Source organism: Streptomyces sp. NPDC045431 (assembly GCF_040646655.1).
GTDB lineage: Bacteria > Actinomycetota > Actinomycetes > Streptomycetales > Streptomycetaceae > Streptomyces.
Genome location: NZ_JBEZAQ010000027.1, coordinates 1 through 56,229, shown reverse-complemented (window position 1 = coordinate 56,229; position 56,229 = coordinate 1). Strand labels below are relative to the sequence as shown.

General features: G+C 72.8%; 54 protein-coding genes, 1 pseudogene and 1 riboswitch (1 of these 56 only partly in view). Of the genes and pseudogenes, 36 read left to right on the top strand and 19 right to left on the bottom strand.

All coding sequences use genetic code 11. From position 1 onward, the window contains the following. The 6 genes from pyrF to metK all read left to right on the top strand — a co-directional run. A protein-coding gene (pyrF, locus tag AB0A69_RS31915) for an orotidine-5'-phosphate decarboxylase (RefSeq protein ID WP_361429255.1) crosses the window boundary here: on the top strand, nucleotides 1-99 show its end. The gene continues 753 nt to the left of window position 1, outside the view; the window shows 99 of its 852 coding nt (coding positions 754-852); its start codon lies off the left edge, out of view; the stop codon is at nucleotides 97-99. 288 nt (nucleotides 100-387) lie between these two features. Beyond that, nucleotides 388-711 (top strand): integration host factor, encoded by a 324-nt coding sequence (locus tag AB0A69_RS31910; protein WP_355367339.1) that lies wholly within the window; start codon nucleotides 388-390, stop codon nucleotides 709-711. 49 nt (nucleotides 712-760) lie between these two features. Then, nucleotides 761-1,330, top strand: a complete 570-nt coding sequence (gene gmk, locus AB0A69_RS31905; protein WP_361429252.1) for a guanylate kinase — start codon at nucleotides 761-763, stop codon at nucleotides 1,328-1,330. Between the two features lie 38 nt (nucleotides 1,331-1,368). Further along, nucleotides 1,369-1,641: a DNA-directed RNA polymerase subunit omega gene (gene rpoZ / locus AB0A69_RS31900; RefSeq protein WP_355367345.1), complete on the top strand. Its 273-nt coding sequence runs from the start codon at nucleotides 1,369-1,371 to the stop codon at nucleotides 1,639-1,641. 139 nt (nucleotides 1,642-1,780) lie between these two features. Further along, nucleotides 1,781-2,992, top strand: a complete 1,212-nt coding sequence (coaBC, locus tag AB0A69_RS31895) for a bifunctional phosphopantothenoylcysteine decarboxylase/phosphopantothenate--cysteine ligase CoaBC (RefSeq protein ID WP_361429250.1) — start codon at nucleotides 1,781-1,783, stop codon at nucleotides 2,990-2,992. A gap of 249 nt (nucleotides 2,993-3,241) precedes the next feature. Further along, entirely contained in the window at nucleotides 3,242-4,450 is a 1,209-nt protein-coding gene (gene metK, locus AB0A69_RS31890) for a methionine adenosyltransferase (protein WP_355367351.1), read from the top strand. 63 nt (nucleotides 4,451-4,513) lie between these two features. Here the strand turns inward: metK and AB0A69_RS31885 are convergent, their stop codons facing one another. Continuing rightward, complete coding sequence (locus tag AB0A69_RS31885; RefSeq protein ID WP_361429247.1) at nucleotides 4,514-5,188, bottom strand: hypothetical protein; 675 nt, start codon at nucleotides 5,186-5,188, stop codon at nucleotides 4,514-4,516. 65 nt (nucleotides 5,189-5,253) lie between these two features. Between AB0A69_RS31885 and AB0A69_RS31880 the strand changes: the two genes are divergently transcribed. Further along, nucleotides 5,254-7,407: a primosomal protein N' gene (locus AB0A69_RS31880; RefSeq protein ID WP_361429245.1), complete on the top strand. Its 2,154-nt coding sequence runs from the start codon at nucleotides 5,254-5,256 to the stop codon at nucleotides 7,405-7,407. A 270-nt stretch (nucleotides 7,408-7,677) separates the two neighbouring features. On the opposite strand, the gene AB0A69_RS31875 is transcribed toward AB0A69_RS31880, so the two are convergent. Further along, nucleotides 7,678-8,193 carry a hypothetical protein gene (locus AB0A69_RS31875; RefSeq protein ID WP_361429243.1) on the bottom strand — a complete coding sequence of 172 codons (516 nt, stop codon included), beginning with the start codon at nucleotides 8,191-8,193 and terminating at the stop codon, nucleotides 7,678-7,680. Between the two features lie 233 nt (nucleotides 8,194-8,426). On the opposite strand from AB0A69_RS31875, the gene fmt reads away from it, so the two are divergent. From fmt to AB0A69_RS31845, 6 genes are all read left to right on the top strand, one after another. Next, nucleotides 8,427-9,368: a methionyl-tRNA formyltransferase gene (gene fmt / locus AB0A69_RS31870; RefSeq protein ID WP_361429241.1), complete on the top strand. Its 942-nt coding sequence runs from the start codon at nucleotides 8,427-8,429 to the stop codon at nucleotides 9,366-9,368. Between the two features lie 72 nt (nucleotides 9,369-9,440). Next, entirely contained in the window at nucleotides 9,441-10,862 is a 1,422-nt protein-coding gene (locus AB0A69_RS31865; protein ID WP_361429239.1) for a transcription antitermination factor NusB, read from the top strand. Nucleotides 10,863-10,970: 108 nt separating this feature from the next. Then, on the top strand, nucleotides 10,971-11,654 hold the full coding sequence (rpe, locus tag AB0A69_RS31860; protein ID WP_361429237.1) for a ribulose-phosphate 3-epimerase: 684 nt from the start codon (nucleotides 10,971-10,973) through the stop codon (nucleotides 11,652-11,654). Between the two features lie 107 nt (nucleotides 11,655-11,761). Then, nucleotides 11,762-12,775 (top strand): sugar-binding domain-containing protein, encoded by a 1,014-nt coding sequence (locus AB0A69_RS31855; protein WP_361429263.1) that lies wholly within the window; start codon nucleotides 11,762-11,764, stop codon nucleotides 12,773-12,775. Between the two features lie 157 nt (nucleotides 12,776-12,932). Further along, nucleotides 12,933-14,375: a GuaB1 family IMP dehydrogenase-related protein gene (locus AB0A69_RS31850; RefSeq protein ID WP_361429235.1), complete on the top strand. Its 1,443-nt coding sequence runs from the start codon at nucleotides 12,933-12,935 to the stop codon at nucleotides 14,373-14,375. Between the two features lie 193 nt (nucleotides 14,376-14,568). Next, nucleotides 14,569-15,417: an RNA polymerase sigma factor SigF gene (locus tag AB0A69_RS31845; RefSeq protein ID WP_361429233.1), complete on the top strand. Its 849-nt coding sequence runs from the start codon at nucleotides 14,569-14,571 to the stop codon at nucleotides 15,415-15,417. A 184-nt stretch (nucleotides 15,418-15,601) separates the two neighbouring features. Here AB0A69_RS31845 and AB0A69_RS31840 read toward each other — a convergent pair whose 3' ends face one another. From AB0A69_RS31840 to AB0A69_RS31805, 8 genes are all read right to left on the bottom strand, one after another. Continuing rightward, nucleotides 15,602-15,961 (bottom strand): ATP-binding protein, encoded by a 360-nt coding sequence (locus AB0A69_RS31840; protein WP_361429231.1) that lies wholly within the window; start codon nucleotides 15,959-15,961, stop codon nucleotides 15,602-15,604. Between the two features lie 62 nt (nucleotides 15,962-16,023). Next, nucleotides 16,024-17,301, bottom strand: a complete 1,278-nt coding sequence (locus AB0A69_RS31835; protein ID WP_361429229.1) for a PP2C family protein-serine/threonine phosphatase — start codon at nucleotides 17,299-17,301, stop codon at nucleotides 16,024-16,026. Beyond that, nucleotides 17,298-18,308, bottom strand: coding sequence for a SpoIIE family protein phosphatase (locus AB0A69_RS31830; RefSeq protein ID WP_361429227.1), 1,011 nt, complete (start codon nucleotides 18,306-18,308; stop codon nucleotides 17,298-17,300). The genes AB0A69_RS31835 and AB0A69_RS31830 overlap by 4 nt, the downstream gene beginning before the upstream one ends. Beyond that, complete coding sequence (locus AB0A69_RS31825; RefSeq protein ID WP_361429225.1) at nucleotides 18,308-18,970, bottom strand: ATP-binding protein; 663 nt, start codon at nucleotides 18,968-18,970, stop codon at nucleotides 18,308-18,310. Before AB0A69_RS31825 ends, AB0A69_RS31830 begins: the two co-directional genes overlap by 1 nt. Then, on the bottom strand, nucleotides 18,971-19,372 hold the full coding sequence (locus AB0A69_RS31820) for an STAS domain-containing protein (RefSeq protein WP_361429223.1): 402 nt from the start codon (nucleotides 19,370-19,372) through the stop codon (nucleotides 18,971-18,973). Next, nucleotides 19,369-20,262, bottom strand: coding sequence for an STAS domain-containing protein (locus tag AB0A69_RS31815; protein ID WP_361429221.1), 894 nt, complete (start codon nucleotides 20,260-20,262; stop codon nucleotides 19,369-19,371). Before AB0A69_RS31815 ends, AB0A69_RS31820 begins: the two co-directional genes overlap by 4 nt. Before the next feature lie 207 nt (nucleotides 20,263-20,469). Then, complete coding sequence (locus AB0A69_RS31810) at nucleotides 20,470-20,706, bottom strand: DUF5133 domain-containing protein (RefSeq protein WP_361429219.1); 237 nt, start codon at nucleotides 20,704-20,706, stop codon at nucleotides 20,470-20,472. A 67-nt stretch (nucleotides 20,707-20,773) separates the two neighbouring features. Further along, nucleotides 20,774-21,910, bottom strand: a complete 1,137-nt coding sequence (locus AB0A69_RS31805; protein WP_361429217.1) for a GDSL-type esterase/lipase family protein — start codon at nucleotides 21,908-21,910, stop codon at nucleotides 20,774-20,776. Between the two features lie 306 nt (nucleotides 21,911-22,216). Here AB0A69_RS31805 and AB0A69_RS31800 point away from each other — a divergent pair, with 306 nt between their 5' ends. Both AB0A69_RS31800 and AB0A69_RS31795 read left to right on the top strand, forming a co-directional pair. Then, nucleotides 22,217-23,680 carry an amino acid permease gene (locus AB0A69_RS31800; RefSeq protein WP_361429215.1) on the top strand — a complete coding sequence of 488 codons (1,464 nt, stop codon included), beginning with the start codon at nucleotides 22,217-22,219 and terminating at the stop codon, nucleotides 23,678-23,680. Between the two features lie 10 nt (nucleotides 23,681-23,690). After that, the gene (locus tag AB0A69_RS31795) at nucleotides 23,691-24,146 is read left to right on the top strand and encodes an Lrp/AsnC family transcriptional regulator (RefSeq protein ID WP_031078195.1); all 456 of its coding nucleotides are present in this window, start codon (nucleotides 23,691-23,693) and stop codon (nucleotides 24,144-24,146) included. A 10-nt stretch (nucleotides 24,147-24,156) separates the two neighbouring features. On the opposite strand, the gene AB0A69_RS31790 is transcribed toward AB0A69_RS31795, so the two are convergent. After that, nucleotides 24,157-24,717, bottom strand: a complete 561-nt coding sequence (locus tag AB0A69_RS31790; RefSeq protein ID WP_361429212.1) for a Repetin — start codon at nucleotides 24,715-24,717, stop codon at nucleotides 24,157-24,159. A 298-nt stretch (nucleotides 24,718-25,015) separates the two neighbouring features. Between AB0A69_RS31790 and AB0A69_RS31785 the strand changes: the two genes are divergently transcribed. Then, entirely contained in the window at nucleotides 25,016-25,804 is a 789-nt protein-coding gene (locus AB0A69_RS31785; protein WP_361429261.1) for a carbon-nitrogen hydrolase family protein, read from the top strand. 49 nt (nucleotides 25,805-25,853) lie between these two features. Beyond that, entirely contained in the window at nucleotides 25,854-27,548 is a 1,695-nt protein-coding gene (locus tag AB0A69_RS31780) for an NAD(P)/FAD-dependent oxidoreductase (protein WP_361429210.1), read from the top strand. Here the strand turns inward: AB0A69_RS31780 and AB0A69_RS31775 are convergent. Together AB0A69_RS31775 and AB0A69_RS31770 are read right to left on the bottom strand one after the other, a co-directional pair. Beyond that, nucleotides 27,509-28,258, bottom strand: coding sequence for a DUF5995 family protein (locus tag AB0A69_RS31775; RefSeq protein ID WP_361429208.1), 750 nt, complete (start codon nucleotides 28,256-28,258; stop codon nucleotides 27,509-27,511). The two genes, AB0A69_RS31780 and AB0A69_RS31775, sit on opposite strands and share 40 nt — an antisense overlap. Nucleotides 28,259-28,441: 183 nt before the next feature. Then, nucleotides 28,442-28,714 (bottom strand): hypothetical protein, encoded by a 273-nt coding sequence (locus AB0A69_RS31770; RefSeq protein WP_361429267.1) that lies wholly within the window; start codon nucleotides 28,712-28,714, stop codon nucleotides 28,442-28,444. Between AB0A69_RS31770 and AB0A69_RS31765 the strand changes: the two are divergent. Further along, nucleotides 28,715-28,939 (top strand): annotated as a pseudogene (locus AB0A69_RS31765) (glycoside hydrolase family 6 protein); the annotation flags it as partial. Here the strand turns inward: AB0A69_RS31765 and AB0A69_RS31760 are convergent. Beyond that, on the bottom strand, nucleotides 28,918-30,354 hold the full coding sequence (locus AB0A69_RS31760; protein ID WP_361429206.1) for a solute carrier family 23 protein: 1,437 nt from the start codon (nucleotides 30,352-30,354) through the stop codon (nucleotides 28,918-28,920). The pseudogene AB0A69_RS31765 and the gene AB0A69_RS31760 sit on opposite strands and share 22 nt — an antisense overlap. 153 nt (nucleotides 30,355-30,507) lie before the next feature. Further along, nucleotides 30,508-31,710, bottom strand: a complete 1,203-nt coding sequence (locus AB0A69_RS31755) for an MFS transporter (RefSeq protein ID WP_361429204.1) — start codon at nucleotides 31,708-31,710, stop codon at nucleotides 30,508-30,510. Nucleotides 31,711-31,809: 99 nt separating this feature from the next. On the opposite strand from AB0A69_RS31755, the gene AB0A69_RS31750 reads away from it, so the two are divergent. Beyond that, nucleotides 31,810-33,009, top strand: a complete 1,200-nt coding sequence (locus tag AB0A69_RS31750; RefSeq protein WP_361429202.1) for an ROK family transcriptional regulator — start codon at nucleotides 31,810-31,812, stop codon at nucleotides 33,007-33,009. Between the two features lie 91 nt (nucleotides 33,010-33,100). Here the strand turns inward: AB0A69_RS31750 and AB0A69_RS31745 are convergent, their stop codons facing one another. Then, nucleotides 33,101-35,461, bottom strand: coding sequence for a chitinase C-terminal domain-containing protein (locus AB0A69_RS31745; RefSeq protein WP_361429200.1), 2,361 nt, complete (start codon nucleotides 35,459-35,461; stop codon nucleotides 33,101-33,103). A gap of 239 nt (nucleotides 35,462-35,700) precedes the next feature. Continuing rightward, nucleotides 35,701-35,831, top strand: a riboswitch (FMN riboswitch). Nucleotides 35,832-36,078: 247 nt separating this feature from the next. On the opposite strand from AB0A69_RS31745, the gene ribD reads away from it, so the two are divergent. From ribD to AB0A69_RS31695, 10 genes are all read left to right on the top strand, one after another. After that, on the top strand, nucleotides 36,079-37,137 hold the full coding sequence (gene ribD, locus AB0A69_RS31740) for a bifunctional diaminohydroxyphosphoribosylaminopyrimidine deaminase/5-amino-6-(5-phosphoribosylamino)uracil reductase RibD (RefSeq protein ID WP_361429259.1): 1,059 nt from the start codon (nucleotides 36,079-36,081) through the stop codon (nucleotides 37,135-37,137). Nucleotides 37,138-37,139: 2 nt separating this feature from the next. Next, complete coding sequence (locus AB0A69_RS31735; RefSeq protein WP_361429198.1) at nucleotides 37,140-37,748, top strand: riboflavin synthase; 609 nt, start codon at nucleotides 37,140-37,142, stop codon at nucleotides 37,746-37,748. Beyond that, nucleotides 37,745-38,380: a nicotinamide mononucleotide transporter family protein gene (locus AB0A69_RS31730; RefSeq protein ID WP_361429196.1), complete on the top strand. Its 636-nt coding sequence runs from the start codon at nucleotides 37,745-37,747 to the stop codon at nucleotides 38,378-38,380. Before AB0A69_RS31735 ends, AB0A69_RS31730 begins: the two co-directional genes overlap by 4 nt. 121 nt (nucleotides 38,381-38,501) lie before the next feature. After that, nucleotides 38,502-39,782: a bifunctional 3,4-dihydroxy-2-butanone-4-phosphate synthase/GTP cyclohydrolase II gene (locus tag AB0A69_RS31725; RefSeq protein ID WP_361429194.1), complete on the top strand. Its 1,281-nt coding sequence runs from the start codon at nucleotides 38,502-38,504 to the stop codon at nucleotides 39,780-39,782. Nucleotides 39,783-39,819: 37 nt separating this feature from the next. After that, complete coding sequence (ribH, locus tag AB0A69_RS31720) at nucleotides 39,820-40,305, top strand: 6,7-dimethyl-8-ribityllumazine synthase (RefSeq protein ID WP_361429192.1); 486 nt, start codon at nucleotides 39,820-39,822, stop codon at nucleotides 40,303-40,305. A gap of 35 nt (nucleotides 40,306-40,340) precedes the next feature. Beyond that, entirely contained in the window at nucleotides 40,341-40,613 is a 273-nt protein-coding gene (locus AB0A69_RS31715; RefSeq protein ID WP_355367284.1) for a phosphoribosyl-ATP diphosphatase, read from the top strand. 70 nt (nucleotides 40,614-40,683) lie between these two features. After that, the gene (gene hisG, locus AB0A69_RS31710; protein WP_361429190.1) at nucleotides 40,684-41,532 is read left to right on the top strand and encodes an ATP phosphoribosyltransferase; all 849 of its coding nucleotides are present in this window, start codon (nucleotides 40,684-40,686) and stop codon (nucleotides 41,530-41,532) included. A 20-nt stretch (nucleotides 41,533-41,552) separates the two neighbouring features. Beyond that, entirely contained in the window at nucleotides 41,553-42,002 is a 450-nt protein-coding gene (locus tag AB0A69_RS31705; RefSeq protein ID WP_361429188.1) for a PH domain-containing protein, read from the top strand. Nucleotides 42,003-42,250: 248 nt separating this feature from the next. Further along, nucleotides 42,251-43,591, top strand: a complete 1,341-nt coding sequence (locus AB0A69_RS31700; protein ID WP_361429186.1) for a hemolysin family protein — start codon at nucleotides 42,251-42,253, stop codon at nucleotides 43,589-43,591. Further along, nucleotides 43,588-44,742, top strand: coding sequence for a hemolysin family protein (locus AB0A69_RS31695; protein ID WP_361429184.1), 1,155 nt, complete (start codon nucleotides 43,588-43,590; stop codon nucleotides 44,740-44,742). The genes AB0A69_RS31700 and AB0A69_RS31695 overlap by 4 nt, the downstream gene beginning before the upstream one ends. Before the next feature lie 51 nt (nucleotides 44,743-44,793). On the opposite strand, the gene AB0A69_RS31690 is transcribed toward AB0A69_RS31695, so the two are convergent. Both AB0A69_RS31690 and AB0A69_RS31685 read right to left on the bottom strand, forming a co-directional pair. Further along, nucleotides 44,794-46,764, bottom strand: coding sequence for an AAA family ATPase (locus AB0A69_RS31690; protein ID WP_361429182.1), 1,971 nt, complete (start codon nucleotides 46,762-46,764; stop codon nucleotides 44,794-44,796). Nucleotides 46,765-47,213: 449 nt separating this feature from the next. Then, entirely contained in the window at nucleotides 47,214-47,843 is a 630-nt protein-coding gene (locus tag AB0A69_RS31685; RefSeq protein ID WP_361429180.1) for a hypothetical protein, read from the bottom strand. Between the two features lie 241 nt (nucleotides 47,844-48,084). Here AB0A69_RS31685 and AB0A69_RS31680 point away from each other — a divergent pair, with 241 nt between their 5' ends. The 3 genes from AB0A69_RS31680 to AB0A69_RS31670 all read left to right on the top strand — a co-directional run bounded on the left by AB0A69_RS31680 (nucleotide 48,085) and on the right by AB0A69_RS31670 (nucleotide 51,144). Then, on the top strand, nucleotides 48,085-49,497 hold the full coding sequence (locus AB0A69_RS31680) for a peptidase C39 family protein (RefSeq protein ID WP_361429178.1): 1,413 nt from the start codon (nucleotides 48,085-48,087) through the stop codon (nucleotides 49,495-49,497). A gap of 138 nt (nucleotides 49,498-49,635) precedes the next feature. Further along, nucleotides 49,636-49,776, top strand: coding sequence for an SCO1431 family membrane protein (locus tag AB0A69_RS31675; RefSeq protein WP_361429176.1), 141 nt, complete (start codon nucleotides 49,636-49,638; stop codon nucleotides 49,774-49,776). Between the two features lie 195 nt (nucleotides 49,777-49,971). After that, nucleotides 49,972-51,144 carry an acyl-CoA dehydrogenase family protein gene (locus AB0A69_RS31670; protein ID WP_361429174.1) on the top strand — a complete coding sequence of 391 codons (1,173 nt, stop codon included), beginning with the start codon at nucleotides 49,972-49,974 and terminating at the stop codon, nucleotides 51,142-51,144. Between the two features lie 98 nt (nucleotides 51,145-51,242). Here the strand turns inward: AB0A69_RS31670 and AB0A69_RS31665 are convergent, their stop codons facing one another. Further along, nucleotides 51,243-51,644 (bottom strand): hypothetical protein, encoded by a 402-nt coding sequence (locus AB0A69_RS31665; RefSeq protein WP_361429172.1) that lies wholly within the window; start codon nucleotides 51,642-51,644, stop codon nucleotides 51,243-51,245. 204 nt (nucleotides 51,645-51,848) lie between these two features. On the opposite strand from AB0A69_RS31665, the gene AB0A69_RS31660 reads away from it, so the two are divergent. The 4 genes from AB0A69_RS31660 to fxsA all read left to right on the top strand — a co-directional run bounded on the left by AB0A69_RS31660 (nucleotide 51,849) and on the right by fxsA (nucleotide 56,085). Then, complete coding sequence (locus AB0A69_RS31660; RefSeq protein ID WP_236239047.1) at nucleotides 51,849-52,289, top strand: Lrp/AsnC family transcriptional regulator; 441 nt, start codon at nucleotides 51,849-51,851, stop codon at nucleotides 52,287-52,289. Nucleotides 52,290-52,521: 232 nt separating this feature from the next. Next, a complete protein-coding gene (locus AB0A69_RS31655) occupies nucleotides 52,522-54,138 on the top strand; it encodes an amidohydrolase (protein WP_361429169.1) in 1,617 nt (538 codons plus the stop codon). A gap of 503 nt (nucleotides 54,139-54,641) precedes the next feature. Continuing rightward, complete coding sequence (locus AB0A69_RS31650) at nucleotides 54,642-55,436, top strand: polyprenol monophosphomannose synthase (RefSeq protein ID WP_361429167.1); 795 nt, start codon at nucleotides 54,642-54,644, stop codon at nucleotides 55,434-55,436. A 67-nt stretch (nucleotides 55,437-55,503) separates the two neighbouring features. Next, entirely contained in the window at nucleotides 55,504-56,085 is a 582-nt protein-coding gene (gene fxsA, locus AB0A69_RS31645) for an FxsA family membrane protein (RefSeq protein ID WP_361429165.1), read from the top strand. The last annotated feature ends 144 nt before the right edge of the window (nucleotides 56,086-56,229 follow it).

The window sequence follows — 56,229 nt, the reverse complement described above, 5'->3', positions numbered from 1 at the left end:
GTCAGCCGCGGCGTGCTGCGCCACGGCCCCGACGCGGCGGCGCTGCGCGAGGCGGCGGTGCGGTACGCGGACGAGGTACGTGCGGCGACCGGTGGGTGAGACCGCCGTGTGAGCTGCGTCACGGCATCCGGTGAGGCTCCTCGCGACCTTGTTGACGTCAAGAGGGCGGGAACAGGCCGCAAAACCCGGCCGATATGCCCGTATTGTCGTGGTAGAGCGATGCTGACCAGGACTTTTCGTCTGTTCTCGCTGACTCCGGCGGCCATGGCCGCTAGTCTCCGTCGCAGAGCCAACGTGCACTGCGTTGCTCGTTGCTCCCCTGGTGTGGGCCGACTAGGTTCCTCACCGGTCCGTATCCGACAGTTCGACATCCGAGGTGACGTAGGCGTGGCTCTTCCGCCCCTTACCCCTGAACAGCGCGCAGCCGCGCTCGAAAAGGCCGCCGCGGCTCGCCGGGAGCGGGCCGAGGTCAAGAATCGACTCAAGCACTCCGGTGCCTCCCTCCACGACGTCATCCAGCAGGGTCAGAAGAACGACGTCATCGGCAAGATGAAGGTGTCCGCCCTCCTCGAGTCGCTGCCGGGCGTGGGCAAGGTCCGCGCCAAGCAGATCATGGAGCGGCTGGGCATTTCCGAAAGCCGCCGCGTGCGGGGGCTCGGCTCCAACCAGATCGCGTCCCTGGAGCGCGAGTTCGGTGGCTCCGGCGCCTGACGGCCGGGGCCGGTCCGGGGCATCGAGGTAAACCTGGAATAATCGCCCCATGGCTGCAACATCGGACGTACGTCCGCGGCTGACCGTGCTCTCCGGCCCCTCTGGGGTCGGCAAGAGCACGGTCGTCGCTCATATGCGCAAGGTGCACCCCGAGGTCTGGCTGTCGGTGTCCGCCACGACCCGTAAGCCGCGACCCGGCGAGCGGGACGGCGTCCAGTACCACTTCGTCGGCGATGACGAGTTCGACAAGCTGATCGCCAACGGCGAGCTGCTGGAGTGGGCCGAGTTCGCGGGCAACCGCTACGGCACCCCCCGCCGCGCCGTCATGGAGCGGCTGGAGGCGGGCGAGCCCGTCCTGCTGGAGATCGACCTCCAGGGCGCCCGGCTCGTCCGCGAGTCGATGCCCGAGGCCCAGTTGGTCTTCCTCGCCCCGCCGAGCTGGGACGAACTGGTCCGCCGCCTGACCGGGCGCGGCACCGAGCCGCCGGAGGTCATCGAGCGCAGGCTCGCGGTCGCCAAGATCGAACTCGCCGCCGAAGCGGAGTTCGACACCACGCTCGTCAACACCTCGGTCGAGGACGTAGCGCGTGAGCTGCTAGCCTTGATGCAAGTTGTTTGATCTTTGTCCCATTTCCAGAAGTTTTCGGAAGGTAGAGCGTGTCCTCTTCCATCACCGCGCCCGAGGGCATCATCAACCCGCCGATCGACGAGCTGCTCGAGGCCACGGACTCGAAGTACAGCCTCGTGATCTACGCGGCCAAGCGCGCGCGTCAGATCAACGCGTACTACTCGCAGCTCGGTGAGGGCCTGCTGGAGTACGTCGGTCCGCTGGTGGACACCCACGTCCACGAGAAGCCGCTGTCGATCGCGCTGCGCGAGATCAACGCGGGCCTGCTGACGTCCGAGGCCGTTGAGGGCCCGGCGCACTGAAGCAGCGCTTTTCAGCATCAGCACGTCGTTCGCAGGCCCGGCGGTACCCACCGCCGGGCCTGTGGTGTGTCATGAGATGTGTCCGGTGGTGCGCCGTGGGGCGTGTCACCGAGGTGGGAAATGCCTTGAGGAGGCACGAGTGCACAAGCCGAAGGTCGTCCTGGGCGTCAGCGGCGGCATCGCCGCCTACAAGGCGTGCGAGCTGCTGCGGCGGCTGACCGAGTCGGGCCACGACGTCCGCGTCGTCCCGACCGACTCCGCGCTGCACTTCGTGGGCGCCGCCACCTGGTCCGCCCTCTCCGGGAACCCCGTCTCGACCGAGGTCTGGTCGGACGTCCACGAGGTCCCGCACGTCCGGATCGGGCAGCAGGCCGACCTCGTGGTCGTGGCCCCCGCCACCGCCGACATGCTGGCGAAGGCCGCGCACGGCCTCGCCGACGACCTGCTCACCAACACCCTCCTCACCGCCCGGTGCCCGGTGGTCTTCGCGCCCGCCATGCACACCGAGATGTGGGAGCACCCCGCCACTCAGGAGAACGTCGCCACGCTGCGCCGCCGCGGTGCCGTCGTCATCGAGCCCGCCGTCGGCCGCCTCACCGGCGCCGACACGGGCAAGGGCCGGCTGCCCGACCCCGACGAGATCTTCGAGGTCTGCCGCCGCGTGCTCGCCCGGGGCGCCGCCGCGCCCGACCTCGTGGGCCGGCACGTCGTCATCAGCGCGGGGGGCACCCGCGAGCCGCTGGACCCCGTCCGCTACCTGGGGAATCGTTCCTCCGGCAAGCAGGGGTACGCCCTCGCGCGCACCGCGGCGGCCCGCGGTGCCCGGGTGACGCTCATCGAGGCCAACACCGGCATGCCGGACCCCGCGGGCGTCGACGTGGTCCACGTGGGCACCGCCGTCCAGCTGCGCGAGGCCGTGCTCAAGGCCGCGGCGGACGCGGACGCCGTGGTGATGGCCGCGGCCGTCGCGGACTTCCGCCCTGCCACGTACGCCGAGGGCAAGATCAAGAAGCGCGAGGGCCAGGAGCCCGCGCCCGTCGAGCTGGTCCGCAACCCGGACGTCCTCGCCGAGATCTCCGCCGACCGGGCCCGGCCCGACCAGGTGGTCGTCGGATTCGCCGCCGAGACCGACGACGTCCTCGCCAACGGCCGGGACAAGCTCCGCCGCAAGGGCTGTGACCTCCTCGTCGTCAACGAGGTGGGGGAGCGCAAGACCTTCGGCGCCGCGGAGAGCGAGGCCGTGGTGCTGGCGGCGGACGGCGCCGAGACACCCGTCCCGTACGGCCCGAAGGAGGCCCTGGCGGACACCGTCTGGGACCTCGTCGTACCCCGTCTGGGGCGACTCGGGTAGAAGCCCGGTGAATGTCACATGTTCCCCTCCAGCGGGATGAAACCGTAAGAAGACCGGCGTTCTGGACAAGAACGGGAGCGTTTTCGAGCCACGAACGGCTGTACGTGGCCAATCCGACTCCCACGGTGCGAGACACCTGGTCCGACGATCGAGAGCGCCCGATAAACTGTCCTCGGAACGACGCGGGGCGCAGCCCCCTGCCGGTCCGCAAACGATCAGCCAGCAGCCGCTGCAAACCCAGGGAGCGTTGTGTCCCGTCGTCTCTTCACCTCGGAGTCCGTGACCGAGGGTCACCCCGACAAGATCGCTGACCAGATCAGCGACACGATTCTCGACGCGCTGCTGCGGGAGGACCCCACCTCCCGCGTCGCCGTGGAGACGTTGATCACCACCGGCCTGGTGCACGTGGCCGGCGAGGTGACGACCAAGGCGTACGCCGACATCCCCACGCTCGTCCGCAACAAGATCCTCGAGATCGGTTACGACTCCTCGAAGAAGGGCTTCGACGGCGCGTCCTGTGGCGTCTCGGTCTCCATCGGCGCGCAGTCCCCGGACATCGCGCAGGGTGTCGACACCGCCTACGAGCAGCGGGTCGAGGGCGACGAGGACGAGCTCGACAAGCAGGGCGCCGGCGACCAGGGCCTGATGTTCGGGTACGCGTCGGACGAGACGCCGGAGCTCATGCCGCTCCCGATCCACCTCGCCCACCGGCTCTCCCGCCGTCTGACCGAGGTCCGCAAGAACGGGACCATCCCCTACCTGCGCCCGGACGGCAAGACCCAGGTCACCATCGAGTACGACGGCGACAAGGCCGTCCGCCTCGACACGGTCGTCGTCTCCTCGCAGCACGCCTCCGACATCGACCTCGAGTCGCTGCTCGCGCCCGACATCCGCGAGTTCGTCGTCGAGCACGTGCTCAAGCAGCTCCTGGACGACGGCATCAAGCTGGAGACCGAGGGCTACCGCCTGCTGGTCAACCCGACCGGCCGCTTCGAGATCGGCGGCCCGATGGGCGACGCCGGCCTGACCGGCCGCAAGATCATCATCGACACCTACGGCGGCATGGCCCGCCACGGCGGCGGCGCCTTCTCCGGCAAGGACCCGTCCAAGGTCGACCGCTCGGCCGCCTACGCCATGCGCTGGGTCGCCAAGAACGTCGTGGCGGCCGGCCTGGCCTCCCGCTGCGAAGTCCAGGTCGCCTACGCCATCGGCAAGGCCGAGCCCGTCGGCCTCTTCGTCGAGACCTTCGGCACCGCCAAGGTCGACGTCGAGAAGATCGAGACCGCCATCGCCGAGGTCTTCGACCTCCGCCCGGCCGCGATCATCCGCGACCTCGACCTGCTGCGCCCGATCTACTCCCAGACGGCGGCGTACGGCCACTTCGGCCGCGAGCTCCCCGACTTCACCTGGGAGCGCACGGACCGCGTGGACGCGCTGCGCGCGGCCGCCGGCCTGTAAGCCCTTCGAAGAAGCACCCCGGAGTCCGGTCCCTCGTCGCGAGGGTGCCGGACTCCGGCGTTTTCAGGAGCCGGGCCGCGGATCGGCGGGGTAGCCGATGGTCGCGAGGTCGTCGGCCAGAGCGCTCAGAGTGAGCCGGGGGTTCAGGACGGCGACCAGTTCGTCGGTGAGAGGGCGCAGCGCCAGGACGTGCCGTACCGCGTCGAGATCGACCGGGACCTCGTGCATGTCCACGGCGAACTCCAGGTACACCTCGGCGGAGCGGTCCGTCAGATGCTCGAAGAGGTACGCAGAGCCGTCCGGGTCGCAGGCGTCGGGGAAGTCGATGGCGCCCGCGCGCCAGGAGTCGTCGTCGGCCGTCCGCCACAGGCAGGCGGTGACGCACGGAAACCCCAGGCCGTGGGAGAAGGCCGGCTCGTCGACGTACCGCCGGAAGACGTCCGGGACCTCGTCCACCACGCCGGGCCACGGCACATCGTCGACGTAAGGGCTCATCGGCGACTCATGGTCGAAGCCCCGGATGTACGCGCCCGCCGGGGCGAGGACGATGGAGTACTCATCGCCCGAGCCGTTGCTCATCGAGGCGAGCTCATCGGTCGGGCTCCAGTGCGTGTCGAAGGTGTAGTGACGGAAGTCCGCGTCGGGACTGATCACCGCCTCCAGCATGGCGAGAGCGCGGCAGTGGTCGCGCAGTTCCGGTATCGACGGCAGGAGCTTCGCGGTGTCATAAACGGTCACGGGGGTATCCAAGCGCATGCCACTGACAGCGGGCGTTGTCAGTGGGCTCTGGTAGGAATGGGGCTGTGAGCAGCGACAACGGGAAGCCGGAGGGCGGCGGTCGGGGGGCGGCCGAGCCGCCCGAGCAGCTCGCGCTCATACGCGAGACCGTGCGCAGGGCCAAGGTGCCGCGGGCCAAGCCGCGGACCTGGCGGGGGGCCGCGCTGGCCAAGGAGCTGCCCGTCGCGCGGGTGGTGGTCAACAAGGGCGTGCTCCACCTGGACCAGTTCTTCGACTACGCCGTCCCCGAGGAGCTCGACGCCGTCGCGCGGCCGGGGGTGCGGGTGCGGGTGCGGTTCGGGGCCGGGTCCCATCAGGTGCGCGACGGGCGGCGCGAGGGCGGTCGGCTCATCGACGGGTTCCTCATCGAGCGCCGCGCCGAGTCCGACTACTCCGGGCCGCTCGCCGCGCTCGCCGACGTGGTCTCGCCCGAGCCGGTGCTGAGCGACGAGCTGCTGCGGCTCGCGCGGGCGGTGGCCGACCGGTACGCCGGGAGCCTCGCCGACGTGCTCCAGCTCGCGATCCCGCCGCGCAACGCCCGCGCGGAGGCCCGGCCGTCGCCCGCGCCGCTGCCGCCCCCGGCCCCGCCGGAGCCCGGGACCTGGGAGCGCTACGCGCAGGGCACGGCGTTCCTGCGGGCGCTGGCCCAGGGGGACGCACCCCGGGCCGTGTGGAACGCGCTGCCCGGGCCCCACTGGGCGGAGGAGCTCGCCCGCGCGGTGGCCGCCACCCTCGCCTCCGGGCGCGGCGCGCTCGTCGTGGTGCCCGACGGGCGGGCCGCCGCGCGGGTCGACGCGGCCCTGACGGTCGTGCTGGGGGAGGGGCGGCACGCGCTGCTCACCGCCGAGGCGGGCCCCGAGAAGCGGTACGCGCAGTGGCTCGCCGTGCGGCGCGGCGCCGTGCGCGCGGTCGTCGGGACACGCGCGGCGATGTTCGCGCCGGTCGCCGACCTCGGCCTCGTCGCCCTGTGGGACGACGGGGACGGCAGTCACAGCGAACCGCACGCGCCACTGCCGCACGCCCGCGAGGTGCTGCTGCTGCGCGCCGCCCACGACAAGTGCGCCTTCCTGCTGGGCTCCACCAGCTGCACGGTGGAGGCCGCGCAGCTCGTCGAGACCGGCTGGGCCCGCCCCCTCCTGGCGCCCCGCGAGCAGGTGCGGGCCGCCGCACCGCTCGTACGGACCGTGGGGGACGGGGAGCTGGCGCGCGACGAGGCCGCCCGCGCCGCGCGGCTGCCCTCGCTGGCCTGGCAGACCGTACGCGAGGGCCTGAAGACCGGCCCCGTGCTGGTGCAGGTGCCGCGCCGGGGCTACGTACCGAGGCTGGCGTGCGAGCGGTGCCGTACGCCCGCGCGCTGTCGGCACTGCGCGGGCCCGCTGGAGGCGCCCGAGCAGCGGGACCTGCGGTGCGGGTGGTGCGGGCGGGGCGCCCCGGACTGGAGTTGCCTCGAGTGCGGGGCGGTGCGGCTGCGCGCGCAGGTGGTGGGCGCGCGGCGCACGGCGGAGGAGCTGGGCCGGGCGTTCCCGGCGGTTCCGGTACGGACCTCGGGGCGCGACCACGTCCTGGACGCCGTGCCCGCGCGGCCCGCGCTGGTGGTGAGCACCCCGGGCGCCGAACCGGTCGCCGAGGGCGGTTACGCCGCGGCGCTGCTGCTCGACGGCTGGGCCATGCTCGGGCGGCCCGACCTGCGGGCGGGCGAGGAGGCGCTGCGGCGCTGGATCGACGCGGCCTCGCTGGTGCGCGGGCAGGCCGAGGGCGGCACCGTGGTGGTCGTGGCCGAGCCGACGCTGCGGCCGGTGCAGGCGCTGGTGCGCTGGGACCCGGTGGGACACGCCCAGCGGGAGCTCGCCGAGCGCGCGGAGCTGGGCTTCCCGCCGGTCTCGCGGATGGCGGCGGTGTCGGGGCGCGCGGAGGCGGTGGCGGCGTTCCTGGCGGCGGCCGAGCTGCCGCGCGAGACCGAGGTGCTGGGGCCGGTGCCACTGCCGCCCCCGCCCCCCGGGGCCCCGAGGCGCCCCGGCGACCCCCCGCCCGGCGAGGTGTGGGAGCGGGCGCTGCTGCGGGTGCCGCCGGGCAGCGGGGCAGCGCTGGCCGCCGCGCTGAAGGCGGCGCAGGCGGCCCGGCTGGCACGCGGTGGGGGCGATCCGGTACGGGTCCGGGTGGACCCGCCGGACATCGGGTGAGGGCCGCGGACACCGGCTGCGGTACGAGCGGTGTCGGCCCTTGCCCCCGAAGCCTTGCCCCGAGAGCCGCGTCGGCCTCTAGCGGGAGGCCGCTGCAGCCCCGGCTCCGGAGCCGCGTCGGCCCCCGCCTCGCGAAGTCCGCGGGGGCGGGGGCCGGATGACCGGAGCGGCTGCTCGGCGGTGGGGTGGATCAGCCGATGCGCGGGTCAGCCGTGGCGCGGTTGAGCCGTTGCGCGGGTGAGCCGTTACGCGGTTGAGCCGTTATGCGGGTCAGCCGTTGCGCGGGGAGGGGAACGCGCTCGGGCGGGGCTCCTCGCGCAGCGAGCCGGCCGTCGGCTGGGGCGGCATCGAGCGGGCCGCGGGAACCGAGGGCACGACCGGCATCGTGCGGGTGGCGCCGGGCTCCGCGGCGCGGTCCTGCTCCGGCGCGGCCGGCTGGCGGCTGCGGGAGCCGTACCGGCGGTGCACCGCCTGCTTCGTGACCCCGAGCGCCGAGCCCACCGCGTCCCACGAGAACCCGAGCGAGCGGTCGAAGTCGACCGCCGCGGTGACCAGCGTCTCGACGCTGTCCCGCAGCTCCTGGGCGAGCCGGACGGTCGGGGCCGGGGCCCTGCCGTAGACGACGAAGCCCGTGGACGGGCCGGATCGCCGCGGGCGGTACACATTGCCCAGCTGGGCCGTGAGCGTGCGCAGTGCGTCCACCTGCCGGCGGACCCGCTCGATGTCCCGCACCAACAGGTGCAGGCTTGCCCGGGCTTGGGCGTCGTGGGTTGCGTGGTCGGCCATTTACAAGCCTCTCGAACCGGCGTTGAAAAGGGTCGGGCCGCACCGGGGGCACCGGGGCGGCCCGTTTCGGTCAATCTCTGCTTGACCAACGCTCCACCTGCGGTCGGGGTCACGCTGAAGAGGCGTATCCGCATATGCGCGGGGCGCACACGGCTGCGTACGCCCCCCGCGGACACGACCTAGACTGGTGCGTTGCCCACCACCGCCTCCAACAGACAGGCAGTCAGCCACCGATGAAGCTCGTCTTCGCAGGCACCCCCGAGGTCGCCGTACCCGCCCTGGACGCCCTGATCGCCTCGGACCGGCACGAGGTGGCCGCCGTCGTCACCCGGCCCGACGCGCCCGCCGGGCGCGGGCGCCGCCTGGTCGCCAGCCCCGTCGCCCAGCGCGCCGAGGAGGAGGGCATCGAGGTCCTCAAGCCGGCCAGGCCCCGCGACGAGGCGTTCCAGGCGCGGCTGCGGGAGATCGCGCCGGACTGCTGCCCGGTCGTCGCCTACGGCGCGCTGCTGCCCAAGGCGGCGCTCGACATCCCCGCCCACGGCTGGGTCAACCTCCACTTCTCGCTGCTGCCGGCCTGGCGCGGCGCCGCGCCCGTACAGCACGCGATCATGGCGGGGGACGAGGTGACCGGCGCGTCGACGTTCCGGATCGAGGAGGGCCTGGACTCCGGACCGGTGTATGGGGTGATCACCGAGGAGGTGCGGCCCACCGACACCAGCGGCGACCTGCTGACCCGCCTCGCCTTCGCCGGTGCCGGGCTGCTCGTGGCGACCATGGACGGCATCGAGGACGGCACCCTCGAGGCGGTGCCGCAGCCGGCCGAGGGCATCACCCTCGCCCCGAAGCTGACCGTCGAGGACGCGCACATCGACTGGGCGGCGCCCGCGCTCCGCGTCGACCGCGTCGTACGCGGCTGCACGCCCGCGCCCGGCGCCTGGACCGTCTTCCGCGACGAGCGGCTCAAGGTCGTCCAGGCGGCCCTCGTTCCGGACCGCACGGACCTCGCCCCCGGCGAGCTCGCGGCCGCCAAGAACAACGTGTACGTCGGCACCGGCTCCCACGCCGTCGAGCTGCTGTGGGTGCAGCCGCAGGGCAAGAAGCCGATGCGCGGCGCCGACTGGGCGCGGGGCGTGCGGATCGCCCCGGGCGAGAAGGTGGGCCCCGCGGCGGCGTAGGCTGAAAGGGGTCCGACCCGAGGGACCCAGCCTCACCGGAAAGCCTGAAAAGCCCGAAAAGCGGAGCACCTTTTGAGCGAGCAGTCCCGTCGCCGTCCGTCCAAGCCGTACCGCCGCCCCAAGAAGGACCCGGTGCGCATGCTGGCCTTCGAAGCGCTGCGCGCGGTCGACGAGCGGGACGCGTACGCCAACCTCGTCCTCCCGCCGCTGCTGAGGAAGGCGCGCGAGAAGGAGGGGTTCGACGGGCGCGACGCGGCGCTCGCCACGGAGCTGGTGTACGGGACGCTGCGCCGGCAGGGCACGTACGACGCGATCATCGCGGCCTGCGTGGACCGGCCGCTGCGCGAGGTCGACCCGCCGGTCCTCGACGTGCTCTCGCTCGGGGCGCACCAGCTGCTGGGCACGCGCATCCCCACGCACGCGGCGGTCTCGGCGAGCGTGGAACTGGCGCGGGTGGTGCTGGGCGACGGGCGCGCCAAGTTCGTCAACGCCGTCCTGCGGAAGATCGCGCAGCACGATCTCGACGCCTGGCTGGAGCAGGTGGCCCCGCCGTACGACAAGGACGCCGAGGACCACCTGGCGGTCGTGCACTCGCACCCGCGGTGGGTCGTCTCGGCGCTCTGGGACGCGCTGGGCGGCGGCCGCGCCGGGATCGAGGACCTGCTGGAGGCCGACAACGAGCGGCCCGAGGTCACGCTGGTGGCCCGCCCGGGCCGCTCCACCACGGCCGAGCTGCTGGACGTGCTGGGCGACGAGGCGGGGCTGCCGGGGCGCTGGTCCCCGTACGCCGTGCGGCTCGCCGAGGGCGGCGAGCCGGGCGCGATCGACGCCGTGCGCGAGGGCCGCGCCGGGGTCCAGGACGAGGGCAGCCAGCTCGTCGCGATCGCCCTCGCCAACGCCCCGCTCGACGGCCCCGACGCGCGCTGGCTCGACGGCTGCGCGGGCCCCGGCGGCAAGGCGGCCCTGCTGGGCGCGCTGGCCGCGGAGCGCGGCGCCGCGCTGCTCGCCTCCGAGAAGCAGCCGCACCGCGCGCGCCTGGTGGATCGGGCGCTGACCGGGAACCCCGGCCCGTACCAGGTGATCGCCGCCGACGGCACGCGTCCGCCGTGGCGCCCCGGCTCCTTCGACCGCGTCCTCGTCGACGTGCCGTGCTCGGGCCTGGGCGCGCTGCGCCGCCGCCCCGAGGCGCGCTGGCGCCGGCGCCCGGAGGACCTCGACAGCTTCGCGCCGCTCCAACGCACCCTGCTCACCGAGGCGTTGAAGGCGGCGCGGGTCGGCGGCGTGGTCGGCTACGCCACCTGCTCGCCGCACCTGGCCGAGACCCGGATCGTCGTCGACGACGTCCTGAAGAGGCACGGCGGCGCCGAGCTCATCGACGCCAGGCCCCTGATGCCGGGCGTCCCGGCGCTCGGCGACGGCCCCGACGTACAGCTGTGGCCGCATCTGCACGGCACGGACGCGATGTACCTGGCGCTGCTGCGGCGTACGGCGTGACGGCGGCCGGGACGATTGCGCCGGGAATGCGGCTTGTGTGCCCGGTCAACCGAGACCCGGACCGGCATCGGGTAAAGGAAACCCCATGAGACATGGCAGGCTTGGCTCATGGCACAGATCAACCCCAGCATCCTGTCCGCCGACTTCGCCCGTCTCGCCGAGGAGGCGAGGGCCGTGGAGGGCGCCGACTGGCTCCACGTCGACGTCATGGACAACCACTTCGTGCCCAACCTGACCCTGGGCGTTCCGGTCGTCGAGTCGCTGAGCCGGGCGACGGACACCCCGCTGGACTGCCATCTGATGATCGAGGACCCGGACCGCTGGGCCCCGCAGTACGTGGAGGCGGGCGCCGGGTCGGTCACCTTCCACGTGGAGGCGGCCGCCGCGCCGGTGCGGCTGGCGCGGGAGATCCGGGCCAAGGGGGCGCGGGCGTCGATGGCGCTGAAGCCCGCGACGCCGATCGAGCCGTACGAGGACCTGCTGCCCGAGCTCGACATGCTGCTGATCATGACGGTGGAGCCGGGCTTCGGGGGCCAGGCCTTCCTGGACATCATGCTGCCGAAGATCCGCCGCACCCGGGAGCTGATCTCCAAGCACGGCCTCCAGCTGTGGCTCCAGGTCGACGGCGGCGTCTCGGAGTCGACCATCGAGCGCTGCGCCGAGGCCGGCGCCGACGTCTTCGTCGCCGGTTCCGCGGTGTACGGCGCCGAGGACCCGGCCGCGGCCGTACGGGCGCTGCGCGACAAGGCGGAGCGGACCACCGCGTCCGCCGCCTGGGCCTGCGCCCACTGAGCAACGGCCCGGTGAACGCAAACCAACAGGACTGATCAAGGAACGCCGGATCTGCAAGGATGGCAATCCGGAGTGCGAACAGCAGTGAGGAGATCGCGGTGTCTGCAATGTCGGCGGGACGGCCAGCCCTGCGGATGGGACCCGCGGAGCTGGTGCAGGCGGCGGCCATGGCCCGCCGCTTCTACCTCGAGGGCAAATCCAAGATCCAGATCGCCGAGGAGTTCGGCGTAAGCCGCTTCAAGGTCGCCCGGGTCCTGGAGACCGCCCTGGAACGTGATCTCGTACGGATCGAGATCCGCGTGCCCGCCGAGCTCGACGCGGAGCGCTCCGACGCGCTGCGCGCCCGCTACGGGCTGCGCCACGCGGTCGTCGTCGAGTCGCCGCCGGAGGGCGAGGACGAGTCGCCCGACCCGGAGAACCTCGGCGAGGTCGCCGCCGACCTGCTCGGCGAGCTGGTGAACGAGGGCGACGTCCTGGGCCTGGCCTGGGGCCGCTCCACCATCCACATGGCGGCCGCCCTCGACCGGCTGCCGCCCTGCACGGTCGTCCAGCTCACCGGGGTGTACGACGCCGGCACCGCCGAGCGCGGCTCGGTCGAGGCGGTACGCCGTGCCGCCCAGGTCTCCGGCGGCGAAGCGCACCCGATCTACGCGCCGATGCTGCTGCCCGACCCGGCGACCGCCGCCGCGCTGCGCAGCCAGACCGGTATCGCCCGCGCCTTCGAGTACTTCGACAAGGTGACGGTCGCCGCGGTCTCCATCGGCTCCTGGGAGCCGGGCATCTCCACCGTCCACGACATGCTCAGCGACGAGGAGCGCGCCCACTACGCCTCCCTCGGTGTCGCCGCCGAGATGTCGGCCCACCTCTTCGACGCCCACGGCCGGCGCGTCGGCCGCGACCTCGGCGAGCGGTGCATCACGGTCGAGGCCGACCGGCTCCGCCGCATCCCCGAGGTGGTGGCCATCGCGGGCGGCCAGCGCAAGGCCGCGGCGATCGGCGCCGTCCTGCGCTCGGGGCTGGTCACCAGCCTGGTCACGGACACCTCGGCCGCCGACTACCTGCTCACGGAGTTCGCCCCGGGTCCGCGGCCGGCCTTGGACCGCGCCGACCCGGACGCATAGCGACGCTCTCGTAGGAAGCTACCAGTCCACCCCGGCGTGGCCTGGAGCTTTCGCCTGGGGTCGATACCGGCGGCGCCATGGGACAATGAAGTACGTGCGTTTTCCCCCCGGCTGAAATGCCCGGGGGCCAACTCCGAACGACTGGGATGTTCAGCACGTGCGTTTCCTCAATGACCTGAAGCCGCCGTACGACCTCACGTACGACGACGTATTCATGGTGCCTAGCCGCTCGGCCGTGGGCTCCCGCCAGGGTGTCGACCTGTCCTCCCCCGACGGGACCGGGACCACCATCCCGCTGGTCGTCGCCAACATGACCGCGATCGCCGGCCGCCGGATGGCCGAGACCGTCGCCCGCCGCGGTGGCCTGGTCGTCATCCCGCAGGACATTCCGATCGAGGTCGTCACCGACGTCATCTCCTGGGTCAAGAGCCGCCACCACGTGCTCGACACCCCGATCGTCCTCGACCCGCACCAGACCGTCGCCGACGCGCTGTCGCTGCTGCCGAAGCGCGCGCACAACGCCGGTGTGGTCGTCGACGCCGACCGGCGCCCGATCGGTGTCGTCACCGACCAGGACCTGACCGGTGTGGACCGCTTCACGCAGCTCTCCGAGGTCATGTCCAAGGACCTGCTGCTCCTCGACGCGGACATCGACCCGCGCGAGGCGTTCAACACGCTGGACCACCACAACCGCCGCTACGCCCCCGCCGTGGACGAGGACGGCCGCCTCGCCGGCATCCTGACCCGCAAGGGCGCCCTGCGCGCGACCCTCTACAGCCCGGCCGTCGACGCCAACGGCAAGCTGCGCATCGCCGCCGCCGTCGGCATCAACGGCGACGTGGCGGGCAAGGCCAAGCAGCTGCTCGACGCGGGCGTGGACACGCTCGTCATCGACACCGCGCACGGCCACCAGGAGTCCATGATCAGCGCGATCCGGACCGTGCGCGGCCTGGACCCGCACGTCCCGATCGTCGCGGGCAACATCGTCGCCGCCGAGGGCGTGCGCGACCTGATCGAGGCCGGCGCGGACATCATCAAGGTCGGTGTGGGCCCCGGCGCCATGTGCACCACCCGCATGATGACCGGCGTGGGCCGCCCGCAGTTCTCCGCCGTCCTGGAGTGCGCCGCCGAGGCGAAGAAGTACGGCAAGCACGTCTGGGCCGACGGCGGTGTCCGCCACCCGCGCGACGTCGCCATGGCGCTCGCCGCCGGTGCGTCCAACGTGATGATCGGCTCCTGGTTCGCCGGGACGTACGAGTCCCCGGGCGACCTCCAGCAGGACGCCAACGGGCGTCTGTACAAGGAGTCCTTCGGGATGGCGTCCAAGCGCGCCGTCCGCAACCGCACGAGCGAGGAGTCCGCGTACGACCGGGCCCGCAAGGCGCTTTTCGAGGAGGGCATCTCCCACTCGCGCATGTTCCTCGACCCGTCCCGGCCGGGCGTCGAGGACCTGATCGACTCGATCATCGCGGGCGTCCGCTCCTCCTGCACCTACGCCGGTGCCGGCTCCCTGGAGGAGTTCGCCGAGAAGGCCATCGTCGGCATCCAGAGCGCCGCCGGTTACGCCGAGGGCAAGCCGCTGCACGCCAGCTGGAGCTGACGCTCCGTCAATCGGCCGACCGTAACGGCCGGTGTGGCCCCCTGCGTCAAGAGGAAGGGGTCGTTTGCGCCATCGGCGTAAGCGGCCCCTTCGACTTTTCCAGGGCTTGACCGGATTCGGAGGCGTGCACTCGGGTAACCCGGGTACCCGGGCCTTGCGACCGTAGGAGAAGAATAGGGAGGGTGCAGTGTCCATGGCGACCACGATCTCGACGGGGACCGACGCTCCGACGACCCAGCTGCCGGACGTGCCGAACCCCGGCGAGGTGGCTCCGAGGGACGCGAAGGAACTTTCGAAGCGGTTCTTCGAACGGCTGGCCGTGCTGGAGGAAGGCACGGAGGAGTACCAGTACGTTCGCAACACGCTCATCGAGCTCAACCTGTCCCTGGTCAAGTACGCGGCCACGCGCTTCCGCAGCCGCTCCGACCAGATGGAGGACATCATCCAGGTCGGCACCATCGGCCTGATCAAGGCCATCGATCGCTTCGAGCTGAGCCGTGAGGTCGAGTTCACGACCTTCGCCATGCCGTGCGTGGTCGGTGAGATCAAGCGCTTCTTCCGGGACACCAGCTGGTCCGTCCACGTGCCGCGCCGGCTCCAGGAGCTCCGCATCGACCTGGCCCGCGCCACCGACGTGCTGTTCCAGCAGCTGGACCGCTCGCCGACGCCCGCCGAGCTCGCCGCCCACCTGGGCATGGAGGAGGACGAGATCATCGAGGGTCTCGTCGCCGCCAACGGCTACTCGGCCGGCTCCCTCGACCTGCCCCTGGACGACGCGGGGGACGCCAGCGCCTCGGAGACCCTCGGCGACCGGCTGGGCGAGCCCGACAAGGAACTGGATCTCGTCGAGAACGTGCAGGCGCTCAAGCCGCTCATCGAGGAGTTCGACGAGCGCGACCGCGAGATCCTGCGGATGCGGTTCGTGGACGAGATGACGCAGTCCCAGATCGGCGCCGAACTGGGTGTGTCGCAGATGCATGTGTCGCGGTTGCTGGCGCGGATCACCGCACGGCTCCGGGAAGGCCTGCTGGCGGTGGAGTGAGGTGGAGTCGCGCGCAGGCTCCGGGCCCGAGCGGCCCGGAGCCTACGCGTGTCCGGCCTACGCGTGTCCGGCCTGCGCGTGTGTGGCCTACCCGGTGTGTGTCTCAGAGCCGCGGCCCTTTCGGCAGGACCGCGGCGCTTCCGGCAGGGCCGTGCCGCAGTGCTCGTCAGGGCTGTGGCGCTCGTCAGGACCGTGCCCACACCGCCCGGACCGTCTTGCCGCCCGCGTGGCGCCGGACCTCCACCCGGCCGGCCAGGCTCAGCACCATGGGCCAGCCGAAGCCCCCGCCTCCGGCGAAGTCCGGCGCCCGCACCTCCGGGGCGCGGGCGCTTCCGTCGTCGATCTCCACGCACAGTTCGTCCGCCTCGGCGCGCAGCCGGAGGCGCCACCACCCCTGGGTGTGGCGCATGGCGTTCGCCGTGAGCTCCGTCACGACGAGCTGTACGGCGTCCCAGTCGGCCCACGGGCAGTGCTCGGCCAGGAAACCGGCGGTCACGCTGCGGACCGAGGTGCTGTCGCCGGGCGGTGACTCCATGACATACATGGGCGGCTCCTCCTCGCGTCACCTTCTCGCCTACCCGGCCCCCGGGGGTTAACCACCGGGTGTCAACCCCCGAGGCTGCCGCCCGCGCGCCGGACGGTGAGGGCCACCGTGTCGTCCGGGTGCAGGATCACCGTGTGCATCTCCTCGGCGATGGCGGCCGGGATCTCCTCTATCGGCCGGTGCCGGTGGTTCCGCGCCGCCTTCGCCAGCCGCCGCTCGCCCTCGCGCGGGTCGCGGCGGCTCTCGGTGAGCCCGTCCGTGTAGAGCACCAGCAGATCGCCGGGGTCCAGCCGGTCCCGCAGCAGCCGCTCGCTGCCCGGCAGCGGGAAGCCGATGCCCCGGCCGCGTACCTCCAGCAGGCGGGTCTCGCCGTCCGCCCGTACGAGGAGGGCGGGAGGATGGCTGCCGTTGGCCATCACGAGCTCGCCGCTCGCCGGATCGAGCCGGACGAGCTGCACCGTGGCCATCAGCTCGTGGTCGAAGGTGGCCAGCACCTCGTCCGTGCGGGCCACGATCGACTCCAGGGGATGCCCCTCCAGCGCCAGCGTCCGTACGGCATGGGTGACGTTGAGCGCGCTGCGCGTACTGGTCAGCCCGTGCCCCAGGGCGTCCACCACCGTGATGTGCACCGTGCCGTCCGGCAGGACGAACCAGTCGTACAGGTCGCCGCCCGTCGGGGCGTGCTTCTCCGCCGGCTCGTAGTGCACGGCCAGCTCCAGGCCGGGCACCCGCACCGGCGGCGGGCGCAGCGCGTCCTCCAGCTGGCGCAGTATCCGCCCGTGCGCCTGCCGCAGCTGCTCGTCGCGCTCCTCCAGCTGTACGTAGAGGGCCAGCACGCCGCTGTTCGTCTCGGCCAGCTCGTGCTTGAGCCGCTGGTGGTCCGCGGCGAGCGCGTCCATGCGGTCGACCGCCGCGCTCAGCTCCTCCTCCAGGAGCTCCACCAGCCCCGGCGGACCGTCACCAGGCGGCTCGGCCGCCGAGGAACCGGACGCACCGGGGGAGGCCGCGGGCACCCGCCACACGGCCGCCGGCCCCGGCAGCCGCTCGGCCGGCAGCGGCAGCCCGTCCAGGGCCGGCCGGTGCGGTGCGTGCGGCATGTGGAGCCGTACGGTCAGCCGGCCCTCGCCGTCGGACGCGGCCGGGCCCGGGGGCACCGTCTCCAGGAACACCGGCCGCCCGGCCTGCAGCTCGGCGGCCGCCACCCGGGTCACCGACAGCGCCAGCCGGTAGCGCGTCTCGACGGACAGACCGGCCCGATGGGCGAGGCGGCGCAGCGTGGTGCGCAGCCCGGCGAGCGAGTGGTGCGTGGTGGTCTGCGGATTCATCGGTCTCTCGCTCATGTGTCCCTCCGTGCCGGGCCGAGGGTCAGGACGGTCGCGTCGTCCCTGCTGCGCCGGTGCGCGTGCACGAGGGCGGCGGCGAGCAGCGGGGCGGGCAGCGCGGTGAGGAAGGGCGAGGGGGAGTCCGCCCAGCGGGCGTCGACGCCGTCGCTGTGCAGGACCGATACGGTGCCGGGCTCGGCGGGGATCCGCTGCACCCGGGGGTCCGGCATGTTCCAGCCGACGACGCCCGGCTGGCCGCCGAAGCGCCGCCGTACGCCGCCCGGCGTCAGCAGCAGCCCGCGCACATTGCCCACGGAGGACACCTCCAGCACGTCCGCCGTCCGGCGCAGCAGGGCCACCGCGGCACCCCGGCTGTGCCGCAGCGCCCGGTTCATCGCCCGCAGCAGGTCCGGCAGCGGTTGCCCGGGGTCGCGGTGGAAGGTGCGCACGGCGAGCTCCGCGGCCTCGGAGGCGGGCGCGCCGTGGCCCAGGCCGTCGACGACCAGGGCCGTCTGGGCGCCGTCGGTCACCGCCACGCCCCACGCGTCCCCGCAGGCGCTCTCGCCGTCGGCGGGGACGCGTACCGCCCCGACGGCCGGTGTCCCGACCGCCGCCGGGCCGTCGTCGGCGCCCGGCTCGCCGAGCCGGGCGCACACCAGCGTCCCGGTGCCCTCCTTCGTACGGAGGGTGAACTCGTCGGCGATCCTGCGTACGGCTCCGAGGCCCGAGCCGAGTGAGCCGCCGGTGCTGTACCCGTCGGTCATGCAGCGCTCGGGGTCGGCCATGCCCGGGCCCCGGTCCACGGCGAGGACCTCCACCCCCCGGCGCAGCGGCAGCGGCTGCAGGTACAGCGACCCGTTGCGGCCGTGCCGGGCCACGTTGCTGGCGAGCTCGCTCGCCAGGACGGCCGCCCGGTCCGGCAGGGCGCCGACCAGCCCCTGTTCGAGCGCCGTCCGGCGGGCCGCGGAGGCGGCGAGCTGGACGGCGCTGTAGTGGTCGACCCGGATGTGGGTGGTGACGGACATCAGCGGTCGTTCCAGCGCGTGACGATGACGGTGGTGCCCCCGCCCGGGGCACTGCGCACCTGAAACTCGTGCATCAGCCGCCGCGCTCCGCCCAGGCCGTGGCCGAGCCCCGTACCCGTGGTGAAGCCGTCGGCGAGCGCCTTCTCCACGTCCGGGATGCCGGGGCCCTGGTCGCGGACGGTGAGCCGCAGACCGCGCCGGCCCGACGTGGCGACGAGCTGGATCTCCAGGGTGCCCCCGCCGCCGTGTACGTAGGCGTTGCGGGCGAGTTCGCTGGCCGCCGTGACGATCCTGGTCTGGTCGACGAGCCCGAAACCGGCCGCGATCGTCGCGGCGCGCACGGCATGGCGCGCGGCCAGGAGGTCCTCCTCCGAGGCGACGGGGTAGCGGGCCGCGCCGGGCGGAGGATCAGCGGCGGCGGCCTGCGGGTCGGCGGCGCCGACGCGGCCGTCATCGGTCCGGCCGTCATCGGTCCGGCCGTCATCGGTCCGGCCGTCATCGGTTCGGCCGTCACCGGTTCGGCCGTCACCGGTTCGGCCGTCACCGGTCCGGGCCTGGTCGGTGCGGGGCGTGGGCCGGCCTCTGCCGGCGGACTCGGTCACCGGGCCCCGCTGGGGTACCAGCTCGACACCCGGCGCCAGCCGTTCACCGTGGAACGTCACTCAGGACCTCCCGCCGGGGGATGGGGCATGGGACATGCGGTGCCAGCCGAGGGCCGTCAGGCCCTGCTCCGCGTTGAGCGCGGTCTCGACACCGGTCAGCTGGAGCCCGAGTTCGACCAGGGTGATGGCGACCGCCGGCCGCATCCCCGCCACGATGACCCGCGCTCCCAGCAGACGGGCCATGGTGGCCAGCTCCATCAGGGTGCGCGCCACGAACGAGTCGATGATCTCCAGGCGGGAGATGTCGATCAGCACCCCACGGGCGCCGTCGGCGGCGATCCGCTCGGTGAGTTCGTCGGTGAAGGCCACCGCCGACTGATCGTCCAGCTCGTTGAGCAGCCCGGTGATCAGCACGTCACCGAGCCGCAGGATGGGGACGCCCGTGGCGCGGCGCGTGGTCACGCGCTCACCGACCGGGCCGGGGCCGAAGCCGGGTCGACGTCGGGCTGGTCGGTGAGCCGGATCGCCGCCGCCAGGGCGTCCGCCAGGGTCGCCCGCGTCAGAATGGTCGACAGGTCGATGCCGAGCTGGGCGATCGTCTGCGCGATGGGCGGCCGGATCCCGCTGATGACGCAGTCGGCGCCCATCAGCCGTACGGCGTTGACCGTGTGCATCAGGTGCTGGGCGACGGCGGTGTCCACGGCCGGTACGCCGGTGATGTCGATGATGGCGATCTGCGCCTCGTTGTCCTGGATCGCCTGCAGCAGGCTCTCCATCACCACCTGCGTCCGCGCGGTGTCGAGCGTGCCGATCAGCGGCACGGCCAGCACGTGCCGCCACAGCCGTACGACGGGCGTCGAGACTTCGAGCAGCTGCCGGCTCTGCCGCTGGATGATCTCCTCGCGCCCCTCCACGTACGTCTCGAAGGAGAGCACACCGGCCGCGTCCAGCAGCCGGTTGATCAGGATCGCGGCGGAGAAAAGGTCGGCCGAGTCGCGCGTGGTGTGCTGGACCGCGGAGAGCAGCGCCTCCTTGAGCGACAGCACGGCCATGGAGGTGGCGGTCGGCGAGACGCCCGCCCGCGCCCGGCGCAGGGACAGCTCTATCACCGTCTGCCGCAGCTCGTTGCGGGACGTGACCAGCCGCTCCACGGGCGTATCGCTCGCCAGGCCGGCGGCCAGGGCGGAGATGAGCAGGTCCGCCTCCTCCCGCACCTCCTGCTCGCTCATGTCCGAGCCGAGCACCGACGCCTGCTCCAGCTGCAGCCGGACCCACCGGTCCGCGATCTCCTCCTCGCGCTCCCGCAGAGCCTCGCAAAGGCGGTCACGCGCACTGGTTTCGCTGATGTTCACAAGCACCTCTCCCAATCGGAAACGGGCGGACGGGTTTCCGGATTCGGGTGCCGGAAGATCGGATGTACGCGGCCCGTTTCTCATGTTCAACGGCCGTTGGATCGTAATGGCGTGGCGGAATCGGAGGAAAACCCCCTTGTCGCGCCAGGCCGGAAGGGCGGTGACCGGAGCGCCGGTCACCGCCCTTCCCGCCCTTCTCCGCCCGTCTCAGCGCGCGGCCGTCGTCAGCGAGGGGGCGGTGGTCCGGCCGCCTCCCGCCTCCAGCACTCGTCTCGCCACCCGCAGCGCGTCCCGTACGTCCCGCGTGCCCGTCGACACGCACAAGGTGTAGGCGGTGTCCTCGCGTTGACGCGTGAGCGCCGGATCCGGAGCGGACGCCGAAGCGGCCGCGGACAGCTCCTCGTACCGCGCCACGAGCTTGCGCAGGACCGTGGGGTGGGCCATGAGCACGACAGAACCTCCTCGGATGGATGTCACCGACCGAAGGCGCCCCTACCCCGAGTTCGCGCGCTCATTCCGGTGGTGCGGCGACTCGCCCCGACCCGCCCCGGCCCGTGTACGGGCGCAGCGCCCGGGCGACCGCCGCCGCGATCAGGGCGTGGCCGGTGTCGTCGGGATGGAGCCCGTCGACCAGGTGCTCCGGCCGCAGTACGTCGCGGCCGGGGAGCAGCGACAGCCGGGTGTCCCCGGCGGCCACCAGGTCCCGTACGGCCTCCTCCATGGCCGTGCGCAGCTGGGCCAGCGTCGCGCCCAGCGCGTTGGGCGTGGTCTCGGCGTCCGGGCGCAGCACCGGCGAGACCAGCAGCAGCGGCGTGTCCGGGTGCCCGCGCCGTACCAGGGCGACGAACGCCCGCACCGTCTCGTACAGCAGCGGCGCGGAGAACGGGGTGCCGGACCAGCAGTTCGTGCCGAAGGCGAGGGTCAGCAGCTCGGCGGGGAGGGCCGCGAGCTGCTCGGCGACCGGCAGCTCACCGCGCGCGGAGCCCGCGTAGCCGAGGTTCACCGCGTCGACGCCGAGCATGCGCCCGGCGACGGCGGGCCACGCGTGCGCGGGGCGGGTCGACCACCAGCCCTCGGTGATGGAGTCGCCGTGCACCACCCAGCGCGGCCTCGGCGCGGCGGGCGCGATGCCGCCGCCGACCGCCCGCACCCCGAGGACCACGGGCCCGACGGCCTCGGGCGGGTGGACGGTGAAGGGTCCGAGACGGCTCCGAGTCGAGGTGGAGTCTCCGGGGAGCTCCAGGATGACCGTGGCCTCCTCGGCGCCGTCCTCCTCCGGTTTCGTGCACGTCTCGCCGACGCACCGCTCGCCCTCCCAGAGCGCGAAGCAGTGCCCGAGCGCGCGCAGCGGGTCCGCGCCGTCCGCATACTCCGCGCCGTCCGCATTCTCCGCGTCGTCCGCGGAGTCGCCGTCGTCCGCGTGGCCGTGTCCCTCCGGTACGGACGTCCGGTAGCGGACCTCGACGGCGCGGGTGCCCGGCGAGGCCGTGAACTCCAGGCGTACCCCGATGGGCAGCGCGGCCCGCTGGGCGGTGTCCCACGGCAGCCGGGCCAGCGCGCCCGGCGCGGCGCGCACCGCGCGGCCCCGGCACCGCGGGTCCAGCCAGGCCGTACCACGCAGAAAAGGCACCGGATCCAGCCAGCTCATCAGGGGTCTCCCTCCGGTCTGCCACGCTCGGCGAAAGTGCCTGCTCCCGGCCCCAATGTGTCGATTCGTGCGGCAGGGCGCAATGTTTCCCCGTCCGTGCCCCAAGTGCGCAATGATCATGCGCCGATGCGCAACAACGCTTCATTACAAGCGCGAAGCTCGGCGCTTAGGCTCGTGCCCCGTACCAGGAGTGGCGGCGACCGCCCGCTCGGCGGTCCCCTTCCCCCTCGGGTGGCGTTCGACGCGCCCGTGAGCCGCCGCGGAGTCGCCGTCGCCGACCCCCGCAGCGATGAAGGAGCCTCCGCAGTGCTGGACCAAGGCGCAGCCCCTCCCGCCACCGAGCCATCCGCGCCCAAGGCGTCCGGGCTCTCCGCTCTCACTCGGCGCAAGCCGGTGGATGTGCTGGTCGCAGAGGGTGGGCAGGGTGAGGGCGGCAGCCTCCGCCGCTCGCTCTCCATGTGGCAGCTGACCATGATCAGCATCGGTGCCACGCTCGGCACCGGCATCTTCGTCGTCCTCGGCGAAGCCGTCCCGCTGGCCGGCCCGGCCGTCACCCTGGCCTTCGTCTTCGCCGGTCTCACGGCGCTCTTCTCGGCCCTCTCCTACGCCGAACTGGCGGGCACCATCCCCGTCGCCGGCTCGTCGTACTCGTACGCGTACGCAACGATGGGCGAACTCGTCGCCTGGGTCTGCGGCTGGTGCCTGCTTCTGGAGTACGGCGTGTCCGTCGCCGCCGTGGCGGTCGGCTGGGGTGACTACCTCAACCAGCTCCTCGACGGCACGATCGGCGTCACCCTGCCCGCGGCGCTCACCGCGCCCCCCGGCGAGGGCGGCATATTCAACCTGCCCGCCCTGATCGTCGTCATGCTGGCGATGGTGTTCCTGCTCGGCGGCGCCAAGGAGTCCGCCCGCGCCAACACCATCATGGTGGGCGTCAAGATCGCGGCGCTCGTCCTGTTCTGCGCCATCGGCTTCATGGGCTTCACGTCCGGCAACTACTCCGACTTCATGCCGCTCGGCGTGAGCAGCGTCGGTGCCGCGGGCGCCATCCTCTTCTTCTCGTACATCGGCTTCGACGCCGCCTCCACCGCGGGTGAGGAGGCCAAGGACCCCAAGCGCGACCTGCCGCGGGCGATCATGCTCTCGCTGGTCATCGTCACCGCGCTGTACGTGCTCGTCGCGGCCGTCGCCGTGGGCGCCTGGGACTGGAAGAAGTTCGAGGGCTCCGAGGCCTCGCTCGCCGCGATCATGAACGACGTCACCGGTCAGAGCTTCTGGGGCACGCTGCTCGCCGCCGGCGCGGTGATCTCCATCGCCAGCGTCGTCCTGACCGTGCTCTACGGCCAGACCCGCATCCTCTTCGCCATGTCCCGCGACGGCCTGGTGCCGAAGGTCTTCGGCAAGGTCAGCCCCAAGACCGGCACCCCGCGCGTCAATACCGTGATCGTCTCGCTGTTCTGCGGCATCCTCGCCGCGGCGATCCCGCTCGGCGAGCTTGTCAACGCCACCAGCATCGGCACGCTGTTCGCCTTCGCGCTGGTCAACATCGCGGTCGTCGTGCTCCGCTTCACCCGTCCCGAGCTGTCGCGCACCTTCAAGGTGCCGTTCGGCCCGCTCTTCCCCGTGCTGGGCTTCATCTTCTGCGGCTACAGCATGTACAGCCTCGACATGATCACCTGGGCCTACTTCGGTATCTGGATGGCCGTGGGTCTCGTGGTCTACTTCGTGTACGGCATGAGCCGCTCCAGACTGGCGACCGCAGAGAAGTGACCCACCCGTAGTGCGACTGAACGATCTCGACGAACGCATCGTCCACGCCCTGGCGGAGGACGCCCGCCGCTCCTACGCCGACATCGGCTCGCTCGTGGGCCTGTCCGCGCCCGCCGTGAAGCGGCGCGTGGACCGGCTGCGGGCGGAGGGCGCCATCACCGGCTTCACGGTGCGGGTCGACCCGGCCGCGCTCGGCTGGGAGACCGAGGGCTTCATCGAGATCTACGCACGCGGCAACACCTCGCCCGAGACCATCCAGCGCGGTCTCGAGCGCTACCCCGAGATCGCGTCCGCGTCCACCGTCACCGGTGACGCGGACGCGATCGTCCAGGTCTTCGCCTCCGACATGCGCCACTTCGAGCGGGTGCTGGAGCGGATCGCGGGCGAGCCCTTCGTGGAGCGCACCAAGTCGGTCCTGGTCCTCTCCCCGCTGCTGCGCCGCTTCTCGTCCGGCTCGCCCGCCTGACCGCGGGCCGTCAGCGCCGCGGCTCCCAGGGCAGCACCCGGAAGGTCCCGGAGCCCGGCTCCGTCTTCTCGAAGGGGGCCGAGCTGATGCACTTCGGCAGGTTGTCCGGGGTCTCCTGGGGCAGCCCCAGGGCCGCCCAGCTGTAGCCCAGCCGGTCCTGCCCGCCCAGGTCGTGCACCGAAACCCCGACCCTCTTGCCGACCGCGGCCTTCAGATCGCGGTCGGCCTTCGTGATGACGCCCGAGACGACGGCGACCTTGCCGCCGGTGATCAGGCAGTCCACCCTGGCCTCCGCCTTGCCGCCCCAATCGCCCACGTAGTGGCTGAAGCGGAAGGTGCCGTGGGCGTTCAAGGGGTTGTCGTTGTCCTCGGCGTCCAGGTGGGCGTCGAAGGAGACGGTGACCTTGTCGCCCGCCGGACGCGCGAGCATCGCCGTACCGGTCAGCGCCGCCGCCTCACGGGCGCCGCCCGTCCGGGCCGGTCCGTCGTCGGTGGCCAGGGCGGGGCCCGCGGCCCCGGCGGCGAGCAGCACTGCCAGCCCGACGGCGACGATCTTGATACGACGGTTCATCGTGGAAGCCCTTCCGGCCGGTGATCGGTCGTCCCTCACTGTTCCGTCCGGCCCCCTTCCGCCACATCGCGCGCAGGTGGGATCCGCCCTCCGCCGCCCGGCGGGGCCACCCTCCGCCCGGTGGGGGAGCTGCTCGCAATGAATCTCCGCCGACCGCCACATCCGCGCAACGGATCAACGGTCGGTCCGCAACGGTCATGCCTTGTCCCGGAAGAGCGCCGGACCGTACCGTTTTGAACGTCTTCTCGACGCCTTCCCCGTCCTCCCGCACCCCGACCGAGGTCTGCCGATGCCGCCGCTGCGCACCGCCCTGCTCCAGAGCTCCGGACAGCCCGGTGACGTCGCCGCCAACCTCAAGGTCCTCGACGAGGCCGCCGCCCGCGCCGCCGCCACCGGCGCCGGCCTGCTGGTCGCGCCCGAGATGTTCCTGACCGGGTACGCGATCGGCGACGGCGTCGCCCGGCTCGCCGAGCCCGCCGACGGCGACTCGGCCGACGCGATCGCCGAGATCGCCGGGCGCCACGGACTCGCCATCGCGTACGGCTACCCGGAGCGCGACGGGGACACGGTGTACAACTCCGCGCAGCTGATCGGCCCCGACGGCACCCGGCTGCTGAGCTACCGCAAGACCCACCTCTACGGCGGCTTCGAGAGCGACTCGTTCACCCCCGGCGACCAGCCCGTCGTCCAGACCGAGCTCGGCGGCCTGCGCGTCGGCCTGATGATCTGCTACGACGTGGAGTTCCCGGAGAACGTCCGGGCGCACGCGCTCGCCGGCACCGACCTCCTCCTGGTGCCGACCGCACTGATGCACCCGGCCGAGGTCGTCGCCGAGTCCGTCGTACCGGTGCGCGCCTTCGAGAACCAGCTGTACATCGCGTACGCCAACCGGACCGGCCAGGAGGGCGACTTCGAGTTCGTCGGCCTGTCCGCCCTCGCCGGCCCCGACGGCACCGCCCGCGCCCGCGCCGGCCGCGCCGAGGAGCTGGTCACCGGCGACGCCGACCCCGAGCTGCTGCGCACCTCGCGCGAGGCCAACCCGTACCTGCGGGACCGCCGCCCCGGCCTCTACACCTCCCTGACCTGAGCCCCCCGCTCACCCCTCTTTCTTCACCCGTGCAAGGAGTCCGTACCCCATGACGTCCACGGTGCCCACCGCCGTCCAGCACACCGACGCGCAGCCGCCGATCACCATGTTCGGACCGGACTTCCCGTACGCGTACGACGACTTCCTGGCCCACCCGGCCGGGCTCGGCCAGATACCCGCGACCGAGCACGGCACCGAGGTCGCCGTCATCGGCGGCGGGCTCTCCGGCATCGTCGCCGCGTACGAGCTGATGAAGATGGGCCTCAAGCCGGTCGTCTACGAGGCCGACCAGATCGGCGGCCGCCTGCGCACCGTCGGCTTCGAGGGCACCGGCACCGAGGGCCTGACCGCCGAGATGGGCGCCATGCGCTTCCCGCCCTCCTCGACCGCGCTCCAGCACTACATCGACCTGGTGGACCTGGAGACCCGGCCGTTCCCGAACCCGCTGGCCGAGGCCACCCCGTCGACCGTCGTCGACCTCAAGGGCGAGAGCCACTACGCGCAGACCATCGACGACCTGCCGCAGGTCTACCGCGACGTCGCCAAGGCGTGGAACGACTGCCTGGAGGAGGGCGCGGACTTCTCCGACATGAACCGCGCCATGCGCGAGCGCGACGTCCCGCGCATCCGCGAGATCTGGGCCAAGCTCGTCGAGAAGCTCGACAACCAGACCTTCTACGGCTTCCTGTGCGAGTCCGAGGCCTTCAAGTCCTTCCGGCACCGCGAGATCTTCGGCCAGGTCGGCTTCGGCACCGGCGGCTGGGACACCGACTTCCCCAACTCCATCCTGGAGATCCTCCGCGTCGTCTACACCGAGGCCGACGACCACCACCGCGGCATCGTCGGCGGCTCGCAGCAGCTGCCGCTGCGCCTGTGGGAGCGCGAGCCGGAGAAGATCGTCCACTGGGAGCAGGGCACCTCGCTGGCGAAGCTGCACGGCGGCGACCCCAAGCCCGCCGTGACCCGCCTGAACCGCACCGCCGGCAACCGCATCACCGTCACCGACGCGAACGGCGACATCCGCACCTACCAGGCGGCGATCTTCACCGCCCAGTCCTGGATGCTGCTGTCCAAGATCGCCTGCGACGACTCGCTCTTCCCCATCGACCACTGGACGGCGATGGAGCGCACCCACTACATGGAGTCGTCCAAGCTCTTCGTCCCGGTCGACCGGCCCTTCTGGCTGGACAAGGACGAGGAGACCGGCCGGGACGTCATGTCGATGACGCTCACCGACCGCATGACCCGCGGCACGTACCTGCTGGACGACGGCCCGGACAAGCCGGCCGTCATCTGCCTCTCGTACACCTGGTGCGACGACAGCCTCAAGTGGCTGCCGCTGTCCGCGCAGGAGCGCATGGAGGTCATGCTCAAGTCGCTCGGCGAGATCTACCCGAAGGTCGACATCCGCAAGCACATCATCGGCAACCCGGTGACCGTGTCCTGGGAGAACGAGCCCTACTTCATGGGCGCGTTCAAGGCCAACCTGCCGGGTCACTACCGCTACCAGCGCCGCCTGTTCACGCACTTCATGCAGGACCGGCTGCCCGAGGACAAGCGGGGCATCTTCCTCGCCGGTGACGACATCTCGTGGACGGCCGGCTGGGCCGAGGGCGCCGTGCAGACCGCGCTGAACGCCGTGTGGGGCGTCATGCACCACTTCGGCGGCGAGACCGACCCGTCCAACCCGGGCCCGGGCGACGTCTACGACGAGATCGCGCCGGTCGAGCTGCCGGAGGACTGAGCACCGCACCGGTCCACGGGTGTCAGCAGCATCCGGCTCACCAGGCCCACGGAGCGGTCGAGGCGTTCGGTGAACTCCTCGGCCAGCTCCGGCAGGCCGGGGAACCGGTGCAGCTGCCACAGGGAGCGGGCCGCGAGCCACGCCGCGTCGCGGGCCCGCTCCAGGCTCCAGCAGCCGAGCAGATGCGTCAGCGGGTCCGCGACCTCCAGCAGGTCCGGGCCCGGCATCACCTCTTCGCGGATGCGCTCCTCCAGCAAGGTGAGGATGTCGCCCACGCGGTCGAACTCCCTCTCCAGAGCCTCCGGTTCGCAGCGGAGCGCACGGCAGGTGTCCACCACCGCCAGCGCCAGGTCGTGCCCGATGTGCGCGTTGATACCGGCGAGCGCGAACTGCAGCGGCCGTACGCCGGGATGGCGGCGGTACTGGAACAGCGGCCGCCAGCACGCCGGCGGGCGCCCGCCCGCGGCGACCGCGTCCACCGCCGCGAGGTACCGCCCCGCGAAGCGGACGTCCAGGGTGACGGCGGCCCGCCGGTCCACGAAGCCGCCCGCGTCGATGTGCCGGCCGATCTCCTCGGTGACCGTCAGATAGACCCGGTTGAAGACCGCCACCCCGTCGCTCTCCGGCCACAGCGAGCGCAGCGCCCGCATCCGGGCCACCACGGGGTCGACGGAGCCGGCCGTCGACGTGAACTGCTGGGTCTGTGCCATGGGTGCAGGGTGGCAGTCGGTACGCACCCAGGGGTGCCGTCGAGCCGTGCTTCCCCGAAACGGGGGAACCGCCGGCTGGGGGAAGGCGCCTTCGGGGGAGGGGGATCTCACGGTGTCAGGCGTACGCGCACAGCGGCGGGAGCGGCGGCGGGAGCGGCTCGAGCGGCGGCGTACCGCTCGGCGTCACGCCATGGCGGCCACCGCTTCGGTGATCGTCGCCGTCGGAGCGGCCGGCGGCGTGCTCGCCGCGACCGGTGGCGGCGCGCGGAACGACACGGCCCACGTGGCCGAGGCCTCCGGCAGGGGGCTGCCGGACCCGCTGCCGCTGCCCGCGCGGCCGAGCCTCCTCCTGCCCTCCCTCGCGCCGCCCCCGCCGCCGCCCAGCCCGTCCGCCGCGCCCTCACCGAAGCCGAAGCCGAAGCCGACGTCCTCGCCGACGCCGGCGTCCCCGCCCACCTCGGCGCCGTCATCGACACCAGCCGCAACGGCAACGGCGCGCCGGCGCCCGGCAAGTGGTGCGACCCGCCCGGCCGCGCCCTGGGCCGTACGCCCACGACCACGACCGGCGAGGCCCGGATCGACGCCTACCTGTGGGTCAAGCTGCCGGGCGAGTCGGACGGCTGCTCGGGCGCGGCGGGGGAGTTCTCCGCCGGCTACGCCTACGACCTGGCGACCGGCTGACCACCCTCCGGGGTACCGCTGTCGGTGCCGTCGGTGCCCTCGGTGTCGTACGCGGACGTGCCCGAGTCCAGCAGGGGCTCCTGCGGGTCCGCCTTCATGTGGGCGGGGGCGAAGGCGCGCAGCACGTGGTAGCCGGTGATGACGACGATCGTGCCGAGCGCGATGCCGCCCAGCTCGAAGTTGTCGGTGATCTTCAGATTGACGCCGCCGACGCCGATGATGATGCCCGCGGCGGCCGGGACCAGGTTGAGCGGGCTGCGCAGGTCGACCTTGGCGTTGAGCCAGATCTGCGCGCCCAGCAGACCGATCATCCCGTAGAGGATGACGGTGATCCCGCCCAGCACACCGCCGGGGATGGCGGCGACGACCGCGCCGAACTTGGGGCACAGGCCGAAGAGGAGCGCGAAGCCGGCGGCGGCCCAGTAGGCGGCGGTCGAGTAGACGCGGGTGGCGGCCATGACGCCGATGTTCTCGGAGTACGTGGTGTTCGGCGGGCCGCCCACGGCGGTGGACAGCACGGACGCGGCGCCGTCCGCGGCGATCGCGGTGCCCAGCTTGTCGTCGAGCGGGTCGCCGGTCATCTCGCCGACGGCCTTGACGTGTCCGGCGTTCTCCGCGACGAGCGCGATCACGACCGGGAGGGCGACGAGGATCGCGGACCACTCGAAGGCGGGCGCGTGGAAGGAGGGCAGCCCGATCCAGTCGGCCTTGGCCACGCCGGACAGGTCCAGGCGCCAGTGGTCGACGGCCTCGGCGCCGCCCAGCGGCGAGTGGATCTTCCCGAAGGCCAGGTCGAACACCCAGGAGAGGACGTAGCCGAAGACCAGTCCCAGGAAGATCGCCACACGCGACCAGAAGCCGCGCAGACAGACGACGGCGAGCCCGGTGAAGAGCATCACCAGCAGCGCGGTCCACTGGTCCTGCGGCCAGTACGTCGACGCCGTGACCGGCGCCAGGTTGAACCCGATCAGCATGACCACGGCGCCGGTCACGACCGGCGGCATCGCCGCGTGGATGATCCGCGCCCCGAACCGCCGTACCGCGAGCCCCACCAGGAACAGCACGGCGCCGACCACCAGCACCGCGCCGGTGACCGTGGCGCTGTCGCCGCCGGTGGCCCGGATGGTGGCGGCCACGCCGACGAAGGAGAGCGAGCAGCCCAGGTAGCTGGGGACCTTGCCGCGGGTGGCGAGGAGGAAGACCACCGTCGCCACGCCGGACATCATGATCGCGAGGTTGGGGTCGAGCCCCATCAGGACGGGCGCCACGAACGACGCGCCGAACATGGCCACCACGTGCTGTGCGCCGAGGCCGACCGTACGCGGCCACGAGAGCCGCTCGTCGGGCCGGACGACGGCTCCGGGCGCGGGTGTCCGGCCGTCGCCGTGCAGGCTCCAGCGCACGCCGAGGTTCATGGGGGTGGCTCCACTTCTCCGGTTCGTTCTCCGGTACGGGGGCCGCGGCCTCGCGGCCGGGTCCCGGCCGGGGAGCGGCCGAAAAAGACCGGTCGCCATGGTAGTGCGACTTTCCTACGAACCCGGACGGACGTGCGTGCGCGGACTGCCCCGCTAGCGCCGGGCCTCCGCGCCCGCCCCCGCCCGCGCCGCCGTCCGGTCGCCCGTGCGCAGCACGCCCGCGCCCACCACCAGGCCGAACGCCAGCAGCGTGACCAGGCCGAACGACACCGTCAGCGACGTCACGTCGGCCACGCCGCCGATCGCCGAGGGGGCGATGAGGCCCGAGGTGTACGTGATGGTGGCCACGCCCGCGATCGCCTGGCTCGGGTTCGGGCCGCTGCGCCCCGCCGCGGCGAAGGCCAGCGGTACGACGGCGGCGACGCCGAGCCCGATGAGCCCGAAGCCCGCCAGCGCCACCGCCGGGTGCGGGCCCAGGACCACCAGGACGCCGCCGAGGGTCGCCGCGAGGCCCCCGACCCGTACCGTGCGCACCGCGCCGAACCGGTCCACGACCTTGTCGCCGACCAGCCGCGCCACCGCCATGGTCAGCGCGAACGCGGTCGTGGAGGCGGCCGCCAGGCCCGCCGACGTACCGAGCTGCTCCTTCAGGTAGACCGCCGACCAGTCCAGGCTGGCGCCTTCCGCGAACACCCCGCAGAAGCCGATGAGGCCGATCACCAGCGCCGAGCGGGGCGGCAGCGCGAACCGTGGCGGCGCCTCCTCGTCAGGCGCGCTGCGCAGGTCCAGCACGCCCTGGCAGAACACCATCCCGAGGACGGTGAGGACGACGGCCGCGGCGAGGTGGTGCAGCCGGGCGTCGCCGCCGAGGTGCGCGGCGAGCGTCCCGGCGGCCGAGCCGATCAGCGCGCCCGCGCTCCACATGCCGTGCAGACTCGACATGATCGACTTGTCCAGGCGGTTCTCGACCTCGACGCCCAGCGCGTTCATGGCCACGTCGGACATGCCGGCGGTGGCGCCGTAGACGAAGAGCGCGGCGCACAGGGCGTAGACGTTCGGCGCGAGGGAGGGCAGGGCCAGCGAGAGGGTCCACAGGGCGAGCAGGCCGCGCAGCGCGCTGCGGGCACCGAAGCGGTGGGTGATCGTGCTCGCCAGCGGCATCGCCAGCGAGGCGCCGATCGCCGGGAAGGCGAGCGCGAGGCCGAGCTGGCCCGCGCTGACCCCGGCGTGGTCCTGGATCCAGGGGATGCGGGTGGCGAAGCTGCCCGTCACGGCACCGTGCACACAGAAGACGGCGGCCACGGCGAACCGCGCCCGCTTCAGCCGCTCCCTGCCGAACGCCACGTCCTGTGCCATCGGCCCCTCCGTCCGTCCCGTCGTTTCCCGGACCACGTAAATTATCAGGAAGCCTGCCTGATAGTAAGCTCGTATGACGAGTCCTGAGAGGATGACGGCATGCCCGCATCGCCCAGCACCGCCCGGGCCATCAACGACCGGCTCGCGCTGCGACTCCTCCAGGAGGAGGGCCCGCTGACGGCGAGTCGGCTGAAGGAGCTGACCGGGCTCTCCCGGCCCACCGTCGCCGACCTGGTCGAACGGCTCCAGGACTCCGGACTGATCCGGGTCGTGGGGGAGACGGGCGCCGACCGGCGCGGCCCGAACGCCCGGGTGTACGGAATCGTCGCCGACCGCGCCCACCTCGCCGCCCTCGACGTCCGCACCCGCAGCGTCTCCGTCGTCGTCACCGACCTGCTGGGCGCCCCGCTGGCCGAGGCGTCGCTGCCCATGGAGGGCCTCAGCGACGGGCGGGCCGTCGAGCGCGCCGCCGCACTCCTGGAGCGCACGACGCGGAAGGCGGGCGCCGCGCGGCTGCACAGCATCGGCATCGGGGCACCCGGACTCGTCGACCCGGCCACCGGCGAACTGCGCGACTCCGCCCAACTGCCCGCCTGGCACCGGCGGCTCGTCCCCGTCCTCCAGAAGCGCCTGCCGGGCGTGGCGGTCCACGTCGAGAACGAGACCAACGTCGCCGCCGTCGCCGAACAGCGCGAAGGCGCCGCGCGGGACCGCGACACCTTCGTACTGCTGTGGCTCGGGCACGGCGTCGGCGCGGCCGTCGTCCTGGACGGCAGGCTGCGGCGCGGCGCTTCCGGCGGCGCCGGCGAGATCGGCTTCCTGCCGGTGCCGGGCACTGGCGGGCTGCCGTCGGCGACCGGCTGCGAGGGCGGCTTCCACGCGCTGGCGGGATCCGCGGCCATCCAGGCGCTCGCGAGCCGGTACGGCGTCGAAGCCGGCGAAACCGCCGGGGACCGGGAGCCGCCGGGCGCGGTGGCGGTCCGCGCGGCGCTGGAGAGCCCGGGCCGAGGCCGCGCAGGCGCCGCGGACGCCTTCCTGGACGCGCTCGCCGAGCGCATCGCCCTCGGCGCGGCCGCCGTCAGCGCCGTACTGGACCCGGGCTGCGTGGTCCTGGGCGGCGAGGTCGGCCTCGCGGGTGGGCCCGGCCTCGCCGCCCGCGTCGAGGAGCGGCTGGCCGCGCTCTCGCCGCTGCGCACCGAGGTCCGTGCGAGCGCCCTGGGCGGCGCGGCGGTCCTGCGCGGGGCGCTGCTGACCGTCCGCGACCGGGCGCAGGACGAGCTGTTCGGCACCACGCGCTGAGGCCTTCGGGCCTTACCGTGACAACGCCGAGACGCCCGGCGGCGGCAAGGGCCGTTCATCCGCCGCCGGGCGTCCGTGTCCCGCTACCGGGTCAGCAGGCGCCGAGGTCCTGCCAGACACCCCACTCGCCGGTGGTGCCGGGCTCCTCGCCCTTCGTCCACCACTTCGCCTTCCAGGTGCGGGACGCATGGGACACCGTGCTGCCGGAGCCGTACGCGGTCGCCGCGCTCCACGCGGGCGCGGTGCACGCACCAGGCGTCGGTGTCGGCGTGGGCGTGGGCGTCGGCGTGGGCGTCGGGTTCGTCGGGTCGGGCGACGGACCGGTGCTCGAGCCCGGCTCGACCACCGTCGTGCCCCGCGCCAGGTCCCCGGCCAGCGCGTACGTCGTGGAGCCGATGTTCACGGTCCAGTTCCATGGCGTCGACACCGGCAGGTAGTAGTTGAAGGACAGGTCCACCGACGCGCCCGGCGCCAGCGTCTGCCACGCCGGCAGCTTCAGCGAGACGCGGTGGAAGTCACCCTTCAGCCCGCCCACATTCGACCCGGTGTGATCGCTGCTGATCACCTTCGTGCCGAAGCCGGACTGGTCCGAGGCGTTGCCCGGAGCCGAGGTGGAGTAGTCGAACTGGAACTCCGTACCGCCCGGCAGCGTCGTCTTCGTGTTGTTGGTGATCTTCACCTTCGGCGTGATCGGGTAGTTGGAGTCACCGAGCTTGAACTCGCCGAACTCCACACCGATGTTCACGGCCTTGGTCGGCAGCGCCTTGTTCGAGACCTTCGCGCCGTACGGCGCGGCCGCCTTGAACTTGTCGTACATCAGCGACGTCAGCGTGGAGCCGGGCTCGTACTGCCCCTTGGCCGCGTTCCAGCCGTAGTCACCGGCCAGCTCCCACACCATCGTGCCGCCGATGCCCTTGTCCACGACGTAGTCCGCCTTGCGCGCGACCGACTGCTCGTCCTCGGTCGACAGGAAGACCTTCTTCTCGGCGTTCCACAGCCACGGCGCGACCAGCGTCGAGTCGTACTTGCGCGCGTAGGTGCCGGTCAGGCGGGTGTCGGCGGGGAAGCCGTAGCTCTTCAGGTAGTCGCCGAGGACGCCCTTCTCCAGGTTCTTGGCGTGCCACATGGGGTTGGAGCCGGCCGGCGACTCCTTGCCGGCGTCGTCCTTGTCGTGCCACAGGTTGTCGATGCCGACCGCGCCGTCACCGCACTTGGTCAGGCCGGAGCCGGTCGGGCAGCTGGTCGCGGCGGCCTTGCCCCACAGGCCGTCCGTGCCGCCCTGCACGTTCTTGTGGCCGCGGGTGTAGTACGGCAGACCGATGTTGATCCGGCCGGCCGGCATCGAGCCGCGGAAGTAGTGGTACGCCCAGTCGGTGTTGAGGTAGCCGATGCCGCCGTACTGCTGGCTGCCGTAGACGTTCGCCGCCGCCAGCTCCGCGTCCTTGCCGTCGTCGAACAGCGAGGCGTTCGGCCCGACGTACTCGTTCCAGGCGCCGTGCAGGTCGTAGGACATGATGTTGACGTAGTCCAGGTACTTCTGGACCTGGAAGGTCTCCATGCCGCGCAGCAGGTAGCCGGAGGAGGGGGCCGCGACCGTGAGCAGGTAGTGCTTGCCGTCGGCCGCGCCCGCCTTGTCCAGCTTCTCGCGGAGGGTCTTCATCAGGGCCGCGTAGCCCTTGACGAGCCCCGCCCGGCGGGCGTTGGAGGCCGAGTAGTCCAGCGGGTTGCCCGCGTCCTTCATCGACGTCGGGTACTCGTAGTCGATGTCGACGCCGTTGAAGCCGTACTTCTTGATGAAGGCGACCGCCGAGTCGGCGAAGGTGTCGATGCCCGCCTGGTTCACCGAGCCGTCGGCGTTCGTGGCCATCGTGTAGAAGCCGCCGGAGTTGACGCGCTTGCCGCTGTCGTCGAAGTACCCGCCGGTCTCGGCCCAGCCGCCCACCGAGATCAGCGTCTTGACGTCCGGGTGCTGCTTCTTGAATTTGTTCAGCAGGTTGAAGTGCCCCTTGTACGCGTACGAGGGGTCCATCTCCGCGCCCGCGACACCCGGCCACGTCATGCCGGTGGCGGCGTTGTTCGGGCCGTCCGTACCGACCGACAGCTTGTTGGCGGAGTCGATGTGCCCGAAGGCGTAGTTGATGTGGGTGACCTTGTCCCACGGGATGTTCGAGGCGAGGTAGGCGGGCGTGCCGTCCTTGCCGGTGCGCCAGCCGGTGAAGTAGCCGATGACGCGGCGCTGGTGGTCGGCGCCCATCTTCTCGCGGCCCTCGGTGTCGTAGACCGAGCAGTACGGCACGTCGACGCCGGAGGTCTTGTACAGGCCGTCGGGGCGACAGCTCTCGTGGTCGGTGGCGGCGTGGGAGACGCCTCCGGTGAGCGAGCCGAGCAGCAGCCCGGCGGCGGCGACGCCGGACGCGAGCATCGTGGCTCGTCTGGATGTGGGGGACAGCACGGTCGGTTCCTCCTGTGGAGGCTCAGGGCACACAACTGGCAAAGGGGTGGGTCGTGTTCTGCCCTGGTGTGCGCACACCGGCGGGTGACGCAGAGATTAAAAGGACTAGACCAACCGGTCAATAGGTCTGGACCACCTATCGGCGGACGGGCGAACCGCCGTCGCCCCTGTGAGTCAGGCCACACCATCCGCCCGCGTGGCCGACGATCGTCCATGGCACACTGGCCCTGTATCAGCAGCAGCGCACTCCGGGGTCGGTGTAATTCCGAACCGGCGGTTACAGTCCGCGACCCGGCCGCATCCAGTGGCCGGTTGACCAGGTGAAATTCCTGGACCGACGGTGAAAGTCCGGATGGGAGGCAGTGCGCGGCGGGTGACCCTTCACCGGGGTGCGCCGGCCGTAGGTGTGCTGGTCGCCGTTTCCCGGCGTCCGGTCCCATCGGCCTCGGCGTCCCCGTGCGATGGTGTCGTCCCGCTCTTCTGTCGTCATCGACAGGCCCCGGAGTCCGCGCCCGAAGAGGCAGGAGGACCCGGTGGCCCCCGCAGCGGACGCCCACGAGCCCGGCACGGCAGACGTCGACAGCGCCGATCGCGTCGACGGCGCCGACCGTGCCGCCATGCGCCGCGCCATCGCGCTCGCCGCCCGCGGCCTCGGCTCCACCAGCCCCAACCCCGTCGTCGGCTGCGTCATCCTCGACGCCTCCGGACACGAGGTCGGCGCCGGCTGGCACGAGCGCGCCGGAGGCCCGCACGCCGAGGTCCACGCCCTGCGCCAGGCCGGGGTCCTCGCCCGCGGCGGCACCGCCTACGTCACCCTCGAACCCTGCAACCACACCGGCCGCACCGGCCCGTGCGCCCAGGCCCTCGTCGAGGCCGGGATCGCCCGGGTCGTGTACGCGGTCGGCGACCCGAACCCCCAGGCCACCGGCGGCGCCGACACCCTGCGCGCCGCCGGGATCGAGGTCGTCCCCGGACTCCTGGCCGCCGAGGCCGAGGCCGGCAACGCCGCCTGGCTCACCTCCGTACGCCTCGGCCGCCCCTACGTCCTGTGGAAGTACGCCGCCACCCTCGACGGCCGTATCGCCGCGCAGGACCGCACCAGCCGCTGGATCTCCTCCCCGGAGTCCCGCGCCGACGTCCACCGGCTGCGCGCCGAGGCCGACGCCGTCGTCGTCGGCGCCGGCACCGCCCGCGCGGACGACCCGCACCTCGCGGTACGCGGCATCGAGGGCGCCGTCCAGCCGCTGCGGGTCGTCGTCGACACCGAGGCCACCGCCGTCAAGCCCGGCGCCCGCGTCCTGGACGACGCCGCGCCGACCCTGATCGCGGTCGCCGAGGACGCCGCGACCGACCTCCCCGAGGCCGTGCGCCTGCCGCGCGCCGCGGACGGCCGGGGCCTGTCCGTCCCGGCGCTGCTGGCCGCCCTGCACGAGCGCGGCGTCCGCTCCGTCCTGCTGGAGGGCGGCCCGACCCTCGCCGGGGCCTTCGTCGCCGCCGGCGCCGTCGACAAGGTCGTCGCCTATCTCGCCCCGGCCCTCCTCGGCGCGGGCCCCGCCGCCCTCGCCGACGCCGGGATCACCACCCTCACCGACGCGCTGCGGCTCGACGTCACCGAGACCGTCCGCATCGGCCCCGATCTTCGTATCACCGCCACCGTCGCATCGAAGGAGCGCTGAGCGTGTTCACCGGAATCGTCGAAGAACTGGGTGAGGTCACCGCCGTCGAACGCCTCGGCGACGCCTCCCGCTTCCGTCTGCGCGGGCCGCTCGTCACCGAGGACGCCAAGCACGGCGACTCGATCGCCGTCAACGGCGTCTGCCTCACCGTCGTGGACACCGCCGGCGGCGAGTTCACCGCCGACGTGATGGCCGAGACCCTGAACCGCTCCAGCCTCGGCGCGCTGGGCCCCGGCTCCCGCGTCAACCTGGAACGCCCCATGGCGGTCGGCGACCGCCTCGGCGGCCACATCGTCCAGGGCCACGTCGACGGCACCGGCACCATCCTGGCGCGCACCCCCTCCGAGAACTGGGAGATCATCAAGATCTCCCTCCCGGCGGAACTGAGCCGTTACGTCGTCGAGAAGGGCTCCATCACGGTCGACGGCGTCAGCCTCACCGTCGTCGACGCGGGCCTCGACCACTTCACCGTCAGCCTCATCCCGACCACCCTCGCCCTCACCACGCTCGGCATCAAGGAGCCCGGCGACCCGGTGAACCTGGAGGTCGACGTGATCGCCAAGTACGTCGAGCGCATGCTCGGCGACCGCAGCCGGGAGGCGGCCCAGTGAACTGGCTCAACTCCGAGGCCTTCACCGCCTTCGGCCAGCACATCCTCTGGTCGGACATGATCGGCAACACCATCGGCCTGATCGCCCTCGCGCTCGGCTGGCGCCGCTCCATCCTGACCTGGCCGGCGCAGTTCCTCTCCGGCGTCATCCTCTTCACCGCCTTCGCCGGCCACCTCACCGGCAGCGCCGGCAAGCAGGTCGTCGTCATGGCGGTCGCCGCCTGGGGCTGGTGGCAGTGGAACCGCGGCCGGCAGCAGGCCCAGGACGGTTCGATCGTCGTGCGCTTCGCCACCTGGCGCGAGCGCGGCCTCATGGCGGGCGGCGCCGTCCTCGGCACCCTCGCCGTCGGCGGGCTGTTCACCGCCTACCCGACGCTGTCCTGGGACCCGTGGCCGGACGCGTACATCTTCGTCGGCACGCTGGTCGCCATGTACGCGCAGGCACGCGGCATGGTCGAGTTCTGGTTCGCCTGGCTGCTCGTCGACCTGGTGGGCGTGCCGCTGAACTTCGCCAACGGCTACGCGTTCTCCGGCTTCGTCTACGTCATCTACGGTGCGCTCGTCCTGTGGGGCCTGCGCGACTGGTGGCTGCGCTCCCGCGCGAACGCCGCCCTGGAAGGAGCACTCCTGTGAGCGACGCATGCGCGGCCGCCGGCCCGCAGACAACCGTGATGCCCGCACCTCTGCGCCGCGCAGGCGGAGATGGGGGCGCCCCCAGGCCGAAGGCCATGGGGGAGAACGAAAGGAGCGCGGCATGACCTCCCTCAGCGTCTGGGACGCCACCGACCTCGCGCTCGACCCCGTCGAGCAGGCCATCCGCGACATCGCCGCCGGCCGCCCCGTCGTGGTCGTCGACGACGAGGACCGGGAGAACGAGGGCGACCTCGTCATCGCCGCCGAGAAGGCCACCCCGGAGATCATCGCCTTCATGATGAGCGAGTGCCGGGGCCTGATCTGCGCCCCCATGGAGGCCGACGAGCTCGACCGTCTCCAGCTGCCGCAGATGGTCACCGACAACACCGAGTCGATGAAGACGGCCTTCACCGTCTCCGTCGACGCGGCCCCCGTCCACGGCGTCACCACCGGCATCTCCGCCGCCGACCGCGCCACCACCCTCCAGCTGCTGGCCGCCGGCACCTCCGAGCCGTCCGACTTCGTCCGCCCGGGCCACATCTTCCCGCTGCGCGCCCAGCCCGGCGGCGTCCTCGTCCGCAACGGCCACACCGAGGCCGCCGTCGACCTCGCCCGCCTCGCCGGGCTGCGCCCGGCCGGCGCGATCGTCGAGATCGCCGGCGAGGACGGCGTGATGCTGCGCCTGCCCGAGCTGGTGCCCTTCGCCCGCAAGCACGGCCTGACGATCATCTCCATCGAGGACCTGATCGCCTACCGCCGCAGCAACGAGCCCACCGTCCGCCGCGAGGCCGAGGTCCGCCTCCCGACGGCGTACGGCGACTTCACGGCGTACGGCTACCGCTCCACCGTCGACGGCGTGGAGCACGTCGCGCTCGTCCACGGCGAGGTCGGCGACGGCGACGACGTCCTCGTACGGCTCCACTCCGAGTGCCTGACCGGCGACATCTTCCACTCGCAGCGCTGCGACTGCGGCCCCCAGCTGGAGGAGTCCATGCGTCGCGTCACCGAGGCCGGCCGCGGTGTCGTCGTCTACCTGCGCGGCCACGAGGGCCGCGGCATCGGCCTGCTGTCCAAGCTGCGCGCGTACGAACTCCAGGAGCGCGGCCGCGACACCCTCGACGCCAACCTGGAGCTCGGCCTGCCCGCCGACGCCCGCGACTACGCCGCCGGCGCGCAGATGCTCGCCGACCTCGGCGTACGCAGCCTGCGGCTGATGACCAACAACCCCGAGAAGATCACCGCGCTCGTCCGGCACGGCCTCACGGTCAACGGCCGCGAGCCCATGCCCGTCCAGGCCGGCGAGCACAACGTGCGCTACCTGCGGACCAAGCGCGACCGGATGGGCCACGACCTGCCCTGGCTCGACGCCGCCGCCGGCGCATCCCCCTGCAACAACCAGTGACCCGACAGAACGAACGAAGCACGAGGAGAGTACGCACGTGAGCGGCAAGGGTGCACCCGAACTGAGCGTGAAGAACTGCGGCGACCTCCGCGTCGCCGTCGTCGCGGCCCAGTGGCACGAGAAGATCATGGACGGCCTCGTCAACGGCGCCCTGCGCGCCCTGCACGAGCTCGGCATCGACGAGCCGACCCTGCTCCGGGTCCCCGGCAGCTTCGAGCTCCCGGTCGTCGCCAAGGTCCTCGCCGGCCGCGGCTACGACGCGGTCGTCGCGCTCGGCGTCGTCATCCGCGGCGGCACCCCCCACTTCGAGTACGTGTGCCAAGGCGTCACCCAGGGGCTCGTCCAGGTCTCCGTCGACACCGGCGTCCCGGTCGGCTTCGGCGTCCTGACCTGCGACACCGAGGAGCAGGCCCTCGACCGCGCCGGCCTGGAGGGGTCGAACGAGGACAAGGGCCACGAGGCGGTCACCGCCGCCGTCGCCACCGCCGCCACGCTGCGCACGGTCAGTGAGCCCTGGCGCTGAGTGGACAGGGCCCACCCCGTACTCTTAGGACCATCATGGCGAACAAAACCTTCGAAGAGCTCTTCGCCGAGCTGGAGCTCAAGGCCAAGACCGGCGACCCCGCCACCTCCCGTACCGCCGAGCTGGTGGACAAGGGCGTCCATGCCATCGGCAAGAAGGTCGTCGAGGAGGCCGCCGAGGTCTGGATGGCCGCCGAGTACGAGAGCAAGGACGCCGCCGCCGAGGAGATCTCGCAGCTGCTGTACCACGTCCAGGTGATGATGGTCGCGCGCGGGATCTCACTCGACGACGTCTACGCGCACCTCTGATCGACCCCCCGCACCGAGCCTCACCGAGAACCACCGAGAACCTCCTTTTCACAGTTAGGAAGCCCACCCCATGCTGCGCATCGCCGTCCCCAACAAGGGTTCACTGTCCGGACCTGCGTCGGCGATGCTCCATGAGGCCGGCTACCAGCAGCGCAAGGAGTCCAAAGAGCTGGTGATGGTGGACCCGGAGAACGAGGTCGAGTTCTTCTACCTCCGCCCCCGCGACATCGCCATCTACGTCAGCTCCGGCAAGCTCGACATCGGCATCACCGGCCGCGACCTGCTGCTCGACTCCGGCGCCAACGCCGAGGAGATCCTCCAGCTCGGCTTCGCCCGCTCCACCTTCCGGTACGCCACCAAGCCCGGCACCGCGAGCGGCCCCGCCGACTTCGGCGGCATGACGATCGCCACCTCCTACGAGGGCATCGTCGCCAAGCACCTCGCCGACCAGGGCATCGACGCCTCCGTCGTCCACCTCGACGGCGCGGTCGAGACCGCCATCGAGCTCGGCGTCGCCCAGGTCATCGCGGACGTCGTCGAGACCGGCACCTCGCTGCGCAACGCGGGCCTGGAGGTCATCGGCGAGCCGATCCTCAAGTCCGAGGCGGTCGTCATCCGGCGCACCGGCGCCCCCACCGACGACCCGAAGGTCCAGCAGTTCCTGCGCCGCCTCCAGGGCGTCCTGGTGGCCCGCAGCTACGTGATGATGGACTACGACTGCCGCGTCGAGCACCTGGAGCAGGCCGTCGCCCTCACCCCGGGCCTGGAGTCGCCGACCGTCTCCCCCCTGCACCACGAGGGCTGGGTCGCCGTACGCGCCATGGTCCCCGCCCGGGAGGCGCAGCGCATCATGGACGACCTGTACGCCCTCGGCGCGCGTGCGATCCTGACCACCGAGATCCACGCCTGCCGCCTGTGAGCCCTTCGAGAACGGCCCCCATGTCCGACACGCAGATCCCCGTGCTCCCGGTCACCTTCCGGCCCCTCCGTACACGAGTGGTGCTGCTGACCGTGGGCACGGCGATGTTCGCCGTCATCACGGCCGTCGCCCTCATGCTGGAGCGGCTCAACCCCGGTGAGCGCGCGAGCTTCATCTTCGTCGCGGCCCTGTTCTTCGGCGTCCTGGCGCTGCTGAGCCGCCCGAAGGTCGTCGCCGACGAGGCCGGCGTCACCGTCGTCAACCTCACCCGCACCCGCCGCCTGGAGTGGGCGGAGATCCTGCGTGTGAACCTCCGCGAGGGCGACCCCTGGGTCTTCCTCGACCTCAGCGACGGCACCAGCATGCCCGCGCTCGGCATCCAGCCGGGCATCGGCAAGCAGCAGGCCATCCGCGACGCGCGTGCCCTGCGGGCCCTGGTCGAGAGCCGGGGCACGTCAGCGGAGCGCTGACGTGGACGAATCGGGCGCCGACGGGGCGTATGTCCCCCGTACGGGCGCCAACCCCCTGCCCCACCCGGCCCTGGCGTGATTACTCTTGTGGCGGTGGCGCCGAGTGCGCCACCGCCTCGCGCATACGGCGACAGCAGCACCTTTCCGCCGGCGGGGCACCTGCGACCCGAGGAGTGACTCCCTCCAGCAATGGACGGATCGTCCGGTAGTACCTGCGCCGCCCCCTTCGCTCACGAAGAGGCGGCGGCATGATCATCCCCCTTCTGCTGCTCGCCGCGGCATTCCTCCTGATCCTCGCCAACGGCTTCTTCGTGGCCGCCGAGTTCGGCCTGGTCACGGTGGAGCGGGCGGACGCCGAGCGCGCCGCCGCCGAGGGCGACCGGCGGGCCCGTACCGTCGTCCGAGCCCTGCGGGAGCTGTCGTTCCAGCTCTCCGGCACCCAGCTCGGCATCACCATCACCTCACTCGTCGTCGGCATGCTCGCCGAGCCCGCGCTCGCGCAGCTCCTCGACGGGCCGCTCACCGCGACCGGGCTGCCCGAGGGGGCCGTCTCCGGTGTCGCGGTGGTGATCGGCATGCTGGGCGCGTCCGCCGTCCAGATGGTGATCGGCGAGCTCGTACCCAAGAACTGGGCGGTCTCCCGCCCGCTGCAGGTCGCGCGGTTCGTCGCCGGCCCGCAGCACGCCTTCTCGACCCTGTTCCGGCCGGTCATCGCGCTGCTCAACGCCGTCGCCAACCGGCTGGTACGGCTCATGGGCGTCGAACCCACCGAGGAGCTCGCCTCCGCCCGCACCCCCGGCGAGCTGGTCTCGCTCGCCCGGCACTCGGCGCGGGCCGGCGCCCTCGAACAGGACACCGCCGACCTCTTCGTCCGGACGCTCGCCCTGGGCGGGCTGACCGCGCAGCACCTGATGACGCCGCGCGTGAAGGTCAGCGCCCTGCGGTCCGACGCCACCGCCGCGGACGTCCTCAACCTCACCCGGGCCACCGGCCTGTCGCGCTTCCCGGTCTACCGGGACCGCATCGACGAGATCATCGGCATGGTGCACCTCAAGGACGCGCTCGCCGTGCCCGCCGCCCAGCGGCTGCGCACCCCGGTGGCCGACGTGGCCCTCCCGCCGCTGCTCGTCCCCGAGACGCTGCCCGTCCAGGCGCTCCTGGAGCGGCTGCGCAACGAGCAGCCGATAGTCGTCGTCGTGGACGAGTACGGCGGTACGGCCGGGGTCGTCACCCTGGAGGACATCGTCGAGGAGCTCGTCGGCGAGGTCCGCGACGAGCACGACGCCGAGGGCGACGACCTGCCCGAGCTCGTCCCCGTCCCCGCCGAGGACGGCCACCCCGCCTGGGAGGCCGACGGCAGCTGCCGCGTCCACACCCTCAAGCGGATAGGCCTCGACGTCCCCGACGGGCCGTACGAGACCGTCGCCGGGCTCGTCGCCGACCTGCTCGGCCGCATCCCGGCGCCCGGCGACCGCGCCGAACTGCCCGGCTGGCGCCTGGCCGTGCGCCAGGTCGACCGCTACCGCGCCGAGCGGGTCCGCCTGGTCCGCACCGCCGACCTGGCACACGCCGTGGAGGCGGCCCGATGAGCGTGCTCCAACTCCTGTTCGCGGGCCTGCTGGTCCTCGCGAACGGCTTCTTCGTCGGCGCCGAGTTCGCCCTCGTCTCCGTGCGCCGCAGCCAGATCGAACCGCTCGCCGCCGCGTCCAAGCGGGCCCGCCAGGTCCTGTACGGCCTGGAGAACCTGCCGCAGATGATGGCCGCCGCGCAGTTCGGCATCACCATCTGCTCGCTCACCCTGGGCGCCGTCGCCGAGCCGACCGTGGCCCATCTGCTGGAGCCGGTGTTCCACGCCGTGCACCTGCCCGAGGGCCTGATCCATCCCCTCGGTTACGTCATCGCGCTCGCCGTTGTCGTCTTCCTCCACCTCGTCATCGGCGAGATGCTCCCGAAGAACCTGGCGATGGCCGCGCCCGAGCGCACCGCGCTGTGGCTCAGCCCGGCCCTGGTCGGCTTCGCCCGGCTGTGCCGGCCGGTGACGGCGGCGCTGGGCGCGTGCTCGCGGCTCGTCCTGAAGGCCTTCGGCGTCGAGCCGAAGGACGAGGTGGAGGCGGTCTTCACCAGCACCGAGCTCGGGCGGCTCGTCGAGGACTCCGGCCAGGCCGGGCTGCTCGACCCGGCCGAGCAGGAGCGGCTGGAGGACGCGCTGGAGCTGGGCAGCCGCCCGGTCTCCGACGTCCTCATCCCGCGTACGTCCCTGGTGACGGTCACCCCGTCGGTCACCCCGGCGCAGGTCGAGGCGTTGACGGTACGGACCGGCTACTCCCGCTTCCCGGTGCGCGCGGAGGGCGGCGGCGGGGTGTTCATGGGGTTCGTGCACGTCAAGGACGTGCTGGACCTGGAGGACGCCGACAAGGCCGTACCGCAGCGCGTCTGGCGGCCGATGGCTACGCTGCGGGCCGAGCTGCCGCTCGACGACGCACTCACCGTGATGCGCCGCGCGGCCACGCACCTCGCGCAGGTCGCGGACGCGTCCGGGCGGGTCCTCGGGCTGGTGGCGATGGAGGACGTGCTGGAGATGCTGGTCGGTGAGGTACGCGACCCGGCGCACCGCACGCCCGCTCCCGCTCCCGCTCCCGCCCCGGCCCCCGCGCCCGCGGCTGTGGCGCCGGAGGCCGCCGGGTCCGACGCCATCGGGCCGCGCCCGGCCGCTCCGGAAGGCGTGCTCGCCGCCCAGTAGCCGGGTCCGGGCTCGGTAGCCGGGTCCGGCGGCCGAGCCCGGTGGCCCGGCTCAGTAACCCGGCGGCTCCTGCGGGCCGCGGTCCACCGGACCGCGGCCCGACAGCACCTCGCCGTACGCCTGCATCAGGTCCGGCAGCCGCAGCGTGGACAGGTCCTCACGGCTCGGCATCCGGCTGTAACCCGACAACCGCAGGTCGCGGTACGCGCACGACTTCTCGTACAGCGTGCGCAGGAACCGGCCGTTGCCCAGCTCGTCGATCCAGCCCTGCTCCACCACGTGCGCGCTGATCGAGCGCAGCTCCTCCAGCGCCTCCTCGTCCCACACGTCGTCGTTCGCCGCGGCCAGCACCTCGCCGATCGCGGTCAGTTCGAGCGGCCGGTACGACGGGAAGTCCACCCGCGTCGTGAACCGGGACGACAAGCCCGGGTTGGTGGCGAGGAGCCGGTCCATGCCCTCGGGGTAGCCGGCCAGGATCACCACCAGGTGGTCGCGGTTGTCCTCGGCGCGCTTGAGCAGCACCTGGAGGGCTTCGTCGCCGTACGCGTCGCCCTTGCTGTAGCCGGAGTTGGAGAGCGCGTACGCCTCGTCGACGAAGAGCACCCCGCCGAGCGCGGAGTCGATCAGCTCGTTGGCCTTCACCGCCGTCTGGCCCAGGAACTCACCCACCAGGTCCGCGCGTTGCGCCTCCACCAGATGGTCGCCGCCGAGCAGCCCCAGTGCGTAGAAGACGCGGCCGAGGATCCGGGCCACGGTGGTCTTCCCGGTGCCCGAGGGGCCCGAGAAGACAAAGTGACGTTTCGGCGGCTGGACCGGAAGCCCCTGCGCCGCGCGCAGCCTGGCCATCTCCAACTGCGCCGAAAGCGCCTTCACCTGCCGCTTCACCGGCTCCAGGCCCACCATCCGCTCCAGCTCGGCGAGCGCCTCGGCGAGCAGCGCCGGATCGGTCGGGCTCGCCGGGAACGGCGGCGACTTCGGCCGGCCGGGTCCCGCCGCCTTCTCCCGTACGCCGTGGACGGGCGGTACCGGTACCGATCCGCTCCGCGGCGGCGGGGGCTGCGGGGGAGGGGCCGCGGGCGCCTGAGGTGACTGCGGTGCCTGAGGCGGCGGCGCGTCCACGCCACCGCCCTCGGACGGATCCCCGGAGTCCCGGCCGTCGAAGACGCCGTCCTGCCCGGCCCCGGCCCCCGCGCCGGCCAGGGACACCGCCGCGAGACCGGCCGCCGCGGCCGCCGCTTCGTCCGAGCCGTCGAACCCGTCGTACTCGGCGATGGCGGCCAGCCGGGCGGCGGTGTCCATGAACGCCGGGTCCACCCGGTGCACGGCCCGGTAGAGGGGCAGCGCGGCGGCGGTGCGCCCCGTGCCCTCGTGGGCCCGCGCCAGCCAGTAGCGCAGCTCCTTGCGCTGCGGCTGCTCGCTGCGGCAGCGCATCAGCGCGGCGGACAGCATCGGCTCGGCCTGCCCGTACATCTCCAGTCTGACCCGGGCCATGCCGCCGAACAGTCCGGCCTCGATGCCGAGCAGCGGGTCGTCGACGAGCGGCTCGGTGTGGCGCACGAGCTGGTCCCAGTCCTTGACCAGGTAGGTCCGGCAGGCGTGCAGGAACCGCACCTGCGGGTCGGTGTCGACGGGCGGCAGCCCCGCCAGCGCCCGGTCCAGCTCCGGCACGTGGCGGCCGTCCAGCCAGTGCGAGGCGTGCGCGAGCAGCAGGTCGCGCGGGCTCTCCAGCACTGGCTGTACCCACCAGCCCAGCCAGTACCAGGAGTTGAGCTTGCGGCGGTGGCGGGCGCGCTGCTCGCCGAAGCGTTCCCGGTTCCGGTACATGCGCAGCAGCGCCGTGGTCGTGTCGACCCGCAGCGCGTGCAGCCCGAGCCAGCCGTCGGCCATGCCGGGATCGATCCGCACCGCGGTGCGGAACTCCTCCTCCGCCTGCGGATACGCGCCCATGGTGTAGGCGTCCACGCCGCGCAGCCAGGCGAGGTCGGCCGGGGCGTGAGCGCCGCCCTGCGTGCCGAAGTCCATCGGGTCCCCCACAAACCGTGCCCTCGTACCTCCTCCCGCCGGGCGTCGCCGCCCGCCGGAAGCCTGCCCAATCGCCCTCTTGTGAACGGGATCTGCCGAACGGGATCTGCCGCACCGAGGTGCACCGAGGTGTACCGAGAGGCATCGTACCTGCGCACTGCGTGTGCGACGAAGGGCGCGAAGGGGGCCCGGGGACGGATTCGAACGGCTTCGGACGCCCGCGGACCACGGTGACCGACGGTGAGCGTCGGCGGGCGCGCGGCGCTGGGGGAGAGGGGTGGAGGGCAGAACGAAGCCCCCGATCACGGGGGAACAACCGGGGGCTTCGCGTCTGCGGCGGCTCCGGAAAGCCGCACATTGAGAACGTAAGACCTGTACGCCCCGTCGGTCAAGCGAAGTTGAGGCACTCTCGGAGGCCGAATTCCGACTGTTCGGTACGGTGGCAAAAGTCAGTCACGTTGCGTGACGATTTGGTTCTGACCGGCTGCCTCGACAGCCCCTGGCAGCCACTCGTATCCCTCTGGACACTCCCGTACCAGGGTGTCGGCGTAGGGACGGGACGGGTCCGCTTCGAAATGGCGTGTCTCCGCCACTGTCCATCCGTCCCAGAACGCGGACTGCGCCGGTCCGTCCCGGTGGCGGCCCCTCGCCCAGGACGCGGCGGCCCCACGGTCCATCCAGAGCAGCCGCGCCAGATGGGGACGCAGCGCGCGACGACCGGCGCCGACGCCCTCGATCACGACGACGGGCGCGGGCGGCAGCTCCCGGACCGGACCGGCGAAGCGGCGCGCAATCCAGTCGTACGAGTGAAAGCGCGCCACCTCGCCGCGGTTCAGCGGATCGAGTACCCGGGCCCGGAAGCGGTCCGTCCACGCGAACAGTTCGTCGTGGCTGGCGATGTCGTCGAGATGGAGCACCGGGGCGCCGCCGAGGGCCGCCGCGAGCCGGTCCGCGAACGTGGACTTGCCCGAGCCGGCGTGGCCGTCGACCGCCACGAGACGCACCGGCCCGCAGGAGGGCGGCAGCCCGCGCAGCTCGCCGGCCAGGCGGCGGAGGTCGAGGGGGCGCGGCTGGTCCATGCGGCCACCCTACAAAGCCCCGCACGAAGCCGAGCGCGATGCCCGCGCCGAGCGCCGCGCCCGCGCCGAGCGCCGCGCCCGCGCCGAGCGCGGCGCACACCCCCGCACGGGGCCGGTCGGCCGCTTCGTCGGCGCTGTTGCTGGTGGATCCGGCCCCGCAGCCGGGATAGTGGGCGCACTGTCGTGCACTTGTCGCCCCATCCGTACAGCTGTCCGTACATCCCGACTGGGGGTCACCGCCATGACCAGCTCCACGCCACCCTCCACACCGCCCGCCACGCCGTCATCCGGTCCGGCGGGCGCGGCGCGCAGAACCGTGCTGGCCGCCGCCCTCGCCGCCGCGGGCTCCGCGGCGGCGTCCGTCGCCCCGGCGTCCGCCTCAGCCGCCTCAGGCTCCCCGGCCGCCCCGGCTCCGACGGCCGCCGGCCTCGTCGACAACCGCTTCTGGACCTCGTACACCGACTGGCGCTCCGGCGACCACGCCGGCACCCGGCCCGTCGCGACGCGCCGCCCCGGCCTGGTGATCGACGCCCCGGCCGGGCGCACCGACTACACCGACCCGCACACCGGCCGCACGGCCGCGTGGGAGTACGCCACCTGGACCTCGCCCCGCCACACCCCCACCGTCCCGGCCACCGAGCTCATCGCCTCCTGGAACGCCGACACCCCGCCCGGCACCTGGATCGCCGTGGAGCTGCGCGGCCGGTACGCGGACGGCACCGAGACACCCTGGTACGTGCTGGGCCGCTGGGCCGCGGGTGACACGGACATCCGCCGCACCTCGGTCGACGGGCAGAACGACGGCCGGAGCGCCGTGTGGACCGACACCGTCGCCGTCGAGGACGCGTCGAGCGGCGTGCGCCTGGTCTCGTACCGGCTGCGGCTCACCCTCCACCGCCGGCCGGGCAGCGGACTGACGCCCACGGTGTGGCGGCTCGGCGCGATGGCCTCGGACGTCCCGGACCGTTTCACCGTCCCGGCCTCGGCGCCGGGCCCCGCCCGGGAGCTCGTGGTGCCGCGCTACTCCCAGCACACGCACATCGGGCAGTACCCGGAGTACGGGGGTGGCGGCGAGGCCTGGTGCAGCCCCACCTCCTCGCAGATGGTCATCGAGTACTGGGGCCGCCGGCCCACGGCGGCGGAGCTCGCTTGGGTGAACCCCGCCTTCGCGGACCCGCAGGTCTGCCACGCCGCCCGCCAGACCTACGACCACCAGTACGACGGCTGCGGCAACTGGCCCTTCAACGCCGCCTACGCCGCCACGTACGCCGACATGAACGCGGTGGTCACGCGGCTGCGGTCGCTGACCGAGCTGGAGACCCTGATCCGCGCCGGCATCCCGGCCATCACCTCGCAGTCCTTCCTCAAGGAGGAGCTGACCGGCGCGGGTTACGGCACGGCCGGGCACCTGATGACGGTCATCGGCTTCACGGACGGCGGTGACGTGATCGCCAACGACCCCGCGTCCCCCTCGAACGAAGCCGTACGCCGCGTCTACCGGCGCCGGGAGTGGGAGAACATCTGGCTGCGGACCAAGCGCCACAACGCCTCCGGGAAAGTGGTGTCCGGCACAGGGGGCGTCTGCTACCTGTACTGGCCCGCCCACCCCACAGCCGCGCAGCGCAGGGCGTTGGCGGCGGTCGGCCTCCGCTGAGCGGCACCCGGCGACACCGGACGGCCCCGGGGCGTGATGAACGTCTCTACCCCGGGGGCCGTCCGCGCTGGCACTGTGGATGGGTGCCGTGGGGGACGTCCACGGCCACCCCACCCCGCACACCGCCCGGAGACCTACATGACCGCTGCCGCCGCTGCCGCCCCCCGCGTCCGTACCGGAGGTCCGAAGGACGACGGCCCCGAGCTGCTGGAGCAGATCCTGGGCTGGGTCCTCGTCGTCGTGTTCGCCATGCTCGTCACCCGCGTCGGCCTCTTCTGAGCCCCGCCTGCGGGCCCCGCCGGTGACCCCGTGACGGGACGCCGCTGATCGGGCATACTCAACGCGCCACAGCCGCTGGCCAGCTCATTTCCGTGATCCGGGAGGGCAGCATCGGCGAGGCAGTGAGATCGGCGGCGCCGCCCACCCTAGTCGCGTGCGCCCGCCGTAGCGCCCGACAGGGAGGAGAGCGCCGCAATGTCCGACCGCGCCCCGCAGCCGGTGGAACGTCAGCTGCCCACCGAGGAGTCCAGGGATCTGATCGCCCTGGTACGCGACATCGCGCAGCGGGAGATCGCTCCCCGCGCGGCCGAGGAGGAGGACGCCGGCCGCTTCCCCCGGGAGATCTTCACCCTGCTCTCCGAAGCCGGCCTGCTGGGCCTGCCGTACGGCTCCGACTTCGGCGGCGGTGACCAGCCGTACGAGGTCTACCTCCAGGTCCTCGAAGAGCTCGCCGCCGCCCGCCTCACCGTCGGCCTCGGCGTCAGCGTCCACTCGCTCTCCTGCCACGGCCTGGCGGCGTACGGCACCAAGGAGCAGCGGACCGAGCACCTGCCCGCCATGCTCGGCGGCGGCCTGCTGGGCGCGTACTGCCTCTCGGAGCCGTCCTCCGGCTCCGACGCGGCCTCCCTGTGCACCCGGGCCGTCCGGGACGGCGACGACTGGGTCATCGACGGCACCAAGGCCTGGATCACCCACGGCGGCATCGCCGACTTCTACACGGTCATGGCCCGCACGGGCGGCGAGGGCGCGCGCGGCATCACCGCTTTCCTGGTGCCCGGCGACGCCGAGGGCCTCACCGCCGCGGCCCCCGAGAAGAAGATGGGCATGAAGGGCTCGCCCACCGCCCAGCTCCACTTCGACGGCGTGCGCGTCCCGGACGCGCGCCGCATCGGCGACGAGGGCCAGGGTTTCGCCATCGCCCTGTCCGCCCTGGACTCCGGCCGCCTCGGCATCGCGGCCTGCGCCGTCGGCGTCGCCCAGGCGGCGCTGGACGAGGCCGCCGCGTACGCCACGCAGCGGCAGCAGTTCGGCCACCCCATCGCGGACTTCCAGGGCCTGCGGTTCCTGCTCGCGGACATGGCCACCCAGATCGAGGCGGGCCGCGCCCTGTACCTCGCCGCGGCCCGGCTGCGGGACGCGGGCCGTCCCTTCTCGCGCGAGGCCGCGATGGCGAAGCTGTTCTGCACGGACGCGGCGATGCGCGTCACCACGGACGCGGTCCAGGTGCTCGGCGGCTACGGCTACACCGCGGACTTCCCGGTGGAGCGCTACATGCGCGAGGCGAAGGTGCTCCAGATCGTGGAGGGCACCAACCAGGTCCAGCGCATGGTCGTCGCCCGCCACCTCCTGGGCCCCGAGTCCCGCTGAGGGCACCCGCCCCCGGACCCCGGCTCAGCAGTTCGCCCGGTCCCGCACCACGCCGGTGCGGGGCCGGGCGACGCCGCTCGCCACGGTCCGGGAGTGCCTCAGGCCGCCCGCCGCATCCGCGGCACCCGGGACGCCTCGGGCGCCTCCGTCCGGCGCGGCACCTTGATCGGACGCGAGCCGGGGCCGCCCACGTGCGAGAAGGGCTGCGTCCGCCAGTCGAGCCCCTGAGGGAGCGTCAACAGCAGTGCGGTGTCCTGCTCCTGGAGGTCCAGCGACTCGTCGGCGGGACGCGCCTCCGAGGCCGGCCGTCCCGTGCCGGAGCACACCGACAGGACGAACGGGTTCCACGGTGTGGGGCACAGCGCGTGCTCGGGCAGCACGTCCTCGTCCGCCAGCAGCGCGATGGGCTGGGTGCAGTCCGGGCAGATGACCCGGACCATTTCATAAGTGTCGTAGAGGTCGAGCTCGTCCGTCTCGACCGAATCAACAGGCTCCTGCATGGAGAATCTCCCCCTCGGGTGGGCCGACCAGGCTCATGCGACCTCGACCACAGCAAGCAATTCCCTTCCGGTCCACCGAATAACCATCCGGTTACGGAGGACAGGGGCCCCAAACCTGTGGTGTTGGTCACATGCCGCTCGCAGGTGCCCCTCCAGCGTGCTCCCGACTGGGCCGTAGGGCACCCGGGGCAATAGGTTGACCGCATGGAGGAGCTGGATCGTCAGATCGTCGAGTTGCTCGTCAAGGACGGGCGCATGAGCTACACCGACCTGGGCAAGGCCACCGGCCTGTCCACGTCGGCGGTGCATCAGCGCGTCCGCCGCCTCGAGCAGCGCGGAGTCATCCGCGGCTACGCCGCGGTCGTCGACCCCGAAGCGGTCGGCCTGCCGCTGACGGCGTTCATCTCGGTGAAACCGTTCGACCCCAGCGCCCCCGACGACATCGCGGACCGGCTCGCCGACATCCCCGAGATCGAGGCCTGCCACAGCGTCGCCGGCGACGAGAACTACATCCTGAAGGTGCGCGTGGCGACCCCGCTGGAGCTGGAGCACCTCCTCACCCGGATCCGCTCGCAGTCGGGCGTCTCCACCCGTACGACGGTGGTCCTGTCCACCCCGTACGAGGCCCGGCCACCGCGCGTCTGACCCGGCCCCCGGGGTCCTAGGTCGTGTCCGCAAAGTCCCGTCTGCCTGGCGACGTCTGGCACGCACTCCCCCAGAGCTGCGCCTGGGGGTGCCCCCAGCCGCGTTGTCGTCAGTCGCCGATGCTCCGCAGTGGCTCTTTCCTCCGCCTTGCGATCGCACGCACCAGACGCCGCCAGGCCCGCCCTTAAGGGCGGACGACGTTACTTTGCGGACACTCCCTAGGCTGGTCACCATGACCGAGAGCGAACACCGCACCGTGCTCCTGCGCGGTGGAGACGTCCACAGCCCCGCCGACCCCTTCGCCACCGCGATGGTCGTGGAACGCGGCCACGTCGCGTGGGTGGGCTCGGAAGGGGCGGCGGACGCCTTCGCCTCCGGAGTGGACGAGGTGATCGACCTCGAGGGTGCCCTGGTGACCCCCGCCTTCACCGACGCCCACGTGCACACCACGGGCACCGGGCTCGCCCTCACCGGCCTCGACCTGTCCGGCGCCCGCACCCTGGCCGAGGCCCTGGACCTCGTACGGGCGTACAGCGCCGCGCGCCCCGGCGACCGGGTCCTGCTCGGGCACGGCTGGGACGCCTCGCGCTGGCCCGAGCAGCGCCCCCCGTCCCGTACGGAGCTCGACGCGGCCACCGGAGGGCGCCCGCTCTACCTGCCGCGGGTCGACATCCACTCGGCGGTCGTCACCAGCGCCCTGTTCGACCTGGTGCCCGGCGTCACCGGCCTGACCGGCTACCACCCCGAGCGGCCGCTCACCGCCGCCGCCCACCACGCGGTACGCGCGGCCGCGTACGCCGCCGTCACGCCCGGCCAGCGCGCCGAGGCGCAGCGCGCCGCGCTGCGCCGGGCCGCCTCGCTCGGCATCGGAACCCTCCACGAGTGCGGCGGCCCGGAGATCTCCAGCGAGGACGACTTCACCGCCCTGCTGGCCCTCGCCGCCGACGAGCCCGGGCCCCGCGTCGTGGGCTACTGGGCCGACACCGACGTGAAGCGGGCGCAGGCCCTCGGCGCCCTCGGCGCGGCCGGGGACCTCTTCGTGGACGGCTCCCTGGGTTCCCACACCGCCTGGCTGCACGAGCGATACGTCGACACTGACGCGGACCACACCGGTACGGCGCACCTGGACGCGGCCGCCGTCGCCGCCCATGTCACCGCCTGCACCGAGGCGGGCCTCCAGGCGGGTTTCCACGCCATCGGGGACGCCGCCGTCGGCGCGGTCGTCGAGGGCGTCCGGGCGGCCGCCGAGAACCTCGGCCTGGCCCGCGTGCGCGCCGCCCGCCACCGCGTCGAGCACGCCGAGATGCTCACCCCCGAGACCATCGCCGCCTTCGCCGAGCTGGGCCTCACCGCCTCCGTGCAGCCCGCGTTCGACGCGGCCTGGGGCGGCGAGGACGGCATGTACGCCCAGCGCCTCGGCGCCGAGCGGGCCCGCACCCTCAACCCGTACGCCGCCCTCCTGCGCGCCGGAGTGCCCCTCGCCTTCGGGTCCGACAGCCCGGTGACCCCGCTCGACCCGTGGGGCACCGTCCGCGCCGCCGCCTTCCACCGCACGCCCGAGCACCGGATCTCGGTGCGGGCCGCCTTCACCGCCCACACGCGCGGCGGGTGGCGGGCGATCGGCCGGGACGACGCCGGCGTGCTCGTTCCCGGCGCCCCCGCCGACTACGCGGTCTGGCGCACCGGCGACCTGGTCGTCCAGGCGCCCGACGACCGGGTCGCCCGCTGGTCCACCGACCCGCGCTCCGGGACGCCGGGCCTGCCCGACCTCACGCCGGGGGTGGAGCTCCCGGTCTGCCTGCGCACGGTCGTCGCGGGGCGGACCGTCTTCGTGCGACCGAACGAGTGAGATAGGGACATTTCGTACACCCGCCGCACCCGGCGAGGGTCCTCCGCGACCTGCGGATCTTCGTCGCTGACCTGGCCTTACGGTCAAGAGCCGCAGGTCCCGGGGGTGTTGACAGCCGACGGTCGACGGCCGGTAGGTTCGGCCGGGTCCACCACAGGGCGTCCGACCGACGCCCGACCGGCCGGCCTCCCCGCCATCGTCGAACGCCGCTGGGTCACGGGTGGTGCGCCGCACCGGCGCACCACCGTCGGCAGCCAGGTCCAGCGTCCGCGCCTCGGGGGACGAGGGAAGGTTCTTCCGGTCGTGGTCCCCCGCTCCCCAGGGAGCGCGGGGGAGGGTGCGACCCGGGTGGGGCCCGGACGTTCAGTAGACAACGGCTCTCGGTCGACCCGCAGCCAGCGGGCCCCAGGTCGGCCCGAAGGACGCCGGGCCCCGGTCCGCGGACCCCTGCGCCGCCGCCGGTCGCTATGGTGGAGCCCAGCGTACGGACGTAAGGGGCAGCAGTGAACGACGGTGGTCAGAGTCGCCAGAGTGGCCAGACCGGTCAGAGGCGATACGGTCCGCTCGGCAAGGCCCTGGTGATCATCCCCACCTACAACGAGGCCGAGAACATCAAGCCGATCGTGACCAGGGTCCGGTCCGCCGTACCCGACGCCCATGTCCTGGTCGCCGACGACAACAGCCCGGACGGCACCGGCAAGCTCGCCGACGAACTGGCCGCCGAGGACGACCACGTCCACGTCCTGCACCGCAAGGGCAAGGAAGGGCTCGGCGCGGCCTATCTGGCGGGGTTCCGGTGGGGCATCGAGCAGGGCTACGGCGTGCTCGTCGAGATGGACGCCGACGGCTCCCACCAGCCCGAGGAGCTGCCGCGCCTGCTGACCGCCCTCAAGGGCGCCGACCTGGTGCTGGGCTCCCGCTGGGTCCCCGGCGGCCGGGTGGTCAACTGGCCCAAGTCGCGCGAGTTCCTCTCCCGCGGCGGCAGCACCTACTCGCGGCTCCTGCTGGACGTCCCCATCCGCGACGTCACCGGCGGCTTCCGGGCCTTCCGCAAGGAGACCCTGGAGGGCCTCGGCCTCGACGACGTGGCCTCCCAGGGCTACTGCTTCCAGGTCGACCTCGCGCGCCGCGCCGTCGCCGCCGGGTACCACGTCGTCGAGGTCCCGATCACCTTCGTGGAGCGCGAGCACGGCGACTCCAAGATGAGCCGGGACATCGTCGTCGAGGCGCTGTGGCGCGTCACCGCGTGGGGCATCGGCTCCCGCGCCGACCGCGTCATCGGCCGCAAGCGCCCCTGAGTCCCGCCCTGCCCTTCCTGATCACCCCTTTACGCCACGCTGGCGCGGTCTTGGGCACACTGGGGGAATGATGACCGGCTCACCGCCTCCTGCCACCCGTAAGCGCTCCCGCGCCCGCACGCTCGCTCCGCTCGCCCTCGCCGCCTGGCTGGTGGTGGAGATCTGGCTGCTGACCCTCGTGGGCGGAGCTGCGGGAGGGCTCACCGTCTTCGCCCTGCTGGCCGGCGCCGGGCTCCTCGGCGCCGCGGTGATCAAGCGGGCCGGGCGACGGGCCTTCCGGACGCTCACCGAGACGCTCCAGCAGCAGCAGGCGGGCGTGGCGCCCGACCCGGACCGGGGGAGTACCGGAAACGGCTTCCTGATGCTCGGCGGGCTGCTGCTGATGCTGCCGGGGCTCCTGTCGGACGTGGCCGGCCTGCTCCTGCTGCTGCCGCCGGTCCGCGCGATGGCGGGGCGCTACGCCGACCGGGCGCTGGACCGGCGGATGCGCGCCATGGTGCCCGGCTCCCTGGGGGACGCCTTCCAGCAGGCCCGTATGCACCGCCCGGACGGCAAGGTCGTACAGGGCGAGGTCATCCGCCCCGACGCCGCGGGGCGGCGGCCCGGCCCGCAGGGCGACGAGGGCCCCCGCCCGCCGCTGACGCCCTGACCGTCCCTGTACGGGGCCCGTACAGGGCTCCATGACGCCAAGAGCCGCGGGGCGGCGGTACACGCTCGGTGTAGTTGAAGAGCTTGCCCGCCGGCAGCGTGCCGAAGCCCTTCCAGTACTGCGTGAGGATCGTCTCGTACGTAC

Coding starts and splice junctions, on each gene's coding strand:
- hisG (WP_361429190.1), top strand. CDS start 40,684: ATGCTGCGCATCGCCGTCCCCAACAAGGGTTCACTGTCCGGACCTGCG.
- AB0A69_RS31875 (WP_361429243.1), bottom strand. CDS start 8,193: ATGGCCGACCACGCAACCCACGACGCCCAAGCCCGGGCAAGCCTGCAC.
- fxsA (WP_361429165.1), top strand. CDS start 55,504: ATGATGACCGGCTCACCGCCTCCTGCCACCCGTAAGCGCTCCCGCGCC.
- AB0A69_RS31690 (WP_361429182.1), bottom strand. CDS start 46,764: ATGGACTTCGGCACGCAGGGCGGCGCTCACGCCCCGGCCGACCTCGCC.
- AB0A69_RS31840 (WP_361429231.1), bottom strand. CDS start 15,961: ATGTATGTCATGGAGTCACCGCCCGGCGACAGCACCTCGGTCCGCAGC.
- AB0A69_RS31685 (WP_361429180.1), bottom strand. CDS start 47,843: ATGGACCAGCCGCGCCCCCTCGACCTCCGCCGCCTGGCCGGCGAGCTG.
- AB0A69_RS31680 (WP_361429178.1), top strand. CDS start 48,085: ATGACCAGCTCCACGCCACCCTCCACACCGCCCGCCACGCCGTCATCC.
- AB0A69_RS31805 (WP_361429217.1), bottom strand. CDS start 21,910: ATGAGCTGGCTGGATCCGGTGCCTTTTCTGCGTGGTACGGCCTGGCTG.
- AB0A69_RS31705 (WP_361429188.1), top strand. CDS start 41,553: ATGTCCGACACGCAGATCCCCGTGCTCCCGGTCACCTTCCGGCCCCTC.
- AB0A69_RS31695 (WP_361429184.1), top strand. CDS start 43,588: ATGAGCGTGCTCCAACTCCTGTTCGCGGGCCTGCTGGTCCTCGCGAAC.
- AB0A69_RS31810 (WP_361429219.1), bottom strand. CDS start 20,706: ATGGCCCACCCCACGGTCCTGCGCAAGCTCGTGGCGCGGTACGAGGAG.
- gmk (WP_361429252.1), top strand. CDS start 761: ATGGCTGCAACATCGGACGTACGTCCGCGGCTGACCGTGCTCTCCGGC.
- AB0A69_RS31675 (WP_361429176.1), top strand. CDS start 49,636: ATGACCGCTGCCGCCGCTGCCGCCCCCCGCGTCCGTACCGGAGGTCCG.
- AB0A69_RS31780 (WP_361429210.1), top strand. CDS start 25,854: ATGACGTCCACGGTGCCCACCGCCGTCCAGCACACCGACGCGCAGCCG.
- AB0A69_RS31670 (WP_361429174.1), top strand. CDS start 49,972: ATGTCCGACCGCGCCCCGCAGCCGGTGGAACGTCAGCTGCCCACCGAG.
- AB0A69_RS31755 (WP_361429204.1), bottom strand. CDS start 31,710: ATGGCACAGGACGTGGCGTTCGGCAGGGAGCGGCTGAAGCGGGCGCGG.
- AB0A69_RS31750 (WP_361429202.1), top strand. CDS start 31,810: ATGCCCGCATCGCCCAGCACCGCCCGGGCCATCAACGACCGGCTCGCG.
- AB0A69_RS31715 (WP_355367284.1), top strand. CDS start 40,341: ATGGCGAACAAAACCTTCGAAGAGCTCTTCGCCGAGCTGGAGCTCAAG.
- AB0A69_RS31835 (WP_361429229.1), bottom strand. CDS start 17,301: ATGAGCGAGAGACCGATGAATCCGCAGACCACCACGCACCACTCGCTC.
- AB0A69_RS31845 (WP_361429233.1), top strand. CDS start 14,569: ATGGCGACCACGATCTCGACGGGGACCGACGCTCCGACGACCCAGCTG.
- AB0A69_RS31830 (WP_361429227.1), bottom strand. CDS start 18,308: ATGTCCGTCACCACCCACATCCGGGTCGACCACTACAGCGCCGTCCAG.
- AB0A69_RS31760 (WP_361429206.1), bottom strand. CDS start 30,354: ATGAACCTCGGCGTGCGCTGGAGCCTGCACGGCGACGGCCGGACACCC.
- fmt (WP_361429241.1), top strand. CDS start 8,427: ATGAAGCTCGTCTTCGCAGGCACCCCCGAGGTCGCCGTACCCGCCCTG.
- rpe (WP_361429237.1), top strand. CDS start 10,971: ATGGCACAGATCAACCCCAGCATCCTGTCCGCCGACTTCGCCCGTCTC.
- AB0A69_RS31725 (WP_361429194.1), top strand. CDS start 38,502: ATGACCTCCCTCAGCGTCTGGGACGCCACCGACCTCGCGCTCGACCCC.
- AB0A69_RS31700 (WP_361429186.1), top strand. CDS start 42,251: ATGATCATCCCCCTTCTGCTGCTCGCCGCGGCATTCCTCCTGATCCTC.
- AB0A69_RS31790 (WP_361429212.1), bottom strand. CDS start 24,717: ATGAACCGTCGTATCAAGATCGTCGCCGTCGGGCTGGCAGTGCTGCTC.
- AB0A69_RS31665 (WP_361429172.1), bottom strand. CDS start 51,644: ATGCAGGAGCCTGTTGATTCGGTCGAGACGGACGAGCTCGACCTCTAC.
- AB0A69_RS31855 (WP_361429263.1), top strand. CDS start 11,762: ATGTCGGCGGGACGGCCAGCCCTGCGGATGGGACCCGCGGAGCTGGTG.
- ribD (WP_361429259.1), top strand. CDS start 36,079: ATGCGCCGCGCCATCGCGCTCGCCGCCCGCGGCCTCGGCTCCACCAGC.
- AB0A69_RS31660 (WP_236239047.1), top strand. CDS start 51,849: ATGGAGGAGCTGGATCGTCAGATCGTCGAGTTGCTCGTCAAGGACGGG.
- AB0A69_RS31775 (WP_361429208.1), bottom strand. CDS start 28,258: ATGGCACAGACCCAGCAGTTCACGTCGACGGCCGGCTCCGTCGACCCC.
- AB0A69_RS31655 (WP_361429169.1), top strand. CDS start 52,522: ATGACCGAGAGCGAACACCGCACCGTGCTCCTGCGCGGTGGAGACGTC.